The organism is Flavobacterium sp., from assembly GCF_047602195.1.
Taxonomy (GTDB): domain Bacteria; phylum Bacteroidota; class Bacteroidia; order Flavobacteriales; family Flavobacteriaceae; genus Flavobacterium.
In genome coordinates this window covers 519,043-573,599 of sequence record NZ_JASGHW010000002.1, presented here as the reverse complement: position 1 = coordinate 573,599, position 54,557 = coordinate 519,043, and the positions used below count along the sequence as shown (strand labels likewise).

Below are 54,557 nucleotides of genomic sequence, written 5' to 3'. Positions count from 1 at the left end.
CAATAGTCGCCAACCCCATTGTTGTTGTACGATTTATTCCCTGACTGTGGCGAATTCGAATAACCGCCCACAATATAACCCCCGTCAAAAGCCTGCTCGATGCTGCGGATCTCGTCCAGGTATTTCCCTCCGAAGCTTTGTTGCCATTCGGTCTTCCCATCCTTGTCCAGCTTCACGATCCAGTAATCGAGGTTGCCATAACACTTGGTGGCTTTGTCACCACTGTCTTCTGAACTAGACGAACCTCCAAGAATATAACCGCCGTCTTTGGTCTGACTCACGCATTGCAGTTTATCGTCGCCACGCCCGCCGATGGTGCGTTGCCATTGCTCACCACCACCCGCGTCAAGCTTGATGATCCAGAAATCATTGCCGCCCTTGGGTTCATCTTTCTTCTGCTTTCCCTTGGGCGAATCCGAATTGCCCGCGAGCAGGAACCCGCCGTCAACGGTCAGCCGGATGGCCTGCAAAAAATCGGTGCCGGGCCCCCCGAAGCTGCGCTGCCATTCGGGCTCGCCCTTCTCGTCCATTTTCCACACCCAATAGTCGAGGTCACCTTCATTGGGGCTCGTCTTGTTACCTGTCTTTGCCGAAAGCGAACTACCGGCCAAAATAAAACCATAGTCGGCCGTCGGCACGGCATCCATCAAATATTCGGCATGCCTGCCGCCATACGATTTTTCCCAGAGTACATCCTGGGCATATCCAAAACAGGAAATAAAACAGATTGTGCCCACGGCAAGGATACGCCGTGGCAAGGAAATAGGGGTCGCCATATGAGTAATTTAATGTTTGTTTGTTTTGCTGTAGGGCAGCGACAGGAAATAAATTACATGGCGTGTAAAAAAAATTATAGTACGAACAAAACCGTCGAAAAATCGAAATAATTCTATCCGTTAGCCTCTGGCAAGGCGCCCCGGAGTATTCCAAGCAGCATGAAGTGGTATTATACTACTTGTTAAAGTTTGCTAAAATTAGAAATTAAAATTTAACAGACAACTTATCAATGTTAAATTATTGTCTCTGTGTTGCAAAAGTTTTTCGTTTAAAGTTATGTCCAAAATAAAAAACTGCCCAACAAACGTCAGGCAGCTTTAAAACTCAAGGTCTATTGCTTAAATACCCGCAATGCCTTTCTTTCTTGGCCTTGCGTCACAACAACATTGTAGACGCCGGTGGCGAGTTCACCGCCCAACGTAATAGTCTCCGCATCCTTCGCATCCACAGATTGCTGTCCAACCAGCTTGCCCACCATGTCAAAGATTTTTATTGTTACGACTTCCTGTTTGTCTGACGTATCCACATTCAGATCAAAGCTATCACTGAATGGATTACGTGAAGCCGAAACCTCAAAGGTACTCACGGGATCACCCGCAGGCTTGGCCACCACCAAAATAGAATTTTGATTGATCGTAACCGTCCTCAAAAGCCTGTTAAAGCCCCTTGCTGCATCCCATACGTCAATAGTCCCGGCAAGATTGGTGTTCGGGAAACGGATTGAATAATCCACATCGTTAGGTACAAATGAAGGGTCCTGCACCTCGATATATAAATTGTAGGTGCCACCGACTGGCACAGCAGTTCCCACTGGTACGCCGGGGCTGGCTCCCGTCGTCACCAAGCCTGTCAGCCTGCGGAAAAGGTTAAACCCGAAACCGGCGTTCCATGCGCGCACATCGGTCGTATATCCCTCAGCAGGGGTAACACTCGAATCTATCGGCCCCGAAAGGTTTACACGATACAAAAGGTTTGTACTGGTATTCTCCAACACAAGGAATACCCTTCGCGCGTTGAAGACATTCGCGAAACCCTCGTTAACCATCGAAACCGTAAGCACGTTAGTCGTCGTGTTGATGTTCGAACTCATCATCCTGAAGCGATACCCCAACCTGTTGTTGATCTGCATGAAGCAGAGTTCATCAACCCATTGCGCGAGCACATCAGGATGATAGGTAGAATGCATGTGGTTCCAGTGGTAGGCTTCCATCTGCTCAATCGCACCCATCTCCAATATGTTGTTGGCGTCCGGGTCACAGGTCGCCCAATCCTCAAACACCTCGTTCGATTCCCCACCAGTAAATGTATTCCTGCTCTTAACGTTAAGGTAATCACGGTCAGGCCCAGACGGTAGGTCATAGGTTCCATCGTCATCCTCCTCGTGCAAAAAAGCATCGTTATGTGCCGCTGTCCTTGCGAATAGGCTGTTGGTATAATACGGCTTCATCTTGAGCGGCTTCAGGCTGGGAGCAATAAAACGCATAAACTGTGGCTTCCTGAATGCCACCATACGTGTATCGGTCATCCCAAAGACAGCGTTGGCCACGCTAGTGCGGTCGGCCACATTCTGCGCGGTAAGATTGTCGTTGTTGAGGCCGAAATGTGTACTGGTGTGCCACTCTCCCCATCGGCCGATGAACCCGGCCTCGATGCTCGATATTACACCTTCATAGTCCTGGCATACATCCGTCAATTGCGCAATATGGCTCAACACCGTGGCCACAGTCGGCTCGGTATCGCCGGTGCCTCCGTTCCAATAGGAGAACCGCAGTACACATTTCATGTTCCTGCTTCTAAGGTAGACAAAATCGGCCTCCAGCAGGTCGATGAAATCCTGATCGATTGTAGAATTGGCAAAATTATAAGCGTCAAGCCTTACAATCCTACGAACCAGCGATATGTCCGCGGCAATTTCCGTAGGCTGGAGGTCTTCCTCCTCCTCGAGCGGAAGATAATTAAAGGGCCAGCCAGTGTCCCATGAATCGGCCTGGAAAAAGAATCCGCGGTCGGGATTATTGATGGGGCCGTGAAGCGCATTATAACCCAAGGTCTGCGACTGTACCGCCAAGGTACAGAACGCAATCAAAAGCATAAATTTTTTCATCGTTTTGGTTGATTTTAAAGTAAGGCTCGCCTTCGCTCGTCAAAGGCAAGCAATAGCCGTTATTGGTGGTCGCGGCTATACCACTTCATATGGGGGATTGGCCCGATACAATCAGGAAAGCAGATATAAGCATCCGTAACGTCGGCACTTTGCCGACATTAAGTAAAAACGATAAAATAATTTTGAGTAACTGGCCTTGCCCAATCTAAAGCCTGGAGTGGTATTGGCTTATTGACATAAATGTATTGAAAATAAGTTGATTGTTGATTAGGACAGTGTTAAAATTAATAGTTGAGAACAGCGTTTTACAATTCTCCTTCCACAAACGAAACAATATCCAACTTCACCAACTCCCAATGCCTTCCTCTAAGACAATCCGGCTCGAAATCGTCATCGGCCTCATCGAAATCAGTAAAGTTGGCAATCAACAAATCCCGATCGTGACTAAAAGGATAACGCTTTTCATGCAACGCCAACATTTCATCGAAAGAATATTCACCTGAAAGTTCAACAATGTCCCAAAAGTCCTTTTTCCTCCCGCCATTCACAACAATTTCCAATTTCATCGCAATGATTTCCTCCACAGTAGCTATACGGATATTATCGATTACCACCGCATCATTGAAAAAAGAGTCTACATAAAACAAGTCAAGCTTGATACAATCGTCCTCATGGTTTCCTACATAATAAGATTTACCCATCCCAATCACATCATAATCATTGGTGTCAACATATTTATAGGTCTCTCGTAAAAAAGTGTCTATTGCTTCAAAGTCAACACTGCTATATTCTGCATCGGTAAATAAATCAATGTCAACCGACATCCGGTGGCCATAATATAAACTGAGCGCAGTCCCGCCCACGAGCCTGAAATCTTCAAAAGCTTCCGCTTCCATCAATGTGTCGAGGATAGATTTTAATAGAGGCGATACAGTGTTGTAATGAAGCATCACTTAAGAAGGTTTAGTATTTCAGAAACGACATCCTGTCCATAAAATCGCCTGATTTCATTTTTCTCATCCTCATTCCCGCGTTCAAAAACCCTTTTGATGACGGCTTTTTTCTGTTTGTTCCAGTCAATCTTTTCCATTTTGGTGTCCCAAAATAAAATGGGCCTTATGATAGACAAATCGGGATGCGAATTATTGCGCTTCCTTTTTTCCTTTTCAATATCATAGTAAACTTGAAGAATCATAAAGTAACCTTCTTCAAGCCCCAGTATATGCTCAATCTTTAAGGCCAATGCGGTATTCATGTCGCGTTTGCCTTTAGTAATGGCCCCTATAGTCTGTGGGTACTCTTGTAATTGCAAGGCAAAGCTGCCTTTTCGCAATTGGCGGTCTTTTAGTTCGCGCTCAAGTACAAAGCCTGGGTGTATGCCTTTTAGTATGGAAATTTGTTGTTTCATTTTTCAAAAATAAACAAATTTGTTTACATAAAAGCATTAATGTTTTATAGAATATAAAATATAAGCATTTTCTGCCTTTAATGTAAATTTTAAAGCCTTTAAACGTTATTATTTTAAAGTTCATCGACATTATGGTTTTCCCTATTGTCACATAAAATTAATTTAAGATAATTGTTAATGTCATAACATTATTTAATACATAGAGATGAACATTGATAAAATATATGAACTCCGAAAAAACTTTACAATAATCGCGTTAACTGGTCGCACAGGATCAGGCTGTACGGAAGTTAGCAATCGTCTTAAAGAAGGATTTAGTCTCGACAACTCGATTTTCAAGCATCCAGATACAACGAGTATCTCACATAATTCATATAGAAAATATAGAATCGTTTATAATTATGCCAAAGAGAATTTTAAGAAGCATATCCATATTTCGTATAAAAATGTGTTGCTGATTTTTGTTTTGCAACGAAATTTCGAATGCTTTACAGAATTTACAGCCAATCGTTATTTGGAAGCTGAATTTAAGAGGACTGGATTGGATGAACTTGTTGATTTTTCGCAAGAGGTTAAAGAACTTAGAAAACTAGAACATAGGTTTGATGAATTGCATCAAAATGTGTTTGACATATTTGAATTGAAAAAAGATAAATATGTGCAACTGAAAGATTTTTTCTGTTCTCCAAAGTTTATTGAATTTGCAGAAGAATTCAATGAATGCTTGCAATCAATGTCTAAAACTAAAAGAAATAAACTTCTCCAAGTTATTGGCAATAATATTCGTATGACGGGAGATTATTTAAATTTTAACGACAAAAATTTAAATTCTTTATTTACTATTGCTGACTTGATGAATAATATCATTAAAGAATTTCATAAGGAGAATAAAAAAGCAGAGCACTCAACAGAAATAGTAATCGACTCGCTCCGAAATCCTTTGGAAATAATGTTTTTTAGACAAAGATTTTCTGCATTTTACACTATTGCGATTAATCGGGACGAGAGGTATCGGATTAAAGAAATTGAGAAAAGATATAAAGCTGACGAACTTGGCTTTATCGAAAGACTGATGAATGAAGAATATAAACCAAAACATTCCAAGGAATTTTACAGACAAAATGTATCGGCTTGTATTCAAAATGCAGACATCCATTTATCTTTCAAAACTTACGAAGAAATTGATTTCTTGAATGAGAAATACAAGAATGAGAATCATTCACCATATTTTTCCTGGCAAATGCAGTTGTTGAAGTTTATTTCTTTAATTGACCAGCCCGGAATTGTGACTCCTTCTCCTGAAGAAAGATGTATGCAATTGGCATTTACCGCAAAGTATAATTCTGGATGCATTTCGCGGCAAGTGGGGGCTGCTGTTACAGACGCTAATTATTCAATAAAGGCTATCGGTTGGAATAATACACCGGAAGGGCAGGTTCCATGCAATCTGCGCAACGCAAATGATCTTCTCGAAAAGAAAAACGACATCGAAGCATTCACGCCTTATGAAATTGACAATCCAAAATTTCAAGCAGCTTTAAATAAAAGCCTCACTTCTCAAATAGCCCAGCATGGTCAAAACCTCAATGGAAGAAATGTTTGCTTTTGTTTCAAGACTTTAATCAATTCATATTCAGAAGGAAAAAATCAAGTCCATACACGGTCACTTCACGCAGAGGAAAGTGCTTTTCTGCAAATAAGTAAATATGGTGGACAAGGTATACAAGGAGGTCGGCTTTTTACTACAGCAAGTCCTTGCGAACTCTGTTCAAAGAAAGCGTATCAATTGGGCATAAAAACAATTTACTATATTGATCCTTACCCGGGGATTTCGCAAGAACAAATTTTGAAGGCAGGTGCTGCAAAACCAACGATGCGACTTTTCCACGGCGCAATAGGAAATGCATACCATTGGCTATATGAACCATTCATGTCATACAAGGACGAATTGAGTCTTATATTAGAGCAGGATATTAAAGACTTAACCACTTTAAGAGAAGATGAATTGGAGAAAACAAGGTTGGAGCTTGCAGAAAAAGACAACGAATTGGAAGAATTGAGAGCAGAACTTCAAAGGCTAAAAAAATAAAAAGCCGCAACCGCGGCTTTTTATTCTACCATACCCATGAATAATCTGGAAGATGGGAAAGATTATCCTTAAGAACACCATCGTGATTCGTTCGCAAGAATTTTGGATTCCCATCAACTACATGGATATCGCTACCTGCTGACCAAAGTGCAGTTTGATAACTCCAAAGGTATGTTTTGGCTGAATTGTTAGGTTGGTCTAAGAGAGCAACCGTTGAAGCCTTAGTCATTTTAACGGCCTGTCCGAGGACATAACCAGTATTGTCTGCATTTCTAGTTCGTGTATGGACAGCGTAATGAGTAATTACATTGCCTGATTTCCAAACCCCAGAGATTCTATATTCTCCCATTTTTTTTTAATTTTCAAATTATTATTTCTTCTTTTTCTTCTTCTTTCCGAAAAACCATTCCTTCTCCTCGGCATCATTACGCCGTCCACGTTCAATCTGTTCCTGCGACCATTTCGGAGCCATCACAATATCATTTTCTTGAATCCAATAATGTGACCGGCACTCAAAATTCCAGTTCCCAATCGAAGGGTAAAGTGTAATCGTTCTGCCATTAAAAGTAAATTGCCAATCAGTAGGGGTAATCGGCGTGACCACCCTATTACCGCAACCGCAGATGCACAAGTGCACTGCGGTTTTATATGCCACGGTAATATACAGCACACCTTCTTCCAGTTCCGAAGGAATGAATTCCACAAACCTATGCGATATCGAAGTCCTCATTAATCAGCTTTCCAGTATTAATCATGTAAAGACTATTGAACTCCATTTTCAGGTCTTGATAGAACCCGAACATTTTTTTCCAGCGGATCACCGCAAGCATAGCGTTCAAGTTGTTCAATTCCGCGATTTGGATATTCGGGGTGTACTCATTTTGGGCAACTTCATCTTCACCAATCCGGTGTTCAAGATGGTCGTGCTTTTCAGGAGTACCTACCGTTACGCGAATCGTCCCAATCAGGCTTTCATTCACCCGATTGATGCCCATTCCCACGTCAATGAATGGTACTTTCAGTCTAAGCAGCGATTTGGTTATGAAACTTCTCGCCTTATTACTGTCCACACTGATGAAAACGAAATCATAAATCGAAAACTGCTCGATGTTTGTCTCGTTAACATATACAGGGTAGGCTACAATCCCATTTCTCAAATTCGAGTATTCAGCAGCATAATGGTCTACCTTCATCAAATCAGGTTGTTCGAATACCTCGACAGGGAATGCCCCGGGTGCACGAAAAGCATTGTGCAACTGGAAAGTGTCCCCATCAAACAAATGGATTTCCTTAACGTTGGTCTTGGCGACCGCGTCCAATATATACGACCCCGTACCACCAAGGCCGATGATAGCAATTTTCAAACTCTCGAACTTATCGTTCAAGGCAGCGATACCCGCCCGCGAAGAGTTGGTATCTGGATATTTAAACACATCTTCCATCATGCAGCATTTTTAGGTTTACACGTTGCTGTGCAGTCAATTGCTTTGGCGTGACCGCTAAGAATCTCGGCATAGGTATACACTTTCTCGTAGTAGTCGGCATAGCGGCCGCTTTGGGGCTTGCTAGAGAAATGAAAGTTAGCTACGATACCGTTACCCAAGTTTTGGGTGTTGGTATTGAGGATAATCGAATTCAAGGGCTTTCCGTCCACATCGCACGGAGTTTCGCCAATCAAATACATTGTATGATCTTGCATAGTACCGGCTGTCACCGGTGTCCGCAAGGTCAAACTACAAACCAAAGTGCCATAACGCACCTCTTTCGAAGGGTTCACGTAGGGGATATGGTGGACAAGTAAATGCCCACCCTTAATCTCCAATTCGTAACCCGCCTCCCATAATTTCAGGAGGTCTGGGCTATGACTTATCAGTTGCGGTTGCATGGAAAATCATTTTATTTTTAACAAACACAACTGAACCCTTGATCATCGAACCCTCGACATTCTGTTTCGGGCCGTCCTCATAAGTGACGGTGTAAACCATTGTCGGGCTTTGGTTATAAGACCCGAAAGCCAGCACCACCACTTGTTCGAAAGTGATTTTTGGTTCCCCCCAATCCTTCTTTTCGCCGTTGACAAAAATGGACACCTTGAAACCGACCGCCTTCGTATAGAAGCTCTCGATTGCAGGGCGGGCCAAGTCGACTTGGTCTTCGTCCTTGATTAACTTGTCCACATAAGGCTTTTTGTTGTCAAGATAGATTTCGTCGTCGGCATCGATGTTGCCCAGTTGGCGGATTTCTTTTCCGCTGATGAATTGCTCCGGCCACTCAAACAAGTCGCCGTTGATTTTCAACTTGAGCTTCTTCGTAGAATAGAAGTACTCAATGCCGGGACGGGCAAGGTTCACTTTGGTATCATCCAAAATTGGCTCGTCTTCCCAGGGGTCGGTAATTTTCAGATAGATTTTTTCGCCGTCGCCGATTCCGGCAAGTTTGCGAAGTTCGGCACCAGTGATATACTGGTTTTGCCATTGGTACCCTTTTTTATTGATAATCAATTCAAGAGTAGGTTTGCCTTTCAAGGCATCATTGTTTTGATGTAAATTTTCCATCGTAATAACTTTTTTTAGAATAATCTCCTTCATACCTGTGGTTGCTGGAGAATGCAACCGCAGTTGCGATAATTGTATTACGATTTGGATAATCAAGAAAGATTATCTACTTTTGTAGTACAATATTAAAGGGATTTGAGATGAGGAGTCTCAAATTGAAATGTTTCCCGCATTTACCCTTATGAAACCGCCTGATTGATCATCGCAACTGATTAATTAGGCTTTTTTTATTCCCCTCGGCTTCTATTATTATTTATTTAGAAATTAAACTCTTGGTGTGACTCGGGCCGCGGTTTTAATATCTACAGCCTGAACGCCTAGTGATTGAAGCATTTGTCTCATGTCGTTAAACACTGGTCTTTCTTTGTCAGGGTCTGAAATTGTCAAAATCGCTGTAAAAGGAACACCGGCGGCAGGAACGGATACACCGTCACGCGTAAGGTATTCTACATCTAAACTCCAGTCAGTTGTTGGTCCAATTCCTCTCGGAAAAGTTTTCTCATAAACTTTGACCGGACTCCATTTAAATGAATGCTCTATTTGATCTTTCTCATACTGCCCACCGTCTCCGGGGTCAGGAGTGTAAATGGCGCTCAACCTTCCCAGATAATGCCCGTTAGTTTGTAATTGACGTAACGCCGCATCAACATTTATTCTAACAAACTCAGCTCCATAATTATAATCAAATTTAGGTGTACTTACGATTGTCAATTTTGCGTGGCCAAAACACTTTCCGTCACGAACTAAGCTGGAAGGCCATGAAAATTTAAAACTCATTTTATGGCCACTGATAACCCTATTAGCAAATACGAGGGTTATCGAGGTAGGGTCGCCAGTCAAGATTTCATCAGATCCATTTGGAACTCCAAAGCCAACGAGATGCTTTGTAATATTTCTAAGGTTTTTGTCATTCAATGACTCTGGGAGTGATGAATGATGAATCCCAAGAGCAATTAACGTTTCTCGAGAGACATTACCCTCGATTGTATGATCGAGGCTGGCAATCGTTTTAGCGACATTAGGCGCTGCATAACTTGTTCCACATCCGTCCACTACTTCGCCAGCATCATTTAATGATAGCAGCCCGTGCCCAAAAACAGGATGAATTGTTCCTGACCCACCAATGTGTGCAAAATCAGGTTTTAACCCTACTCTAAGACCGGGCCCTCGGCAACTGTAGTTACTCAGAGCTAATGGTATTACATTGTCTAAATGTGGAGGATTAAGCGCTGAAACGCTAACATTTCTACAACTTTCAGCAGGCTTTTTTATTGAATCGTTTCGCGAGGAAGCTAGTATTTTCAAAGCATCAAATGAATCGCTCGGCCATTCTCTTCTGAAATCAGGGTGCTTGGTATTTCCCGCAGAAATAACAAATATTACATCATTTTCCTCCGCAATTTTGTCAAGCAGTTGGGCAAATAAACTGTAGCCTTCCGTTGAATTATGTTCCTCGATATTCATACTGAAATTAAAAACCCTCACGCCTGTTCGCGCTTTTAGATCTTGCACTGCAATTTCGAGTTCAGTAAAAAACTGAAATGGCTTCGGGAAGTAATTTTCAAATTTCCCAGGTGACGGTAAAATATCTAAATCAATAATTTTGCACCCATCAATTTCTTTACATATTGCATTTCCATTTAGTGATTGACCGAAAGTAGCAAGCCCCGCAATGAATGTGCCGTGGTTTTCATCTTTATCAGCGGGACTAATAAAATCCCATCTGTCTTCAATCCAATCGCCCAAAATATCAGAGACCCCACCATCAACAACGCAGATTTTAGGATAAGTGACGTTATCAAGGATCGAAGGAATCTCGAAAAAATCTCCTTTAGTGACCCTCGCGACATCGGTGCTTTTTGTTATAATTGGAGGGAGCGTAATTTTTTTCACCAAAGGATGCTGTTCAAGAAATTCAAGCAGTACTGCATGACGCTGAGCATCGAGGTCAGTTGGTTTTTTTTCTATCTGTTTACTTTGAGAAATTGTTGACGTTGTCAGTTGAATTACTGGCCGAGAATTGCTTTCCTCGAGTTTAACTCCAAAAGAGACTGAGGCTCCATTTCCGGTAATAATTCGCGATACAAATAAACCATTGCCAATCTTTTCCAACCCGTTAAAGAAACTTTCAAAAAGTTCACGTTTATACCTACTTAACAAATCCCAATCTTGTCGTGATGGAGGTGTATCGAATAGTTCCACAATATATGAACCACCCGTTTCGGCAGTGGCAAGCCAATTCACTGCTTCTGAGACTGAAAATTTCCGCTTGTCACTTGCAACGTACGCCGAAATATTTTGTATGGCACCAATTTCACTTCTTAGACGAGAAGGATATGGTTCACTCTTGCCATTTACTTCGCGATACCTTGTTTCGGGCTCAGCTTGCGCCACTTTATTGTTAATTTCGTCAATACTTTCGGGAGTCAATTCAATATACAATTCCCCAAGATCCCCTGCTCCAACAACAGGTGCAATTTGTCTTTTAAAAACCTGAGATGTTGGCCGATGACTTTTCGCTATAGCCGCATGTTTTAACGTTACTTTAGCGTACGAAATTTTTGCATAACTATTTGTCAATTGCATGCTGCGAATGTCGCTCAATTGTCTCCTGAGGTTATCGCGATGATTCGAAAATTCACGATCATTTCCAGCGAAGAAATCTTTTGAAGGACCGCCGCCTTTATTGTCTAACGCTTCGATAAAGTCGTTAGTATTGAGGATTATTTGAACAGGACTATTTGCCATGGCCTAAATTATTAGATATCTTTATTTTTCGATAAATGTTTACTTAAAGAAGAAGCCGTCATGCCAAACAGTAAGGCTACATCTTTTTGTTTAAAAGAAAGGGTTTTGTTGGCTAGCAAAGCGGAAATAAAATCTTCGTCGCTACGAAGCATAATATTCCTTTTTACAGCATCGACCCGCCCGCTATTTAGAAGTGCAAACTGTTTCATAATGGCAACGATATTAGGGTCTGTCTCTAAAACATATGCTCTTTTTAACCATTTAGACAACATTTCCGCGTCCGCCCCTGAAGACCCTTCTAGACACCAAGTCAAAAACTTAATCTCAGTTTCGCTAAATTTTAATGGCAGAACAAATTTGTTTAAAAGGCGTATTATCACATCTGTCGAAGGTTTTGGAATTTCAACCTGTATGTCAAACCTTCTCCAAATGGCTGGATCTAAAAGGCTTTCATGATTTGTCACGCCAATAGTGAAACCTTTTTCATGACGCGAATCTAAACTTTGTAATAAAGTATTTACAACTCGTTTTACTTCCCCAACTTCTTGCGGATCATTTCGAAGTTTGGCAATCGCATCAAATTCATCTAACAAAAGGATGCATTTGTAGCGATTGGCAAATGTGAATAGATTTCCAATATTCCTAGAGGTGGTGCCTAGATATGAAGACATTAAACCTTCAAGTCTTGCAAGGACTACAGGAAGGCCAATCTGGCTAGCAATCCATTTAGCCAAGTGTGTTTTGCCGGTTCCAGGCAGGCCATAAATTAAGCAAGAGCTGGCTGGAATTGCGTTTATTTCCAGAAGCTGGTCGAATTTCAGCCATTCATTGATAATTGATTCGATTGCGGATTGAATATTCTCGTCGAAAATAGGCATCTCGCTCGGCAAATCAATTGGGAAAAAGATTTCTGCCAATGGAGTTGATGTTTCTTTATCAACGGGAATCACTGTTTTGGTTGTCAATTGTTCACCGGAATGAATTACAAATGATTTTTGGATTTTACTTGGAGCCATATCTAGACCCTTGCCTGACGAAAGAAGTAAGCCTTCTAAAGAGCTTGCTTCTTTGGTATGGCCGTCTTTTTCCAAAATATCCCTCAGTCTTTTAACTTGATGTTTGGTTGCCTCATTTGGAGTGGCTAATGCGGAACGACAAAGTGCCTGGATTATATTAAAGTATTGCATGTTATTAAGTTAGGAATAAATATTAGGCAAATATAAATATATATTTCTGAAAATGAAAATAAATTTCCATTTTTATTATTTTAATTTCCTTATTTAGAAATTTATTTCCTTACTCAAAGGTTTGGGATTAAAAAAACCACCCTTAAAGGTGGTCTGATTGAAATATCAAAATTAATTTATAGAGCCTTCTCCGGCCAAAAATCCTTCGGCGAGCACTCCAAAATCTTCGCAATTTCATTCAAGTGCTTAATATTATATTTGGCTTTTTTAGAAGGAGCTTCAATATCTCCAATGAAGCCGACACCCTTTCCCATCCGAGTAGATAAATCCAATTGTGTAAGGCCGCGACTCTCTCGAATCTCCTTAACTCGTTGGATTATATACAATTCTATTTCGGTCAGCATACAAAGGTTTATATACAAATAGCTACATTATTTAAAAATTTTCCTATGGACTATAGTCCATATTTGAAATTAATTACTACATTTGCCCCAATAACAAAAACATGCGACACTTCTCCTAAAAAATAGAAGCATTCGCTCTGGATCTCAACTTGAAAACTGGCAGTTTTAGCACCGGGATACTAGTGAAAACCTCACGACCTAGGCGTGGGCTCACTTATAGGTGCACGGTATGCCAGTACCTCAAGTCGTAAGCTGGGCACGCGCCTTATTTATTAACAAATAACCGCACCCCTCAGTTTTCCCGAATCGTCAATAGGACGCCAAGAACCATCCCCGCGGGGAAGGAACATCATTTTCAAAAAAATCGCCCAAGCGCGTTCCGCCCATAGGTTATGGCAGGCGGGCACCTGCTTTCCGAATTTTCCGTTAAATCAGGCGCTGTTTGAGCGCAGCGAGTTTGCCTGATTTAGGAAACAAGGATTAGCAGGTCGCCGAATAACCAGGGGCTAGACTTTTTTGTTACTTTTTTGGTCAATGCAAAAAAGTAAAGAACCAACCGCAGTCGCCAGACTGCACAAAATAACACGCCTATGACAAAAAACTAAAAACAAAAAAGACCCTCTCCCAGTCGGCAAACTAATCAGAGGGCCTAGATCAATTAAACGAAGTTCAATTAACGAAACCAAAATTATGAAAAACACACCATTTTTCAAGGCTTTGGCATACCATTCTGCAATAATTTATTGTTGCCTTACCGCCACACAAGCCTCCGCTACACGCCATCCAAACACAGTGCAGCAGCAGCAAGCCTTAATCGGCACCGTCATCTACGACAACAGGCCGCTATCCGGCGCGACCATTGCCATCAAGGGCAAACCACAGACCACGATTTCCGACGAGAACGGAAATTTCACGATTCAGGCGCTACCAAATGATACTTTGGTAATCACCTTCACAGGCCTCAAGACGTTAGAGGTTCCCGTCAACGGAAAGACGACTTTAAGCATCGCTATGCACGACGACGCCACAGCATTGCAGCAAGTGACCGTTAATGCAGGCTACTACACCGTAAAGGAATCCGAACGCACAGGTTCAATTTCAAAAATCAATGCCGAACAAATCGAACGCCAACCCGTAACCAACATACTGGGTACGATGCAAGGCAGCATGCCCGGCATTTCCATCACACAGGAAACCGGCATGCCCGGCGGCGGCTACACCATCAACATCCGTGGCATAAACTCCCTTCGGCCCAATGGCAACGAACCCTTATATATTATCGACGGCGTTCCCTATGCCACCGATCCCATCAGCCACGCCCAGACATCATTGTCCACACCCGGCGACGGCAACCCACTCGGCAGCCTCAACCCGAACGACATTGCAGCTATCGAAATCCTCAAGGATGCCGATGCCACTGCCATCTACGGCTCGCGTGGTGCAAACGGTGTCGTCCTCATCACGACCCGTAAAGGGAAAAAAGGCAAGACCGCATTCACGTTCAACAGCACCTACGGCGTAGGTAAGGTCACACGCATGATGGATTTGATGAACACGCAACAATACCTGGCCATGCGTCGTCAGGCATTCGCCAACGACGGCATAGAGATCGGCGAGTCCGACTACGATGTCAACGGCACATGGAGCCAGACGCGTTACACCGACTGGCAGAAGGTATTCCTCGGCGGCACCGCCGAACGCAACGGATGGCAGTTCTCCGCATCGGGTGGCTCCGAACAGACAAGGTTTTTGCTGAGCGGAAACTACAATACCGAGACCACCGTCTTTCCGGGCGATTTCCGTTACAAAAGGGGAGGGGCACACCTGAACCTCGACCACACCTCCGAGGACAAGAAATTCCACATGGCATTTTCGGGTACCTATTCAGCCCAAACCAACAACATCCCGTGGGCCGACCCGACTGCCGCCGCGCGCAACCTCGAACCCAATGCACCCGAATTGTACGACGCCTTCGGCAACCTCAATTGGGAAAACAACACATGGAACAATCCCATGGCGCAGTTCAATGGCCGCAGCCGTACCGAAACCTACAACCTCTTGGCCAACGCCACGATGGGCTACCGGATTCTCGAAAACCTCGAACTCAAATCTGCTTTCGGCTTTACCGACCTGCACAACAACGACAGTCGCAGCATGCCGCACACGATTTTCAATCCGTCACTGGGGCGCACCTCCGCAAATTCCACCAAGTATGCCAACGAGCTGCTGCGCCAGTCCTGGATTGTCGAACCGCAGCTCAACTACCGCTATGCACTCGGCAAGTCAAGTATCGATGCCCTGTTGGGTGCCACCTTCCAGAACCAAACCACAAACCGCTTGGTATTGCAGGGAACGGGCTTTGCAAACAACAGCCTGATGGACGACATGGCCTCGGCCAACACCATCCGCGTCCGCAACAACGACGAGCTCGTCTACCGCTACAACGCATTCTTCGGCAGACTCAATTACACCTACGACCATAAATACATCCTAAACCTCACGGGTCGTCGCGATGGCTCGAGCCGTTTCGGTCCGGGCAACCGCTTCGCCAATTTCGGCGCGGTCGGCGCGGCATGGCTGTTCCACAAGGAAGCATTCATGCAACCTGTGGGTTTCCTGAGTTTCGGCAAGCTTCGCGCAAGCTATGGTACAACGGGCAATGACCAGATAGGCGACTACCAATACCTCGACACCTATACCTCGTCGGGCTATGTCTCTCAGGGCATCAAGGGACTGCTGCCCTCGCGCCTGTACAACGCCAATTTTGGGTGGGAGACCAACAACAAACTCGAAGGCGCGATAGAAATGGGCTTTTTAAAAGACAAACTGTTCCTTACCGCCGCATGCTACAAGAACCGCTCGTCAAACCAACTCGTCGGCCTGCCCATAGCCGCGACCACGGGTTTCACGGTCATACAAACCAATCTCGATGCTACCGTAGAAAACCGCGGATGGGAGTTTACACTACGCAACACCAACTGGCAGACCCAAAACTTCAACTGGACAACAAGTATCAACCTGACACTGCCCGAAAATAAACTGGTTTCGTTCCCCCGGCTCGAAACCTCACCCTACCGCAACGATTACGTGATCGGCCAACCCATCACCATAAAGAAACTGTTCCAGTACAAGGGCATCAACCCGCAGACAGGCGTCTACGAGTTTACCGATTTCAACGGCGACGGCACAATTTCCTACGAGGATGACCGCCAGATAGTTCGCGATTTCGCACCCGAATACTACGGCGGCATACAGAACCAGTTCACCTACAAAGGCTTGACCTTCGACTTCCTGTTCCAATTCGTAAAACAGCTCAATTTCAATGAGGCAGGCACACAGGGCTACGCAGGATTGCAGCGCAACCAACCCGCAGCCTTCACTGACAGTTGGTCGCAGCCGGGCGATGTTGCGACTTATCAGGTACTCACCACAGGACTGAACGACACCGCCATGCAGGCATCCGAATACTACGCCCAAAGTGACGGCGCGGTCAGCGATGCGTCCTACATCCGGCTCAAGAATGTAGCCCTGTCCTACAGGCTTCCCGAAAAATATTTAAAGAACATCGGCTGCCGCCTCTCGCTCAACGCGCAGAACCTCTGGACGATCACCTCATACAAAGGTGCCGATCCCGAATTCCGTGACGCAGGCTACCTCCCGCCGCTACGCGTAATCTCAGGCGGCATCGAATTAACCTTTTAAAACCACAACCATGAAAACGACCATAAAATACAATCCACGCAAAACAATGGCACTGTTAGCCATCCCCATATTTTTCCTGTTTGGTTGCGATGATTTCCTCGAAGTCAACCAACCAAACTCCCAACTTACCGCCGAGGCGGTTTTCGAGAACAGCGTCACCGCAAACGCCGCCCTTTCCGACATCTATTCACAAATGCGCGAGGCAGGCGTGATATGCGGCAAGCTCTCCGGCACTTCCGTCCTGATGGGCTGCTACGCCGACGAATTGGTTTCCTTCGAGAGCGGGCCCAACACGACGGCCAACTTCTACGACAACGCCGTTCTTTCCTCAAATGCTTCCGTTTCCGAGATTTGGGGCGCGGCCTATGCGCAGATTTATGCGGCAAATTCGGTCTACGCCCGAACAGGAAATTCTCTCTCATTGACCCCTTCCGAAAAGGCGATTTTTCAAGGCGAGGCATTGTTCATCCGCGCACTCAACCACCTTTACCTGACGGGCATTTTCGGCGACATTCCATACATCACGACCACCGAATACCCGGTCAACAACACCATCAGGAAAACGCCCGCAGCGCAGGTCATCCAAAAGGCAATCGCCGATCTCGAACTGGCCACGACCCTTTTGCCCCTCGAATACCAAACCCCTGACCACGCCCGCCCAAACCGCTCCACCGCACAGGCCTTACTCGCAAGGGCTTACCTGTACGCAGGACAATGGGCAGAGGCCGCCAACGCAGCGTCCGCAGTACTGAACGAGACAGCAACCTACGCCTTGGAAAACGATTTAAATAATGTGTTCCTACGCAGCAGCACATCGACCATCTGGCAACTCGCCCCGGCCCACGAAGGCAAGAACACCGATGAGGCCGTGGCATTCATCTTTACCGAAGGCCCGCCATCGATCGTCGCATTGTCCCCAGATTTTGTGTCGCAATTCGAACCGGGCGACCAAAGGCGCACCGCTTGGATTGCAGAAATCACCGACGGCTCAACTATTTGGTTTCACCCCAATAAATACAAGCTACAGGACGACACCGGAGCATCCGAGGAATTCTCGATCGTCCTGCGCCTCGAAGAACAATACCTGATCCGTGCCGAGGCACGCGCACGGCAAGGCGACCTGATAGGGGCGAGGGAAGACCTCGATGCCATCCGTACCCGCGCAGGCCTTCCGGGCACAACGGCAATAACTACCGAAGCATTGCTTACCGCGATCCTCAACGAACGCAGGACCGAATTCTTCACCGAACACGGTCACCGTTTCCTCGACCTCAAGCGGTCAGGCAATCTCGATACGACATTAGGCGGCAAGCCGGGTTGGTCGTCAACCGACCGCCTATGGCCATTGCCGCAATCAGAATTACAAGTCAACCCAAATCTTAACCCTCAAAACCCTGGCTACTGATATGGAAAAGCTTGTTAAAAATACATTGTCAAGGGACTGGCAATGTGCGCACTCAGGTGGTGGTCTCCTAGTGCTAGTTTTATTTTTTTGGTTAGTTTCCTGCCCGGTCTCCGGGCAGGGCAAACCAAACCGCGTCGCCACCGAGGCCGATTACAACCTCTGGGGGAACATGTACTTCGAGAACATATCCGACTACGGTAACTGGATTTCCTACCGCATGCAATACGACGAACTCCCAGACACGCTCGTGGTACAGCACACCAAAAGCAGGGTCAAGTTCAAATTCTTGGAAGCCGACGGCAAATTCCAGGGCGAGAAATGGTTCACCGCCAAACACGGCGACACGCTCGACCTGTTGGATTTAGCCACCGGCAAGACAAGGCAACTCACAGGCATAATGTCCTATGCATTGTCCTCCGATAATACGACACTGCTCACGATCGAGAAACAAGAAGCCGCAACGATGTTCTGCATTTCCAAGCCTTCGGGCGGTACGATCGAGAAAATCCCCAATGTGTCGGCGTTCAGCATGGCACCCACAAACGATGCCGTCGTCTACAAGAGCGGGAATAAGGTAATTTGGCTACCATTGGACGGCACAAAATCCCCTTGGGAAATCGAAGCCGGAAGCGGCGACTGCCATTTCGCATGGCAAAGCAACGGAAAGTCATTCGCATTTGTCAGCAAAGGGGAGAAGGAAAACCAGGTCTTTCATGCAATCCCCAAGGAGAAAAAGATTCACATCTTCAGTCCGTCGACAATGCTGTCCTTCCCGTCAGGGAAACAGATTGCAACAGGCAGCCTTTCCCAACTTACCATTTCCAACGATGGCCAAAGGATTTTCTTCGGCCTGCTAGACCCAGGCGAACTTACCAAATACAACGGCAAGGAAATAAAGGTGTGGAACGGCAACGACAAATACTTCTACCCGCAGAAAAACAGGGTCAACAACTTTGCAGGTTGGCCAAAAATGGCGGCTTGGATGCCGGTCGAAAACCGGTTCTTGCTAATCGGCAGTACTGAACGGCCTTACATTTTCTTTAACGCAACGATGGATTATGCGATCACTTACAGTCCTTACGAAATTGGCCCGCAATACATAGAAGTTCCTAATACTAACTATTACCTGACCCATCTCAGGACTGGGCAAACCCGTCTTTTGTTGGAAAACCAATCCAACGTCCACTACGAATTATCGGTTTCTCCTAACGGAAAATATCTGGCCTACATAAAAGGAGCGGATTGGTGGATTTATGAATTTGACACCGGAAAGCATACGAATATCACCAATGGCAAGATTCCTGATTTGGTTGATGCAGAAGGGTTCGAAAATTATGCATTTGGCGTAGCGGCTTGGGGTTTGAAAGACAGTTCGCTTTTGGTATACGATCAAAATGATATTTGGGAAATCGGATTGGAAAAAGCATTCAAAAAAAGGCTCACCAAAGGAAAAGAAAAGGGTGTTACCTACCGGATTGCCTTCACCGTTTCGGAATTGAATGGCAAACGGAATTTCGATTGGCGTTTTGACCACGCCTTGGATACCAAAAAAGGCATATTGCTGAAAGCGGTCACCGACACGACAAGGGCTTACTATTTTAGGGATGCCAAAGGGAAACTAAACAACATTGATAACGGCTCTTGTGGATTATTGGGAATAATCAAGGCACCCAGGGCCGATGCCTACGTATGGCAATCCGAAACATTCAATGACCCGCCTGAGTTTCGAACCAAGAATTTAAGGGATAATAAATACCGCGTGGTTGAGAAAAGTAACCGTCACCACAAAAATTTCTTATGGCGCGAACCCGAAATAATCAGGTACAAGAATAATTCGGGTAATAATTTAAACGGCATATTATATTATCCGGCCGATTATGATACGACAAAAAAATACCCCATGGTCGTGCATATCTACCAGAAACAGTTTTACCATTTATACCTTTATGACATTCCCTCTTTGTACAAAGATGACGGATTTAATATACAGCATCTCACAGCCCATGGCTATTTTGTATTCGAACCTGACATTACCAGCCACGAGGGCGAACCGGGAATGGCTGCACTCGATTGTGTCGAGTCAGGTGTCAAGGCAGTAATCGTAAAAGGCTCGGTACTACCCAACAGTGTAGCCTTGATAGGACATTCGTTTGGCGGTTATGAAACGAACTATATAGCTACACGGTCAGGCCTTTTCGCGTGCGCTATATCGGGCGCAGGAATTTCTGACGCGCAATCTTTCTATTTGGGAATAAGTATTTGGCTTGGACGTCCCGAAATATGGAGATTGGAAACCCAGCAGTGGGACATGAAGAAATCGTTGTTCGAGGACCGCAGACGGTACGAAAGAAATTCACCGATGACCTACGTGGCAGATATCAAGACACCTATATTGCAATGGACAGGCGAAGCCGATAACAATGTTAATCCAAACCAATCTTATGCATTTTATGTAGCACTGAGACGGTTAAACAAAGAACAGATGTTGGTAACCTATCCAAACGAAAAGCACGGATTGGTAAATCCAAAAAACCAAAAGGACTTGAGTAAAAAAACGGACGATTGGTTGGCATTTTATCTTAAAAAAGAACTCCCGGCGCAATGGATTGCAGACGGGATAAAATAAAAATGCGGGCAAAAGCCCGCATTTTCTTTGCCCGGAGACGGCATCAAGGTTTGTGAAACAAAGCTTCGGAGCAATCATTCCCATCTTTCTCATAAGCCTGCACGCCTGCCTGCTTACAAAGGCTTCCCATTGTGTTGTTACATTGACGCAATTCAACACAATCAATCGTCCAACCCTGGACAATTTTGCCTTCTGCTTTCGCAGTTTTTTGGTTGCTGGTGGTTACCGCACCCGCCGAAGCAAGCGCAAAAGCCGCCACAGGCAAAATCATTTTTAAAAGATTTGCTTTCATAATAAATAAATTTAAATTGATATTTTCGGCCTACTCTTTTCTACAGGTTTTCAGCCTTGCCCCTGAACCGGCCGGTATTCTTTATCGGTCATCCAGACCGTCAAATTCTTTGAGGAGGGATTTCTCGATACGGTGCACCACAAGTTTTTCGCCCACAAGGGCATACACATGATGATCGGTAACCATAAACGCATCATAATCCGTGGTGCCGTCCAATTTATACAGGTAGAAACTCATGCGGTAGCTGTTGTCCCTTAGGTCATATACGTCGACCACGTTGGCCTGTCGCCACATCCCTTCGGTTTCATGCTTGCCACGCATCGTCGATTGCACGAAAAGCAGGTTCCTGTGCACGTCACTTAGCCTGTTCACCATCAACGGCGGGGCCGAGAATTTCCGCTCATCCCTTTTCTTTACATAAGCGACCTTAATTTTTGCCCGGGATGTAGTATCTATGGTGTTCCCTCGACTAATGAGGTTGAGTGCTTCATCCGTTACGATAAACTGGTTCCTATAATAATATAGGTATACATAACGCCCCAAACTTTCACTGTATCGGGGTATACCATCGGTATCGAAAACACCATCGATCTGTTTTTGCAGCAAACGGTCATGCAGCCGAAACCCATTTCCATCCCGAAAGTTCACCGTCCCCAAAACATTTTCCTGCGATTGCCCAAAAGTCCTGAATGCCATTGTCGAATCATTCGTGATGACGGGGAAATAGAACTTTTTAGGCAACAAGAATCGCTTGCCTACATTCCAATCATAAGTATACCCACTATATATAATAGGTACCGTGCCATCCGACAAATAAAAGCGGGATTGCCTTACCTCAAGTTGCAGCGATCGGAATTTGGTCAGGCTGTCATGGAAACGGATATGATATTGCCTCACTTTCCCGCCACGGTTGATCCCGGTCACAAGCAAAGGGGCGGAATAATTACCCAGATAGATCTGTCCGGTATCCTGTCCCGCAAAATAAAACGAATTGTAACCCAAATCGATTTCCCCGATCTGCGTCAACGGCCCGCGTGGAAACCGCCTAGTAAAATTATTATGTTGATGGATGATCGATTCCGACCCGAAATGAAGCACAGTCATAAAGACAATACTTCCAATGATGATAGAAACTAAGCCAACGCCTGTTTTCTTCAAAGACCTCGACCGCAGGCTACAGGTAAGCAACAACCCTATGGCACCCAAGGCCACAAAACCGACATTAAACAAAAGATGCTCGTCCCAACTCAACTTTTCAATCACACCGCCACACGAACACGGAACATTGGAACTATAATGAAGGATGAAATAAATATACAGCGTAAACAGTACCATTAGCGAATAACCCAGATACAAGGCTAAGGTCCGTGTAACAGTGAACACCAATAAACCCGCGATGACCAATTCAGTGACAACTACCGCATAGGAAACAAACCCGGCAAAGAATCCCAAAAGTGTCGACTGCCCCAGTTGCACCTGGAAGTTTTCAAAATCCAGCAGCTTGCTTACCGAGGCATACACAAACAACAATATATAAAGGAGGCTGATAATTAAAACGGCAATGCGTTTCGCTGCTGGATATCTCATACCGAAAGATTTTTGGTAAAATTCCAAAGACCACATATTTTGTCTTTGTCAAATCGGGACAACGGTTTACCTTTTCGGGTCAAAGTGGTTCGGTTTGCGATTTCACTGTTGACGCAACACGATAGGGGCATGCCCAAAATATTTCCTGAAGGCCGTCGAGAAATTATGGTAGGTATTGAAACCGCAACTGGTGGCAATTTCGTTAAGCGGAAGCTTGGTTTGCAGCACAAGCAACTGCGCCTTTCTCAGGCGCTCTTGGTTATAGTATCGGTAAATACTGGTGTGGTATAACGCCTTGAAACTTTCCTTGAGTTTCCGTTCGTTCGTAAAGAACATCCGCGCAAGCGCCTTGAGTGTCGGCAACGGCTCTTCTAAATGAAGTCTGATATATTCGGCCAGTAGCTCGGCAGGTTGCTTTGAGGTGTCAGGCAAGGAGACCAATCCGAAACCGACGCTATCGTTATACCGCAGGTAAGTTTCAAGGTCGTCCGCGATGAGGTTAAGGTAAACGGCAATTGCGTCGGCATAGGTACTTCGGCTTGAAATCGGGATACGGTAGCTAAAATCGCGTTTGGCAAACGAGTCAAACATCTCGAAAATGGCTTCAATCCTTTTGTCGGTCGCGTCCTGTTGCATGGCTTATAAGGAATTGGTTATTAAGGCTTTTATGGTGTAAATATAGAGAATATCGGATTCTGTGATTTTCGCATTTGGGACTTTTTGCATCCAGATAAAAAAAGCCCGCAAATTTTGCGGGCTTCATCCAATGGCGATCAGTCTTTGTGTCGCCGCGTAATCCATTTAAGGAAAAGTGTCGCCAGGAAACTGACCGAGGTACCCACCACTGCGAGTACCGCCGTCCTGATGATATCCTCCGAAAGGATATTGGGCAGCATGCTGCACAAGGCACCCGAGAACGTTCCTGTCCTAAGCGAAAAATGCACGTCCATCACTAGGATAAAAAGAGGTCCTCGGCACCGATTGTGTACCGCCAATGTCGGCCAACCTGCGCTCATGCCCCGGATTGGTACCTATCGGCTTGTTGGTAGGGATTGTTTGCCCACCGATGGCGGTAAAGAATAACAGCAAAAAGAAAAATGTTGTTTTCATAACGTAAAAGATTTAATGTAAATATTGATTTTGAAAACCCCGCAGCCTTTTTGGTTGCGGGGCATTAACACCCTTACGGTGTCGGGAGCCCGCTCACCATTACAAGCGATAACGGGTTGAATGCGCCGTTCTTGAGCGGATACATCTGATTGTTTACCTGTTGGAAAAACTCCAGTCCCACCGCAAGGAACAGCGGTTTCGTGCTGTTTGTCGTCACCGCATTGGTCTGCGTGATCGCCGCCGTCGGTGTGGCATCGATGGGCAGTACCGCGCTCGATGAGTTCTGCATCACATACGTTTCCGCCTCAAAGTCAATTTCGGCCCCTGCCGAAACAATCTTGAAATGGGTAGCCCCGGTCGGTGCAATAATCATGTTGACGGGTACGAACGGAGCAAGTGTAACGTCCAGTTCACCCGATACACGGTTAATGGTCGGCACATAAGGCGCAAAGAGCGTGGTGCTGAGTTTACCGTTGATGTTGAATTCGAAGCCCGTCAGCAGTTCGGCCTCGCCGTCTATAACGTTTCGCATACCGCGCTCGTTCACGGCATCGGCCTTGATGACCCGCATCATGTCCTGGGTGAGCCTGCTGGTAACCCGACTGTCCTTGGAGTTGATCATCACGCCGCGCAGCGCGCTTCGCAACATCTTGCTCGCCTTGCCCGCACGGGCAAACTCCGCATTGTTCTCACGCGTCCGTTGGAAAGCGGGGTCACTCGCGATACGGGCTGCGGGGACGCCGCCCTTAGTCCTGACAAGATAACCATCCTGTCCGGACTTGTAGAAGGTCACGTCATCCAACGTACCCTTCACCTTGAATATGCCTTTCTGTTTAGCCATAATCTTAAAAATTTAAATGAATGAATAATTTGAAACTCGATCATCAAAATTCGTTGCAACTGTCTCGGATGACTGTCGCAAAGTTTTGGCAATAAAAATCATATCTCAAAGAGGTCTCGGCCAGAACGGCCGTTATTGGGATGCAAGGGGCAAAGAAGTATCAACTTGTCTAAAAATGTCCGGAGACGACAACTTTTTTCCCGTTCAACGCACACAAAAATTGCATAGATTTGGTATGAAAGATTCTTATCCACGATAACCCTAAATCTCAAACGCCATGAAACCAGACAACTACAGGGCATGCATTTACCCAAAAGACATCCAAAGAATAATGGGCAAGGAAGACAAATCCGCACGTCGTTACCTCAAGAAGATAAAGGAACACCTCAAGAAACAACCGCACCAATTTGTCTCCATTACCGAATTCTCTGCCTACTCGGGCATACCGATAGATGAAGTCCGCAATGGTATGTGTTAGGCTTTGGACAACGAAAAGAATAAAATAGAAATTCATTACTTCCCGGATACTTCCTAGATACTCCCTATATAGTCCGTGTTAAAGTGCACTAAAAACAGGTAAGGAAATCAGTGGAAAGAAAATGGGAGTAAGCAAAAAAAATGTATTTATGCAATCCCTTTCGTTAAACAAAACGAAAAAAAAATTACGTTTGCAAAAGCAAACAACCCAACTCAACCAAAAACCACATGGCAACGAGCATCAATATCCTAATTGTCGACGACCATCCTTTCATCATCGAGGCCTACAAGAATGCGATCAAAGGATACAACTCAAAAGGGCTCTATGAGTTCACCATCACCCAGGCCAAGGACTGCAAAACCGGGTACGAGGCGATCACCGAGGCGGCCGAGCCGTTCGGCATCGCGTTCTTCGACCTGAGCATGCCCATCTATGAGGAAAAAGGCATCTATTCGGGTGAGGATTTGGCCCTGCTGATCAAGAAGGAAATGCCCGACTGCAAGATCATCCTGCTCACGATGCACACCGAACTGCTTAAGATCAATACCATCATCAAGAACATCAACCCGAACGGGCTTGTGATTAAGAACGACCTGACTTTCGATGAACTGCTGATCGCCTTCGACAAGATCCTAATCGGGGAGAACTACTACAGCCAGACCGTCGTCAAGTTGGTGAGCCAGCTTCAGTACGACAACATCGAGATCGATGCCTTCGACAAGCAAATTCTGTATCACCTGTCCAAGGGAACCAAAACCAAGGACATCCCACAATTCGTCCCGCTGTCGCTAAGCGCGGTCGAAAAACGCAAGCTGAACCTCAAGGAAACCCTCGAAATCAAGGGCGGCTCCGACGTCGACTTGATCCGCGAAGCCAAGAACAAAGGGCTTTTGTAACCCCAATTACGGGAAACCGTAAAAACAAATGCGGGAAACCGTAACGAAAAATACGGGAAGCCGTATTCGTTTTACGGGTCGTTGGTGTTAATTTTACAACGTGATAATGAGTTAGTTATCTCACACATTAAAATAAATACCGTAAAGCGATATTCATTAAGACCCCTTTTTTTATCAGTCCCCAAATTGATTACCAAGAACTTAATGCTGCTCTTTACAAAACAAAAAAGCGATATAGTAGGGAATATCGCTTTTTTTATGCGCTTATATTTCTGCCGTCCATGGTAACGTCTAAACAAATACCGCGACAAACAGTCATTTCCAAGTAAAGCCGCAACAATGACCACAAATCTGCAAAGCACCCGCATCGACTACAAAGGGAAAACCGTTGCCGCAAACAAATTGACCATAGCCTCCGAGATCCAAATCCCCGCAGATGTTGCCTGGGAAAAGGTCCAGACCAGCGCACTGCTGCATTTTATCGCCAAGGGCAAAATACGTTTCAAACCGACCCAGGGACACTTTCCCCAAAAATGGACCCAGGGCCAGACCGTTTCCACGCGGATGTTTTTATACAACAGCCTTCCCATGGGCGGAATCCATTCGATCCATTTTGAAAAAATAGACCCGGTCGGCAGGATAATCCAAACCAGGGAATGGGACAGTTGCGCCAAGGTCTGGGACCATACGATCTCGATCAAGCAAGTCACCGATACCTCGATCCTTTACCAGGACGAGATTACGATCTACGCAGGAATATGGACCAAATGGGTTACCGCATGGGCAAAATCGTTTTACAGGCACCGCCAGGGAAGGTGGCAGCAGGTAGGCTGGTCATCAACTGGATGTCAATGACCGCTTTCGGCAAGCCCTAAAATAACAAAGGAAACAACCGGATTGACTCTCGATTGTTTCCCTTGCTATAAATATTAGAGGATAGCCCTAAAGATGATGGTACGCTAGATGGCGTCGATGTCCATGAGCGCAAACTCCTCGTTCGTCTGGGGCTTGAAGTTCTTGAAATCGATGTCCAGCACATGCCGTATCGACCGTTGCAGCTTGTCCAGCGAGGTAGGCTTGATCACAAAATAATTGGCGCCCGCCTCCCGGCTCTTGTCGATATTGTTGAATCCGACTGTGGTCAGTACCACGATGGGCATATCGGTGTACCGGTCATAAACCCTGATTTCCTTGATGGTCTCGAGTCCGCTCTTGCGCGGCATGTTGAGGTCTACGAATACGGCGTTGGGTAATTTCTTGACAATATGGAGGTTCTTGATCATCGTATCGCCGGTGGTGAATACGATAACTTGCACATTTTCAAACGATTCGGTGGCCTCGAGGAATAATTCAATATCGTCCTTGTCGTCGTCGAGGTAAAAGATTCTCAGCTTGCTCATAGTTGCGTTATTAGATTTCGATTAAAAATACCTAAAAACACTCAGGAAAAATAGCTTTTTTTGATTTTTGTGATTTGTTTGACGAAAAATTTTCCGACAACTGCAATTTATTCCGCTAGGGCATTCCAGCCGCGCGCCTTGAGCGCGATCTTGGTATGGGCACGGGTAATGAGGTGCAGCCCCTCTTTTTCCTCGGTCATGTGGCCGATCACCGTAAAGTTCGGGTTGCCCTTGATTTTGTCGAAATCGCCCATGTCGATCGTAAACAGCAACTCATAATCCTCGCCGCCGTTGATGGCCACGGTCGTAGAATCGATGTTGAATTCCTCACAGGTCGAGATGAGTTGCGGATCCAGCGGCAGCTTTTCCTCATACAGGTTACAACCCGTACCCGATTGCTTGCACAAATGGATGATCTCCGACGACAGCCCATCCGAGATGTCGATCATCGAGGTCGGCTTGATCTCGAGCGCGTGCAGCAATGTACGCACATCCTTGCGCGCCTCGGGCTTCAACTGGCGTTCGATCAGGTAAGTGTAGGCGTCGAGGTCGGGCTGCGAATTCGGGTTCACCTGGAACACCTGTTTCTCGCGCTCCAGGACCTGCAATCCCATATAGGCCGCACCAATGTCACCGGTAACGACCAGCAGGTCATTGGCCTTGGCCCCGTTGCGGTACACAAGTTCCTCGGCATCGGCCTCACCTAGCACGGTAATGCTGATGATGAGCCCTTTCTGCGATGAGGTCGTATCGCCGCCGATCACATCCACCTTGTATTCGTTGGCCGCCAGTGTAATCCCGGCAAACAGTTCTTCCAGTGCCTCGAGCGGGAAACGGTTCGAAACCGCGACCGAAACCGTAATCTGCGTCGCCTTGGCATTCATCGCACAGATGTCCGATACATTCACCACCACGGCCTTGTAGCCCAAATGCTTGAGCGGCATATAGGCCAGGTCGAAATGCACGCCCTCGATGAGCAGGTCGGTCGAGACCACGATTTTCTTGTCTTTGAAGTCAAGCACGGCCGCATCATCGCCAATGCCCTTGAGCGTCGACGGCTGCACGATTTCAAAATTCTTGGTCAGGTGGTCGATGAGCCCGAACTCGCCGAGTTGGGCAATCGAGGTGCGCTGTGGATTTTTATCTTCTATCATGAGAGGCAAAGTTTAAGGTTGCAAAGTTACAAAGTTTTCCCCCTGTCATTTCGAACGGAGTGAGAAATCTCACGCGAAGCGACGATCAAATCAATATTGCCACAGCACGCCATTCTTGGTGACCTTCTTGGTGAGCCGTTTGAGCATGGAATGATGTTCGAGGAGTTTCTCCGCTTCCGCCATACCGATCCCGGCAAGGGTCGCATATTCTTTGGTCGTAAGCGTCGGATAATGCCCGAACAGCGTATGAAAATCGGCAGGTACTTCTTTTCGTACTGCCCCAGCTTCCAATTGCTGGATCGCCTGCTCAAAATGCGCATACGGTTTCGAACCATAGAGCACAACCTGCTGCTGAGCATTCGAAAAAAACAAAGTCGGGAAACCGCGTACCCCCATTTTGCGTGCCAGGTCAAGATCTTCCTCGAAAGCCTTTTTGGCTTTGCCTTCGAAGTCGGTTTTCAATTGTTTCACATCGAGCCCGCTCTCCATGGCCGCCTGCTCGAGGTATTCCCACCGCGTGATGTTCTTCTTCTCGACGAATACCATCTCGCGGATCCTGCGCAGGAACGCCACTGCTTTTCTCGGGTCTTGGAATTGCGCGGCCTTGAAGGCAATCGATGGCGGATAGGAGGAATGCAACGGATCTTCGAGCCAAACCGAACCGTCGATCGGCATATCATAATAGCGGCTCACCTCGTCCCAATGCTGCGCTACATCCAAAGGCTGGGTGATGCCCCCGCCATTGAAACCGTCCCAAGAAGGAAGCAGGCCACCCATACGGTAGTCGATTTCAAAATGGTCACCATAGGCGAGCTTGAGTCGGCGCAACTGCGGTTCGATGCCCCAGCAGGACGAACAGATCGGGTCGGTAAAATAAACGATACGGATGGGTTTTTGCTGCTCCACGGCGGCTATTTGTGTTTCCGGATTCCCCGAAGAAGGGATTTCGCAAAACCCGGCCTCGGGATTGCACAACAACGGATTGGGATGATTATTTTTCATTTTCTGGTGGTTTTGTGCCGTGCAGCCGTACGTAAACAGCAACACGACGGTCTGTATAAAAAGTCGGATCATGATTGGGTTTGAAGCACGGGATAATCGGTATAGCCCTTTTCATCTGCCGTGTAAAAAGTAGCCGGATCGGGCTGTGCCCAAGTTTCGTCGTTTTCGATGCGGTAAGGCAAATCGGGATTGGCGATGAAGGGCGACCCGAACGAAATCAGATCGGCTTCGTTGTCGGCCAATGCCTGCTCCGCGCGTTGCTGGGTATACCCGCCGTTCAAGATCAACGTCGAATGAAAAATGCTCCGGATGTCCTTGATCAATCCCAATCCTTCGGCGCTGCCCCTGGCGGCATAGTCGATCAGGTGAACATAGGCGATGTCCAGGCGGTTCAATTCCAAAACCAGGTAGCGATAAGTCGGTACGATTTCTTCATAATGCGGCATCGTATTGAACGTGCTGTAAGGCGACAACCGGATCCCGATTTTGTCAAACCCGATGGCATCGCCCACGGCTTTCACGACCTCGAGTACAAAACGGCTGCGGTTTTCGATACTGCCGCCATAGAGGTCTTGGCGTACATTCGAATGCGGATTTAAAAATTGTTCCAACAGATAACCATTGGCCGCATGCAATTCCACACCGTCAAAACCGGCGGCAATGGCATTTTTGGCCGTCTGTACGAATTCGTTTTTGGTGCGTTCGATTGCTTGGATATCCATTTCCAGGGGCATTCCCGTTTGTTGCATACCCACCGCATCGGTCCACATCGGGAAATCGGCACTGATGGCGGAAGGGGCCACGATCTGCGCACCTTTGGGCATGTTGGCCGAATGCGCAATCCGGCCCACGTGCATCAATTGGGTAAAGATGATGCCGCCTTCCACATGTACGGCATCGGTTACTTTTTTCCAACCGGCCATTTGTTCGGCTGAAAAGATTCCAGGGATTCGGGCATAGCCAAGCGCATTTGGGCTCAGTGCATTGCCTTCGGTGATGATCAATCCGGCAGAGCTTCTCTGTTGGTAATAATTGGCCATCAGCTCGTTCGGTACATTGCCGATCGCACGGCTCCGGGTCATCGGCGCCATGACAATCCTGTTGTTTAATGTTTTGGTTTTTAATGGAATGGGCTCCAGTAATTTCGATTTTAAGATGGTATTCATGATTTCTGAAATTTTAATTGATTAATTTTATGCAAATTTGCGAGGTCTTGAAAAACCCTGCAATAAGTCAGAAAAACATGACTACAAAAAAAGAAGATGCCCATTCGCAGCATTGCCCGGCTGAAGGGGTTTTGAAGCTGTTGTCGGGAAAATGGAAACCGCAAATTTTTCGTTTGGCGGTAGACGGCCCGGTGCGTTTCAGCGGCCTTCTGCGCGAAATTGAAGGATCGAACAAACAAAGCATCGCCGTCGCGCTCAAGGAACTCGAGGCCGAAGGACTGTTGGAAAAAATCGTGATCAGGCTCAAGCCGCTCCACATCGAATACGTACTCGCCGAAAGGGGAAAGGCGATGCTGTCGGTATTCAACCTGATGGAACAACTGAAGTAAATCGCAAACAGGAAAAATAAAAAAAGCCGGCATCCGCCGGCTTTCAAATTTATTGCCATCCCCCGCCGAGGTCGCGGTACACATGCACCACGGCGGTCAGTTGGTCTTTCTTGGTCTCGGCCAGTTCGAGCCGTGCTTCGAGCGCATCGCGCTGCGTGAGCAAAACTTCGAGATAGTCGGCCCGTGCCGAAAGGAACAAGTCGTTCGATACTTCAATCGAGCGGTTGAGCGCGTCGACCTGTTGGGTCTTCAATTGGTAACTTTTGGCCAGGTTGCCTACTTTCGAAAGTTGGTTGGCCACTTCGAGATAGGCATTCAAAACGGTACGTTCGTAATTGTACAATGCCTGCAACTGCCGTGCATTGGCATTCTTGAATTCGGCCTTGATGGCGTTGCGGTTGATCAGCGGGGCGGCCAAATCGCCTACGACCGAATACAGCAACGATTCCGGAAGCCTGGTCAGATAAGACGGCTTAAACGCCTGCAGACCGATCGAGGCAGAAATGTCGAGCGAAGGATAAAACTCGGCGCGTGCGGCTTTGACATCGAGCTTGGCCGCAGCGAGTTCGAGCTCGGCCTGCTTGATATCGGGGCGGTTGGCGAGCAATTGCGATGGAATCCCCGATTGGACTGTGGCTACTGCCACCTCATAAAACGGGGTTTGCGTCCGTACAATTTCCTGCGGATAACGGCCGAGCAACAGGTTGATGCGGTTTTCGGTTTCCTTGATTTGCTGTTTGATGTCAAACTCCCTGCTTTCGGATTGACGTACCTCGGCTTCAAACTTCTTCACGGCCATTTCGGTCGCACGCGCGGCCTGCTTCTGCACCTTCACGATCTCGAGCCCGTTTTGCTGCAAGGCGATGCCCTGTTTGATGACGGCCAATTGGTTGTCTAGCGCGAGCAATTCATAATAGGAATCGGCCACTTCAGCGATGAGGTTGGTCAGCACGAAATTACGTCCTTCCACCGTGGCCAGGTAACGGTCGGTCGCGGCCTTTTTCGAATTGCGCAACTTCTTCCAGATGTCGACTTCCCAATTGGCCTGTGCGGCTATGGTCAAGTCGCCTAGTGGATCGGGTGTTTCTTTTCCGGGGGCAATGTCGGTCGACGCATCACCGGCACCCTGACTGGTGTAACGTCCTACTTTTTCCAATCCGGCTCCGGCACGAATGCCGATCGTAGGCAGCAATGCACCTTTTCGGATTCGGATGTCGTTTTGGGCAATCTCAATTTCCTGCAAGGTGATGTTGAGTTCCTGGTTGTTCTGGAGCGCGGTCTCGATGAGCGCAACCAGATTCGGGTCTTTAAAAAACTGGCGCCACGGCATTTTGGCCGTGTTGGCCGTATCGGTGCTTTGGGCATATTGCTCCGGAAGTTTGGCGGAGGCATTGGCCGTTGCTACTTCTGGCGTTTTACATCCAACGGCCAATGCCGCAGACAGCGCGACAAATAAGATTTTCGATCTATACATGGTGGTCGATTTCTTCGGTTAACGGATTTTCTTCTTCTTTTTTGACAAGTTTGTGTTTTTCGGCAATGCGGCCAAAGATGTAATACAGCCCCGGAATGATCAACACCCCGAACACTGTGCCCACAAGCATACCGCCCGCAGCGGCCGAACCAATCGTTCGGTTACCCGTCGCACCCGGACCACTGGCAAAAACGAGCGGGATCAATCCGGCGATAAACGCAAACGAGGTCATCAAAATCGGTCGGAAACGTACCGCCGAGCCTTCAATCGCGGCCTTGAGCACCGACTTTCCGTTCTTGTGTTCCTGCGCGGCAAACTCCACAATCAACACGGCATTCTTTCCAAGTAATCCGATCAGCATCACCATCGCGACCTGCGCATAGATGTTGTTTTCGAGCCCCATGATCTTGAGCAACAGGAACGCCCCGAAAATACCGGCCACGAGCGACAGGATGACCGAGAACGGCAATACAAAACTTTCGTACTGCGCGGCCAAAATCAGGTAGACAAAGCCGAGACAGATCAGGAAGATATAGATTGCTTCGTTGCCTCGCGCCACCTCGTCCTTCGAAATACCGGCCCAGTCGATCGCATAACCACGCGGTAAGGTTTTCTCGGCCACCTCGGTAATGGCCTTGATCGCCTCGCCGCTACTGTAACCATCGGCTGCGGCCCCGCTGATTTCGGAGGCAGTATACATATTTTGGCGTGTGATTTCCGACAAGCCGTATACTTTCTCCATACGCATGAATGCCGAGAATGGCACCATTTCGTCTTTGTCATTTTTGACGTAAAGTTTCAAGATGTCGGTCGGTAAGGCCCGGTATTCGGGAGAAGCCTGCACCATGACCTTGTATTGGCGGCCATATTTAATGAAGCTGATCTCATAGTTACTGCCGACCAAGGTCGACAAGGTGTTCATCGCGTTTTCGATCGTTACGCCTTTCTGCTGTGCCAGATCATTGTCGATGTGCAGCATGTATTGCGGAAAACTCGCGCTGTAAAAACTGAACACCGAAGACAGTTCGGGCCGTTTGTTGAGCGCGGCCACAAAATCATTGCTGACGGTTTCCATTTTCTTGTAATCGCCCGAACCGGTCTTGTCGAGCAGACGCAACTCGAATCCGCCCGCGGCACCATAACCCGGAACGGCTGGCGGCTGGAAGAATTCAATCGTCGCACCGGTCAGGTCTTTCGATTTTTCCTCCAATTCGGCCATGACTTCCTGCACCGAATGTTTGCGATCTTCCCAGCTCTTGAGGTTGATGAGGCAGGTTCCGGCATTGGCACCCGTTCCTTCGGTCAAAATCTCATAACCGGCCAAGGACGAAACCGACTGTACATCGGGGATGCCTTCGGCGATTTTCTGCAAATGCTCCGAAATCTGGTTCGTACGCTCGAGCGAGGAGCCCGGAGGCGTTTGGATCACGGCATAGAACATTCCTTGGTCTTCGTTCGGGATAAAACCCGAAGGCACGACACCATTGAGGAACCAAGTGCCGAGGCAGAAGGCAATCAGCATCCCGAAAGTGATGACGCGTCGGTTCACAATTTTGCCGAGTAGTTTGCGGTAACGCTCCGATACGCCATCGAACCAACGGTTAAAAAGCTCTACGATTTTATTGATAGGCGTTTTCTTCTTCGGCTTACCATGCGTATTCTTGAGCATCATCGCACAAAGCGCGGGTGTCAAGGTCAACGCTACCACGCCCGAAAGGACAATCGAGGTCGCCATCGTAATCGAAAACTGTCGGTAGAAAATCCCGACCGGCCCGCTCATGAATGCCACGGGAATAAATACGGCCGCCATGACGAAAGTAATCGCCACGATCGCACCGCTGATTTCATGCATGGCTTTCTGCGTGGCCTTTCGCGCCGACAGATGTTCGGTTTCCATCTTGGCGTGGACGGCTTCGATGACGACAATTGCGTTATCGACTACAATACCGATGGCCAAAACCAAAGCGAACAACGTGATGAGGTTCAACGTAATGCCAAAATACTGCATGAATACAAACGTTCCCACGAGCGAAACCGGAACCGCAATGGCCGGAATGACCGTCGAGCGCCAGTCGCCCAAGAACAAGAACACGACGAGGCCGACCAAAAGAAACGCTTCCACAAGCGTGTGCAATACTTTTTCGATCGAGGCATCGAGGAATTTCGACACGTCGTAACTGATTTCGTAATCCATGCCTTTGGGGAACGAGGCCGACTTGATTTCAGCCAGTTTCGCCTTGACGTCTTTGATGACCTGGCTGGCATTGCTACCGTAGGATTGCTTGAGTACAATCGCCGCCGAAGGTTTGCCGTTGAGGTTCGAGTAAATGTCATACATCGAACTGCCGAATTCGACATTGGCGACGTCTTTGAGCCGCAGGATTTCACCTTCAGGAGTCGAGCGCAGGATGATGTTGTCGTATTGTTCTTTCGTCGTAAAACGCCCCGAATATTTGAGTACGTATTCGAACGACTGCGAACGCTTGCCCGAACTTTCTCCTGTCTTTCCGGGGGAAGCCTCCAAACTTTGTTCTTCCAAAGCTTTCATGACCTCGTCGGCCGAAATCTTGTAGGCGAGCATGCGATCGGGTTTGAGCCAGATGCGCATCGCGTATTCGCGGTTTCCAAGAATGTCGGCCACACCAACGCCGTCCACACGCTTGAGCTCGGGCAGGATGTTGATGTCGGCAAAGTTGAACAGGAATTTCTGGTCGGTATGCGGATCGGTGCTGTACAGGTTTACATACAACAACATGTTTGATTCCTCGCGTGTAATCTTGACGCCTTCACGAACGACGAGCGGCGGGAGTTTGTTGACGACCGACGCCACACGGTTTTGTACGTTAAGCGATGCCTGGTTGGGATCGGTGCCGAGGTTGAAAACGACCTGGATCGTGGCCTCGCCGTCGTTACCGGCATCCGAAGCCATGTATTTCATGCCCGGTACACCATTGATGGCACGTTCGAGTGGAATCAGGACCGACTTGGTCATGAGTTCGTTGTTGGCCCCTGGATATTCGGCGGTCACGTTGACCTTGGGCGGGGAAATCGAAGGGAATTGCGTGACCGGCAAGGCGGTCATGGCGAGAATACCCAAAAACACGATAATAAGCGAGATCACGATCGATAAGACCGGCCGCTGGATGAATCTATTAAACATCTTTGAGGTTTTTAGGTTATTCGGCTTTGAGTTTCAGGTGCGACAAAACGTCCTGCGGCTTTTGGTAATCGAAACCGATCTTGTCGCCGTCTTTTACCTTTTGTACGCCTTCGAGCAGGATGCGGTCGTTTTCGGCGATACCGTTCTGCACCACATACAGATCGGGCAATTCGCCGGTGATGGCAATCTCTCTCGATTTGACGACGTTTTGGCTGTCGACCACAAAGACATATTTCTTGTCCTGGATTTCATAAGTCGCTTTCTGCGGAATAATGAGCGCGTTCTTGACCGGAACGGTCAACAATACTTTGCCCGTTTCGCCATTGCGCAACAATTTGTCGGGGTTCGGGAAACGCGCACGGAAGGCGATATTCCCGGTCTCGTTATCGAATTCGCTTTCGATGACCTCGACTTTTCCTTTGTATTGCAACGGCGTGTTATTGGCCAACAACAAAGTCACATTGCTGTCGCCGCGTCCTTTTATATTCGTTTGGTAATCGAGGTATTCGGGTTCGGAAACGTTGAAATAGGCAAACATCTGCCCGTTGTCCGAAAGGCTCGTGAGCAATTCACCTTCATCGATCAAACTACCCAGTTTTTTTGGGATGCGGTCGATTGTGCCTGAAAATGGCGCACGGATTTCGGTAAACGACAAATGTAATTTGGCCAATGCGGCCTCGGCTTTGGCGTGTTCGAGTTTGGCCTGTGCCAGCGCCTGTTCGTTTTTGGAAACGATGTTCTTGTCGGCCAGTAGCTTGGTATTTTGGAGCTCGATCGAAGCGGCTTGGGTTTCGGCTTCGGCCTTTTGCACTTCGGCTTCGTAGATTTTAGGCATGATGCGGAACAACAGTTGTCCGGCTTTTACATATTGGCCTTCGTCTACATAAATGTCCTGCAGGTAGCCTTTCTCCTGCGCACGGATTTCGATGTTCTTGACCGAACGGATCTGTGAAACGTATTCTTTGGTGAAGGCCGTATCGATCTTCACCGGATTGGTCACGGCAAATTTGCCGGCTTCTTCTTTTTCAATTTTTTTATCGCTACAGCTCGTCAGCCCCAAAAAGGCAGCCAGTCCCGTAGCCAGGATGATTTTATTCATGGATATGTGCTTTGAATTTGAGAGGTGTTTGTACTCGAAGGCGTTACTAGAAATGCCTGATTAAAAACAAGAATCAAATCCGCAGCACGCGGTGGGCGAGGTAAATGGGTGTAGATTGTCCGCAGAAGTGCGGGAAGAAATAAGAACGGTTGACATGGGGTAACCGCTTGCCAATCAACCATTGCTCATGAAAACCAACGGTTATGATTGTCTGGACTTTGTCCTTGAAATGATCGGCGGCGATTTCCTCGCTGTTGTCCAGGTCGCTTTCATCGATGGTCCAGTAATGGTCGTTATCGGTCGATTGGACCTGATGGTGGAATGTCGATTTTTCTTTGGCCGGATAGGCGTATGCCGCAGCGGAAGCGGATGGACCGGCCCCGATAAGCATCGTAAACAGCGATATGAAAAATAGTACAGCGCGCATTTCGAGGCCAAAAGTAAGGCAAAGACCGGTATCCCAAATGCGGATTAATGAATTTTTAAGAAATCGGACGAAAAATTCCAAAACCTGCTGACACACTGTTGTCAATTGCCGCCCTTAATTTTGTCCCAACAACAATAAAAATCAACATCATGGACACTTTAACAGCACCCCAAGTCATCACTTCCGAAAATTTACTCAAACACTGGCAAGGCCACCGCGCCTTGACGCGCCGCGTCATCGAGGCATTTCCCGAAAAAGAATTTTTTACGTTCGCTATCGGTGGCATGCGCCCATTTTCGCAACTCACCGCCGAATTGCTTTCCATCGGGGCACCGGCGCTCAAAGGCATCGTGACACGCGAAGAAGGCGCCTACAATGAAGCCGATGCGGCCAAACTCACCACCAAAGCGGAATTCCTCGCCAAATGGGATGAAGCCACCGCACAGATCAACACGTCGTGGAAACAACTCAAGACCGAAGATTTCAGCGAAACCTTCAACCTGTTCGGCCAATACGAATTCCCGATCATTGAAAACATCCTCTATTTCATCGACAATGAAGTGCACCACCGTGGACAGGGTTATGTATACCTGCGTGCCTTGGGCATCGAACCGCCTTTCTTCTGGGAAAGATATTAATCAATTAATAATTAATAACGGCGAATCGTTTCAATCATCAGTAAAAACAAAAAAGCCCTGAGTAATCAGGGCTTAAATTATTATAGTTAATATCATTATTAATTAATCATTGAGCTTCAACACCGCCATAAATGCTTCCTGCGGAATCTCTACATTTCCTACCTGGCGCATGCGTTTTTTTCCTTTTTTCTGTTTTTCGAGGAGTTTACGCTTACGCGAAATATCCCCTCCGTAACATTTGGCCGTAACGTCCTTGCGTAATGCCTTCACCGTTTCACGCGCGATGATTTTCGCACCGATGGCCGCCTGGATCGGAATGTCGAATTGTTGGCGCGGAATCAATTCCTTCAGTTTTTCGGTCATTTTCTTGCCGATATTATAGGCGTTGTCTGCATGGATCAAGGCCGAAAGCGCATCCACCGGATTGGCATTGAGCAACACATCGACTTTCACCAAGTTCGATGTACGCATCCCGATCGGATGGTAGTCGAATGAAGCGTACCCTTTCGAAACCGTTTTGAGTCGGTCGTAAAAATCGAATACGATCTCGGCGAGCGGCATGTCAAAATTGAGCTCAACGCGCTCTGTCGTTAAATAAGTTTGATTGGTGATGATGCCCCGTTTTTCGATACACAAACTCATCACATTCCCCACAAAATCCGATTTTGTGATGATTGTAGCTTTGATGTAAGGTTCTTCTACACGGTCTAATCTAGAAGGCTCGGGGAGATCGGATGGATTGTTCACAATGATCGGCGTATCGACATCCTTTTTGGTATAAGCCAAATACGAAACGTTCGGGACGGTTGTAATTACGGTCATGTCGAATTCGCGTTCCAGGCGTTCCTGGATGATTTCCATGTGCAGCATCCCGAGAAATCCGCATCGGAAACCAAAGCCGAGTGCCGCCGAACTTTCGGCCTGGAACACCAATGACGCATCGTTGAGTTGGAGTTTCTCCATCGAGGCGCGCAATTCTTCGTAATCTTCGGTATCCACCGGGTAAATTCCCGCGAATACCATCGGTTTGACATCTTCGAAACCGGCGATTCCATTTTGTGTCGGCACCTTGGCATCGGTAATCGTGTCACCTACTTTGACTTCCTTGGCTTCCTTGATTCCTGAAATCAGATAACCCACGTCGCCCGCAGAAATAACCTGCTTGGGCACTTGGTTGAGTTTCAAGGTGCCAATCTCATCGGCAAAATATTCATTGCCGGTGGCCATGAACTTGATTTTCTGGCCTTTCTTGATTTCGCCGTTCTTGACACGGAAAATAACCTCAATCCCACGGAATGGGTTGTAAACCGAGTCGAAAATGAGCGCCTGCAACGGTTCGGCGGGGTCGCCTTTCGGGGCAGGGATTTTTTCGATAATCGCGGCCAATATGTTTTCCACACCAAACCCGGTCTTACCCGAAGCGTGGATGATGTCTTCCAATTTACAACCGAGCAAATCGATGATGTCGTCGCTGACTTCCTCTGGATTCGCGCTCGGCAAATCAACCTTGTTCAAAACCGGGATGATTTCGAGGTCGTTTTCCAAAGCGAGGTACAGGTTCGAGATCGTCTGGGCCTGGATGCTCTGTGCCGCATCGACAATCAACAATGCGCCTTCACAAGCTGCAATCGAACGCGAAACTTCATAGGAAAAATCCACGTGTCCCGGCGTATCGATGAGGTTCAGGATGTAATCCTCGCCCTTGTATTTGTATTCCATTTGGATCGCGTGGCTCTTGATCGTGATGCCGCGCTCGCGTTCCAAATCCATATTGTCGAGCAATTGCGCCTTCTCCTCACGCGCGCTGACGGTTTGTGTCGCGCTGAGCAAACGGTCGGCCAACGTACTTTTGCCGTGGTCGATGTGCGCAATGATGCAAAAATTTCTGATGTGTTTCATGCTGTTTCTTCCCTTGTTGTTTTTTTGGGCGTTTCCCTGCGGGCCGGGCTTTCCGCGGTGCATGGCACCTTGCTTCAATCCCTAACGCAGTCTCGAAGAATAGAATTCCTCGGTTTCAATCGGCAAATATAGTCCAAACTTGGCATTGCAGGAAATTACCATACAAATAATTGCGCTAAAATGCATTATACGGCATTTGTCCTATTGCACGGCTCGAAAGGAATCCCTATTTTTGTACAAACCTTAAAATCAAAAAAATGAAAAAATTATTCGCATTAGCATTTATGATTACGGCTTCGGTGGCCTTTGCACAAGATATGGATGTGGTGAAAGGTGATTTCGCTTTCCTCGGAGGCGAAAAAGAAATCAATGTGGAGTTCGACTACAGCAAACTCACCTTGATGAAAGAAAAGAAAACCGAGGCACAATACATCGATGAAAGAGCCGAGGACCTGAACAAGAAAGGAAAAGGCAATGGCGAAGTCTGGAAAAAGAAATGGAACGGCGCGCGCGAAGGCATCTGGCAACCGAAATTTCTCGAGCTCGTCAACACCATCCTGACCAAAGCCAAAAAAGACGTAACGTTCCAGGAAGGACTCAGCAGCGCCAAATACACGTTGATCGTCGAAGTGGTTTGGATCTATCCGGGTTGGGATGTTTCGATGATGAAACAACCGGCCAAGGTATCGACCAATTTGAAATTTGTAGACTCGGCCAACAAATCGAACGTATTGCTCGAAATCAAGGCAGAAGAAGCGCCGGGCGACCAGTGGGGCAGCCAGTTCAGCAACGAAACCCGTATCGGGGAAGGCTTTGCCAAAACCGGAAAATCACTCGGGCAGATGTTGGTCAAAAAAGCCTACAAAAAATAAGAAATGCAGCAATCGAAATACAACCCGGAATCTTCCGGGTTTTTTTATGCGCCGAAACGAAAGCGCCAATAAATTTCTTTATGTTTGTAAACCAACCAGAACAAACAACATGAAAAAATTGCTCCTCCTCCTTGCCTTTTGCGGCTGCTTGAATGCACATGCGCAAAAAGACCTATCAAGGGATTACGCCTACAGCGTCAGTGAACCGTATCGGGTGTTCGACGCCAAGAAGAAATTTTATTTTTCGAGTGGTGACCAATCGCTTGCCATCAAGTTTGACGACAACGACATTTTAATCCAGAAATTCGACAACCTTAAGCCAGCTTTTGTCAAAGACAAATTGTATGAAAAGTTCTTCCCGAAGAATTATGAGGTCGAAAACGTGCTCGAGGTCAACGGAAGGTTTTTTGTCTTTTTCTCGTCCTGGAACGGCGATGACGATAAAGAGCAGTTGTTTGAGCAGGAGATCGATTTTGCCTCGGGCGAATTCAAGGGAAATCCGGTATTGATGTTCCAGGTCAATGGCAAAGTAGCACGCAATGCGGCCGAAGATCCGGGAAGAAGGGCGTCTTCCTGGTGGTGGGGCAGCGGCGGAGACAAATTCGATATTTTCCAATCGCGCGATAAAAAACAAATCCTCGTGCAATACCGCAGAAGACCTGAGAAAAAGAACGATAAAAAGAGTTTCGACATCATCGGTCTGGGCGCTTTCAATGGCAATATGGAAAAAGTTTCGCTGCACGAAATCACAATGCCTTACACCGAGAGAAGGATGGACAACCTCGACTACAAACTCAACAACAAAGGTGATTTGTTCATGCTCGCCAAGGTGTACCACGACGACAGCAACGACGACAAGAAAAGCAAAGATGACATAGTGGCCAACTACCACATCGAGTTGTTTACGATCAAGGCAGGCACCGATCAAATCGCAATTTCCCAATTCGACAACGGCGACCATTTTGTCAATGGCATTTGGCTTTTCGATACCGACAGCGATTACCTCGTATGCGGCGGTTTCTACAGCAACGGTAAAGGAAAAACCAGGGCCAATGGCGGTGGTTTTTTCAGTAACAAAGTCTCGGAAACAGGCGAGTCGGATGGCGTTATGGTTTTTAAAATCAAACCCGACGGAACCATATACGACAAGTATTACCACGAAATTCCGATTGACATCTTAAACGCCTACGAAAGCAAAAGAACCAAAAAGAAGAATGCCAAAAAAGAAGATAAGGGAATCAGTGCCAAAATCCCGTACCTGATGCTCAAAAACATCGAAGTGCTTCACGACGGGAGCATGATGTTGGTAGGCGAACAATACCATCTTGAAGTACACCGCACGGCAGGGGGCGGCCCAATGGGCGGCGGCGGAACGGTGTATTACACCTATCATTATGACGATATTCTCGCTACAAAAATTGCTCCCGACGGTTCATTGGCCTACATGCAAAAAATCCCGAAAGAACAAATCGGCGACCGCGGACTCGGCGGCATGTCGTTCAAGTATTTTTTTGCCAACGACACACATTATTTCATTTACCTCGACAACGTCAAAAACATCGATTTGCCCGAAGGGAAAACACCGGCCAAGCATTCGGATGACGATGGTGGTTACCTGACCGCAGTGCGCATCTCGGACACTGACGGTAGCCTGGCCAAAGGTTCTGTCTTCAATGCGCGGGATGTTCAGGATTACAAGATCCGGCAGTTTTCGACCAACCGGATTGTCAAAACGAGTGAAAATTCCTTTATGCTCGAAGCCTACAAGAAGCAGAAAGAAGACATCATGATTAAAGTCACCTTGAATTAAAAGATTATGAAAAAAGCATTTTTATTGTTGTTATTGATTGCGACTGGCACGCAGGCACAGCGCTACGAAATTCTTTCGGGTGACATGAAAAAACTCGAAGGCATCACCGATTATAACATCACTTTCGATTACAAAGGCATGACTGTGCACGGCTATGCCACCGAGGAAGAATACCTGGCAGACAAAATGAAGAAACGCGAAAAGCATGAAGGCAAAGCCGAAAAATTCAAGGAAGATTGGTTCGCCAACCGCGAAAACCTTTACGAGCCGGCTTTCATCAACTATTTCAATGGCGTATTCAAGAAAGGCGAAGTCAAAGTCGGAAAAAATCCCGAGGCCAAATACACGATGGAAGTAAAGACCACTTGGGTGTATCCGGGTTATGACGCCGGAACCGATACCGAGCAGGCCAAAATCAGTGCAATCGTGACGGTCAGGGAAACCGCCAACCCCACAAACGTACTGGTGTCCATCGCGTTCGATAAGTCCATTGGACTGTCGCACCAAATCGGGAACAGTTTGGGTGACCGGATTTCTTGGGCCTATGAACGCATCGCCAAGAACTTCACGATACAGCTCAAACGATATTTGTAAAATAAAAACCCGACTTTAAGTCGGGTTTTGTGCTTTTTGCTGTTGCTCCATATTGATCAGGTGCGCCATATTCTTGACCAGGTTGTCGTGTTTCTTGACAAACGGGTTGGTCTCGTCCCATACGTAACCGGCGAGTACCGCGCAGATTTTGCGTTTGACGTCGGGATTTTCCGGTTGGTGGAAAAACAAGGTTTGCAGGTTTCCGGTGTACCATTCCTTGACGTAGGTCGTAAATACACCAATGCCGCGACGCATGTAGCCGGTGAATTCTTCTTCCCAATCGACTTCGATGCCTTGCTGTTCTTTGAGGTATAATTTTGCGGCGAGCATGCCCGATTCGGTCGCGAAACAAACCCCCGATGAAAATACCGGATCGAGGAATTCCGAACTGTTTCCGGTGAGCGCGAACCCAGGTCCCCACATGCTTTTGACCGAACGCGAGTAGTTTTCAAGTTTTACGGGCTCGAATAAGAAATCGACACCGCCAAAACGTTTGACATAATAATCCGATAATTTGATTGCATTGTTGAGCGCTTCGCGGCTGTCGTTGTTTTCCGATAAGGAATTGATGAACGAAGTAGGTCCTACAACGCCCAAAGACGTATTGCCGTTCGAAAACGGAATCACCCAAAGCCATACTTCGGTCTCGAGAATGTCGAACGAAATCAAGGTGCCTTCTTCGCCTTCCGGACGGTTCACGTCGTAGACATGCGTAAAAATCGAAGAATGCGGGTCGAGTTTCGAAGGCGTGTCCAAATCGAGCAATCGCGGCAACACACGGCCATAACCGCTCGAGTCGATGATCATCTTGGCATGGATCTGCTTCATATTGCCGTCTTTGTCCTTGACAGTCGTAATCGAATTTTTGCCTTCAAATTCCACGGCCAAAACTTCCGATTCGAACTCGAGGTCGATGCCCTTGCGGATGATTTCCTGTGCCATCGTATTGTCGAAATCGGCACGCGGAATCTGCCAGGTCCAATCCCAGCCTTTGCCATATTTGTCGCTGAAATCGAAAATACAAATCTCTTCGCCGCGGATGAAACGGGCACCGAGTTTCTTTTCGAAGTTCATCGAATCCAAGGCAGGAAACAACCCCGCTTCGTCAAAATGATCCATCACACGCGGGATCAAACTTTCGCCCACGACCAATCGTGGAAATTTGGTCTTTTCGACCACTTTTACCTTCACCCCATTGTTGTAAAGATGTCCGGCAGAAACACATCCCGAAGGCCCTGCTCCGATGACCAAAACATCTACAAACTCCTTTAACATATTTTTATATTTTTTTAGATTATTATATTACATTTGCCGTTCCAAATTAACTACATTTATTTTGATAAAAAAAAACTAAATTGAGTTAAATCAGAGGGCATTAAATGAACAAGACAAAAAGGATTAATGAATACAATTAAGGAATACCTAACGCTAAGCGAATTCGAATCGGTCATCTTCGACAACAGTAAAATAGAAATCAGCGAAGCGGTCCTCAGAAGGGTCAAAAGAAGCTTCAATTTTTTAAAGGAATTTTCAGGAAACAAGGTCATCTATGGCGTCAACACCGGCTTTGGCCCGATGGCGCAATACCGCATCAAGGACGAAGGCCGCATCCAGCTCCAATACAACCTGATCCGAAGCCATTCTTCGGGCACGGGCAAACCCATCGAGCCGCAGGCTGTCAAGGCGGCTATCCTGGCACGGCTTAATACTTTGGGGCTCGGTTATTCGGGCGTGCATCCGTCGTTGATCCATTTGATGAAGGAACTCATCAACCGCGACATCACGCCGCTTATTTTTGAGCATGGCGGGGTAGGCGCGAGCGGCGATTTGGTGCAGTTGGCACATTTGGCACTCGTGCTCATCGGTGAAGGCGAGGTATTTTACAAAGGCGAGAGAAGACCGACCAAGGAAGTCTATGCCATCGAAGGTTTGGAGCCGATCAACGTCGAAATCCGTGAAGGCTTGGCACTGATGAACGGTACTTCGGTCATGACCGGAATCGGTGTGGTCAATGTGCACAAGGCCAACAAATTGCTCGACTGGTCGCTCAAAATTTCGTGCGCGATCAACGAAATCGTCAAAGCCTACGACGACCATTTGTCGTTCGAACTCAACCATACCAAGTTGCACAAAGGCCAGCAGGAAGTAGCCGAAAGGATGCGCAACAATTTATCCGATAGCCAACTGATCCGCAAACGGGAGGAACATTTGTACACCGGCGAAAACAACGAGGAAATCTTCCGCGAGAAAGTACAGGAATACTATTCGTTGCGCTGTGTGCCGCAGATTCTCGGCCCGGTACAGGAAACCATCGACAGCGTGGCGGCCATTTTGGAGAAAGAATTCAATTCGGCCAACGACAACCCGATCATCGATGTGGCCAACCGACACGTATTCCACGGCGGAAATTTCCACGGCGATTACATTTCACTGGAAATGGACAAACTCAAGATTGTCATCACCAAACTGACGATGCTCGCCGAAAGACAGCTCAATTATTTGCTCAACGCCAAGATCAATGAAATCCTGCCACCGTTTGTCAACCTCGGTACGCTTGGGTTCAATTTCGGGATGCAAGGCGTACAATTCACGGCGACCTCGACCACGGCCGAAAGCCAGATGCTGTCGAACCCGATGTACGTGCACAGCATTCCGAACAACAACGACAACCAGGACATCGTGAGCATGGGAACCAATTCGGCAGTCATCGCGTCGAAGGTGATCGAGAATGCGTTCGAGGTGTTGGCGATCGAACTCATCACGATTGTCCAGGCCATCGATTTCCTCGAGCAGAAAGACCAAGTGTCGTCTGTTACGCGAAAAATGTATGACGACGTGCGCGCCATCATCCCGATGTTCAAGGAAGACCAGGTGATGTATCCGTTCGTGCAAAAGGTCAAGGACCATTTGATAAATAATTAGTACATTAGCATATCACGCCCATAGTGGGCAATCAATCAATAATTAATCACAATCTAAAAATCAAAAATCATGAGTACAAAAAATCTATTGTTTGTTTTGTTGCTGGCCGTCAATTTTGTTGGGGCGCAGGAATTGGCCTTGGTCAAAAAGGATGAAAAATTCGGGTACATTACCAGGACCGGCGATTTTGCCATCCAGCCCAAATACAAGGTGGCCAAAAATTTCTCCGACGGACTGGCCGCTTTCGAGGAAGGCAAGAAATGGGGCTTCATCAATCCGAAAGGCGAAGTCGTTATTCCGGCTACTTTTGACGATGCGAAATATTTCGACAGTGGAATTTGCGTAGTGTCCAAAGACAAAAAATGGTTTTACATCAATAAGAAAGGCGAAACCGTACAGTCGCCGCCAACCGAAAAAGTGTTCGATTTCGAAGAAGGTCTGGCCTACATCAAGCAAGGCGAGAAAATTGGGATCATCAACGCACAGATGAAGGTAGTGCTCGAACCCAAATACGACATCATCAAATCGTTCAACGGCAATTATGCGCGTGTCAAAAACGGCGACCGTTGGGGAATCATCGACCGTACTGGAAAAGTAATCGTGGATCCGCTTTATGACGACATCGGCGATTACAGCAAAGGCGTGGCTTGGGCCAAGAATGGAACGGCCATCGGTTTGGTGATCGAAAACAAATTCAAGGCGCTTGACGGAGTCGAAAAAATCTGGGATTTTGAAGACCAGACCATCACCTATGCCAAAAAGAACGAAAAAATCGGATTCATTGATATGAAAGGCAATTGGGTCATTGATCCGAAATTCGACAAAGCAAGGGCTTTCTCTGAAGGTTTGGCTCCGGTTTGCGTAGGCAAACTTTGGGGTTACATCAATACCAAAGGCGACTTGGTGGTACAGCCTACCTATGAAGATGCCGAAGTATTCAGCGCCGAAGGACTGGCACCGGTCAAAGAGAAAAACTGGGGCTTTATCAACAAAACGGGAAAACTCGTGATCCCAACGCAATACGGTATTTCGGCCGGTGGACTTTTTGCGTTCTTCAAGAAAGACGACAAAGGATTCAGCAATGGCCTGGCCAGGGTAAAAAATGAAAAGAAATGGGGCTTCCTCAAGCCAGACGGAACCGTTTTGGGCAACCAATGGTTCGACCAAGCGGAGCCGTTTAAAAAATAAATACAAGAATAAATGATGAAATGTGCATTGGTGACCGGCGGTTCGAGAGGAATCGGAAGTGCAATATGCCAAAAATTAGCAGCGGATACGGATTACCATATCCTGATCAACTACCAATCGAATAAGACCGCCGCCGAACAAACGCTCGAGGCGGTTAAAAATGCAGGTGGGAAAGGTGAAATCATCGCCTTCAACGTCACTGATGCCGAAGAAGTGAAGAATGCGTTGACGCAGTGGCAAGAGGCCAATCCCGAAGCTACGGTCGAAGTGATCGTCAACAATGCCGGCATCACCAAGGACGGATTGTTCATGTGGATGAGCCAAGAAGATTGGAGCAGCGTGATCAATACCAGCCTGAACGGTTTTTTCAATGTGACGAATTTCTTCATCCAGAAGATGCTGCGCAACAAATACGGTCGCATCGTCAATATGGTGTCGGTATCGGGTGTCAAAGGCACGGCCGGCCAGACGAACTATTCGGCTGCCAAAGGTGCCGTTGTGGCGGCTACCAAGGCATTGGCACAGGAAGTAGCCAAACGCAACATCACGGTCAATGCCGTCGCACCGGGTTTTATCCGCAGCGACATGACCGCAGATCTGGACGAGAAGGAACTCAGCAAACTGATTCCGGTCAACCGTTTTGGCGAAGTCGAAGAAGTGGCCGACCTGGTGAGTTTCCTCGTTTCACGCAAATCGAGTTATATCACGGGAGAAGTCATCAACATCAACGGCGGAATTTATTCTTAAAGCGAAGGCAGCATGAGCAAAAGGGTAGTCATTACCGGAATGGGAATTTATTCCTGCATAGGCACTTCATTGGACGAGGTCAAGGAGTCGTTGTACCAAGGCAAATCAGGGATCCAGTATGATGCCGAAAGAAAGGAATTTGGTTTCCGTTCGGCCTTGACCGGATTGGTCCCGAAACCGGAATTGAAAGACTTGTTGTCCAGAAGGCAACGCATCAGTATCGGTGAGGAAACCGAATACGCCTACATGGCCACGATCGAGGCACTCAAAAACGCCGGAATCGACGATGCTTTTTTCGATTCGAATGAAGTCGGAATCATGTACGGCAACGACAGCGTTTCCAAAGCCATTATCGAAGCCACCGACATCATTCGCGAAAAGAAAGACACCACCCTGATCGGATCGGGGGCGATTTTCAAATCGATGAACTCGACTGTGACGATGAACTTGTCGACCATTTTCCGGTTACGCGGCGTAAATCTTACGGTCAGCGCGGCTTGCGCAAGTGGTTCGCATTCGATAGGTCTCGGTTACCACTTGATCAAATCGGGTTTGCAGGACATGATCATCTGCGGCGGCGCCCAGGAAATCAACAAATATGCGATGAGCAGTTTCGACGGACTCGGCGTCTTTTCGCCACGCGAAGACCAGCCGGCCAAAGCCTCACGTCCGTTTGATGCGAACCGAGACGGACTGGTACCGAGCGGTGGCGGTGCAACCTTGATCCTCGAAAGTTATGAATCGGCGATGCGACGCGGCGCCAACATCATCGCTGAGGTGGTCGGCTACGGATTTTCTTCGAACGGCGGGCACATCTCGACCCCAAATGTCGAAGGCCCATCGACCGCGATGCAACGGGCGCTCGAAGATGCAGGCGTCGACGCTTCCGAAATCGAATACATCAACGCACATGCGACATCGACTCCGGTAGGCGATGCCAATGAAGCCAAGGCCATTTTTGAAGTATTTGGCCAAAACCATCCGTATGTGAGTTCGACCAAGTCGATGACGGGCCACGAATGTTGGATGGCGGGAGCAAGTGAGGTGATTTATTCGATCCTGATGATGCAAAATTCGTTCATTGCACCGAACATCAACCTTGAAAATACAGATGAGGATTCTGCAAAATTAAATTTGGTAAGAACAACAATAAATAAAGAATTTAATATATTTTTGTCGAATTCCTTCGGTTTTGGAGGGACCAACTCGGCACTAATTATTAAAAAGTTCAAATCATAATGAATAAAGAAGAGATTATTGAAAAGATCAACGGATTTTTGGTTGAGGAATTCGAAACCGATGCAGACGACATTCAACCAGAGGCCAATCTGAAAGACACTTTAGGGCTCGACAGCTTGGACTATGTGGATTTGGTGGTTTCCATCGAATCCAATTTCGGGGTCAAACTGGTCGAGGCCGATTTTGTCGGCATTTCAACGTTCCAGACGTTTTACGACCTGATCGAGAACAAAATCAAATCCAAATAAATGAAACTTCCGAAACCGGAAGTTTTTTTTTAACAGTCGTTCAGCTATGGCGCAATGGGAAGGTAAATCGAAAGGAACCGTTCTGGGATACAAGATCTTTGTTTTCTTTATCAAGAAAGCGGGCGTGCGCACGGCTTATTTCATCTTGTTTTTCGTCGCCACGTATTACTTCTTGTTCCTGCGCAGAAGCAACCGCGCGATTTTTTATTATTTCAGGCAAAGGCTCGGCTATTCGTGGTTCAAGGCCAAGATTTGTGTTTTCAAAAGTTATTTCACGTTTGGCCAGACCATCATCGACAAGGTTTCGATTTCGGCCGGAATGCGTGACAGTTTTACCTATGAATTCGATGGTGTGGAAACGCTCAAACGCTTGTTGGCTGAGAAAAAAGGTGGCGTGCTGATCAGCGCACACATGGGGAATTTTGAAATCGCCGAACATTTTTTCGGAGAGATTGACCTCGATTTCCAAATCAATTTGGTCACCACCGATCTGGAACATTCCGCCATCAAGAATTACCTCGAAAGCATCACCCAAAAATCGAGCATCAAATTCATCATCATCAAGGAAGATTTGTCGCATATTTTTGACATCAACGCAGCATTGGCGCGCAATGAACTGGTTTGTTTTACAGGTGACCGTTATTTCGAGGGCGTCAAATCGCTTTCAGGGAATTTGCTTGGGGAAACGGCTAAATTTCCGGCCGGCCCGTTCCTGATTGCCTCGCGTCTCAAAGTCCCGGTCGTTTTTGTCTATGTGATGAAAGAACCCAAACTGCATTACCATCTGTATGCGCGTGAAGCCCAGGTCAAGCACCGCGACGAGCAGGCATTGCTTGGGGAATACATCGGCAGTGTCGAGCAGATGGTCCAGAAATATCCGCTGCAATGGTTCAATTACTTCGATTTTTGGGACCGAATTGAAAATCAGCACAGAAACTAAAGTTTAACAACTGTTCCAATACTTCGTTTCGTATTTTAGCCGAAACCTCAAGATATGGGAGAATTTGACACGGTCATTATTGGCTCCGGCGTAGGAGGTTTGGCAGCGGCAATTTGTTTGGCGCGCGCAGGGCAAAAGGTACTCGTACTCGAACAACATTATGTTCCGGGCGGTTGGAGCCATAGTTTTACAATCGGTGGGCAACGATTCAGCCCGGGCGTGCATTACGTCGGGCTCATGGAAAAAGGCCAGACGACGCATGAATTGTACCGAAGCCTTGGCATCGCCAACGATTTGGTGTTTTTTCGGATGAACAAAAAGGGCTATGAGCATTGCCTGATTGGAAACGAAAAATTCGATATGCCTTCGGGGATCGAAAACCTTGAGTCGGCACTCGCGCAACGTTTTCCCAAAGAACAGAAAAACGTCGCCGAATACCTCAAATTGATCCAAAACGTCAACCGCGAATTGCAATTGATGCCCAAGCTCAAAGGCTGGTGGCAAAAGATAACGGTTCCGTTCCGTACCAAGAATTTTGGAAAATTTGCGTTGTTTCCGCTCCAGAAAGTCATCGGTTGGCACATCAAGGATCCGATGCTCAAGGCGATTTTGAATGTGCAATGCGGCGACCATGGATTGCCTCCGAATCGCGCGTGTTTCCCGGTGCATTGCTCGGTCATGGGGCATTATTTCGACGGTGGTTTTTACCCGATGGGCGGCGGCGGCGGACTCATCAAGGCGATGACCAACGCGGTCAAACGCCACGGCGGCCAGATTCGTGTGGAACAGAAAGTCAACAAAATAGTACTGGAGGGCAAAAAAGCGATTGGCGTTGAATTGGACAACGGCACGCAAATTTTTGCCAAAAATATCATTTCCAATGCCGATCCGTCCATTACTTACCTGGATTTGGTTGGCAAAGAAAACCTCGGAAAATCGCTTCGCAAAAAACTCGAAAACACCAAATATTCGGTCACTTCGTTGATTTTGTTTTTGACATTGGACATGGATGTGACGCCGTTCGGCATCGATTCGGGCAACATCTGGCTCATCAAAGACCAAGACATCGACGCGCATTTCCAAACCTTGATGAAAGAAGATTTGACCCATGGCGATGCATTTCCGGCGGTGTTCATCAGTTGCACGACGCTCAAGGATCCGGCGAGTTTCAACGGGCGTTACCACAATTTTGAAATCGTGACCTATGTCGATTATGAAAACCTGCGCGGACTCAAGCAGCAGGGCGATTACCACGACGAAGCCTATGCCGATTTCAAACGCAAAGTCACCGCTAAGTTCCTGAACAACATCGAGCAATTGATTCCGGGCGCAAAACAGCACATCGTTCAGGTAGAACTCGGAACGCCCAAAACCAACGAGTTCTACATCAATTCTACCAGGGGCAATGTCTACGGAACCGAGAAAACGCTGCGCCAAGTCGGGCCATTTTCGTATAAAAACAAAACCGAATTCGAAAACCTGTACCTGTGCGGCGCCAGTACATTATCGCATGGGGTGGGCGGTGCGACGCATTCGGGTGTGGTAGCGGCCGCTGCGGTGTTGGGTTGTCACAGCGATGATTTCCTGATCGAGGACGAAAACCAGCAATTGCGCATTTACGACGCCGATGATGAAACCGACTGGCCCGAGTGGTTGCACACCAAACGCTCGGATAAACGCAGGACTTTCAAGGAAATAAAACCGAATTAACAACAAACTGTATTTTTTCGATTAAATTTGCACCAAAATTTTACAAAGGATGAAAAACGTTCTGGTTATCTATTATTCCCAATCCGGACAGCTCAAGGAAATCGCGCAAAACATTGCCAAGCCGTTGCTCGAAAACGAGGAAGTTAACCTGACTTTTCACGAAATCAAACTGGTCAAACCTTTTCCGTTTCCTTGGAACAAGGAGGCTTTTTTTGATGCTTTTCCCGAGTCTTTTTTGCAGATTCCGACCGAATTGGAACCTGTTCCACAGGAAATCCTGGGCCAGCGATACGATTTAATTTTGTTCCATTACCAGGTTTGGTATTTGTCGCCATCGATTCCGATCAATTCGTTCCTCAAAAGCGACCAAGCCAAGATTTTACTCAAGGATACGCCAGTGGTCACGATCAGCGGATCACGCAACATGTGGGTCATGGCGCAGGAAAAAATCAAGAAATTGTTGCAGGAAAATGGCGCAAAACTCGTCGGCAATGTGGCCTTGGTCGATCGTGTCGGAAACTTGATTTCGGTGATCACGATTGTCGAATGGATGTTTTCGGGGGTCAAGAAAAAACACCTGGGCATTTTTCCGTTGCCGGGCGTGTCGCAGAAAGACATTGATGAATCGGATCAATTTGGAAAAATCATCCTTTCCAAACTCCAATCGAACCAATGGGACGGCTTGCAACCCGAACTGGTAGCCCACGGGGCGGTAAGAATCAGTTCTTATCTGGTCAAGGTGGACAAGACGGCTAATAAAATCTTCAATAAATGGTCAAATTTGATCCATAAAAAGAGAAATTCGCGAAAAATTTGGCTGAAAGTTTTTTATGTGTATTTGTTCCTTGCAATTTGGTTAATCTCGCCAATTGTATATATATTGCATGTTTTTACATACCCGTTAAAGATTAATAGCATAAAGAGAGAAACCCAGTATTTACAAGGGGTTTAGAAGACGAAAATAAATTATGTTCGAAGTTTATATTACAAAAGCTGGGAAATATTTGCCAAATGAAGCCATTTCTAATGATGAAATGGAAGCTTATTTGGGATTAATCAATGACGCGGCCTCCAAAGCGAGAAGAATTATTCTCCGAAACAACCGGATTACCAGCAGGCATTATGCCGTCGACAAACAAGGCAATCCGACCCACAACAATGCCGAGCTGACCCAATTGGCCATCGAAAAATTGTACGATGCAAACTTCACCGCAAAGGACATGGAATGCCTCTCGTGCGGGACTTCGACGCCAGATAATTTCCTTCCGTCGCATGCCGCCATGGTGCACGGATTGCTCAAAAACCAATCGGTAGAGCTCAATTCCTCGACCGGTGTGTGTTGCGCGGGGATGAACTCGCTCAAATTCGGTTATCTTTCGATCAAATCAGGCAATACCAAAAATGCCGTCTGTACCGGTTCCGAAAGGGTTTCGACCTGGATGATGGCCGACAAATACGAACAGGAAATCGTCAACCTCAAAAACCTCGAGGAACAGCCGATTATCGCTTTCAAGAAAGACTTTTTGCGTTGGATGCTGTCCGACGGTGCGGGTGCCTTCCTTTTGGAAAACCAGCCGCGCAAAGACGGCGTTTCGCTCAAGATTGAATGGATGGATGCGTTTTCTTATGCACACGAACTCGAAGCCTGTATGTACGCCGGCGGCGACAAACAAGATGACGGTTCGATCAAACCCTGGAGCGATTACCATCCGGACCAATGGCTCAAGGAATCGATTTTCTCGATCAAACAGGACGTCAAGTTGCTCGACGAACACATCTTGGTCAAAGGCGCCGAAAGCATGAGCGAGGCGATGCGCAAGAACAACATCACTGCTGCCGATATCGATTATTTCCTGCCACACGTATCTTCGCATTATTTCGTGGCCGGACTCAAAAAGGCGCTCGACGAAAAAGGCGTAGGCGTTGCCGATGAAAAATGGTTCATGAATTTGGGCCGCGTGGGCAATGTCGGTTCTGCCTCAATTTATTTGGCTTTGGAAGAATTGCTCAATTCGGGGCAACTCCAAAAGGGCCAAAAAATCTTGTTGTCGGTTCCGGAAAGCGGCCGATTCTCTTTTGCTTACGCTTATTTAACCGTTTGCTGATGGAACTCGCACAACCCATATACGACAAGCGATTTGTGGGCAACCTGATTCCGCAGAAATTTCCATTTGTCATGGTCGACAAACTGCTGTCTTATTCAGAAACGTCAATTGTGGCCGGACTTGAAGTGGTCGAAGACAATATTTTTTACAAAGACGGAACTTTCC

At 47.0% G+C, this 54,557-nt stretch carries 49 protein-coding genes and 1 pseudogene (1 of these 50 running past the window's edge); 22 read left to right on the top strand and 28 right to left on the bottom strand.

The genetic code is table 11. The features are described 5' to 3' along the window. The 4 genes and pseudogenes from QM717_RS03545 to QM717_RS03530 all read right to left on the bottom strand — a co-directional run. A pseudogene (locus QM717_RS03545) lies at window positions 1-776 on the bottom strand (T9SS C-terminal target domain-containing protein); the annotation flags it as partial. 332 nt (window positions 777-1,108) lie between these two features. Next, complete coding sequence (locus QM717_RS03540) at window positions 1,109-2,881, bottom strand: DUF4832 domain-containing protein (RefSeq protein ID WP_415034898.1); 1,773 nt, start codon at window positions 2,879-2,881, stop codon at window positions 1,109-1,111. Between the two features lie 305 nt (window positions 2,882-3,186). After that, a complete protein-coding gene (locus tag QM717_RS03535; RefSeq protein ID WP_415034896.1) occupies window positions 3,187-3,831 on the bottom strand; it encodes a nucleotidyl transferase AbiEii/AbiGii toxin family protein in 645 nt (214 codons plus the stop codon). Next, window positions 3,831-4,289 carry a helix-turn-helix transcriptional regulator gene (locus QM717_RS03530; RefSeq protein ID WP_415034894.1) on the bottom strand — a complete coding sequence of 153 codons (459 nt, stop codon included), beginning with the start codon at window positions 4,287-4,289 and terminating at the stop codon, window positions 3,831-3,833. Before QM717_RS03530 ends, QM717_RS03535 begins: the two co-directional genes overlap by 1 nt. A 205-nt stretch (window positions 4,290-4,494) precedes the next feature. On the opposite strand from QM717_RS03530, the gene QM717_RS03525 reads away from it, so the two are divergent. Next, window positions 4,495-6,378 carry a hypothetical protein gene (locus QM717_RS03525; RefSeq protein ID WP_415034892.1) on the top strand — a complete coding sequence of 628 codons (1,884 nt, stop codon included), beginning with the start codon at window positions 4,495-4,497 and terminating at the stop codon, window positions 6,376-6,378. A 25-nt stretch (window positions 6,379-6,403) separates the two neighbouring features. Here QM717_RS03525 and QM717_RS03520 read toward each other — a convergent pair whose 3' ends face one another. From QM717_RS03520 to QM717_RS03485, 8 genes are all read right to left on the bottom strand, one after another. After that, complete coding sequence (locus QM717_RS03520; protein WP_415034890.1) at window positions 6,404-6,727, bottom strand: hypothetical protein; 324 nt, start codon at window positions 6,725-6,727, stop codon at window positions 6,404-6,406. A gap of 21 nt (window positions 6,728-6,748) precedes the next feature. After that, window positions 6,749-7,081 (bottom strand): DUF6527 family protein, encoded by a 333-nt coding sequence (locus QM717_RS03515; RefSeq protein ID WP_415034888.1) that lies wholly within the window; start codon window positions 7,079-7,081, stop codon window positions 6,749-6,751. A 4-nt stretch (window positions 7,082-7,085) separates the two neighbouring features. Then, complete coding sequence (locus QM717_RS03510; protein ID WP_415034886.1) at window positions 7,086-7,823, bottom strand: ThiF family adenylyltransferase; 738 nt, start codon at window positions 7,821-7,823, stop codon at window positions 7,086-7,088. Further along, window positions 7,820-8,263: a DUF6791 domain-containing protein gene (locus QM717_RS03505; RefSeq protein WP_415034884.1), complete on the bottom strand. Its 444-nt coding sequence runs from the start codon at window positions 8,261-8,263 to the stop codon at window positions 7,820-7,822. The genes QM717_RS03510 and QM717_RS03505 overlap by 4 nt, the downstream gene beginning before the upstream one ends. Next, the gene (locus QM717_RS03500; RefSeq protein WP_415034882.1) at window positions 8,238-8,933 is read right to left on the bottom strand and encodes a multiubiquitin domain-containing protein; all 696 of its coding nucleotides are present in this window, start codon (window positions 8,931-8,933) and stop codon (window positions 8,238-8,240) included. Before QM717_RS03500 ends, QM717_RS03505 begins: the two co-directional genes overlap by 26 nt. 264 nt (window positions 8,934-9,197) lie before the next feature. Further along, the gene (locus QM717_RS03495; protein ID WP_415034880.1) at window positions 9,198-11,681 is read right to left on the bottom strand and encodes a S8 family peptidase; all 2,484 of its coding nucleotides are present in this window, start codon (window positions 11,679-11,681) and stop codon (window positions 9,198-9,200) included. 11 nt (window positions 11,682-11,692) lie between these two features. Then, the gene (locus QM717_RS03490) at window positions 11,693-12,868 is read right to left on the bottom strand and encodes an AAA family ATPase (protein WP_415034878.1); all 1,176 of its coding nucleotides are present in this window, start codon (window positions 12,866-12,868) and stop codon (window positions 11,693-11,695) included. Between the two features lie 176 nt (window positions 12,869-13,044). Then, complete coding sequence (locus QM717_RS03485) at window positions 13,045-13,272, bottom strand: helix-turn-helix domain-containing protein (RefSeq protein WP_415034876.1); 228 nt, start codon at window positions 13,270-13,272, stop codon at window positions 13,045-13,047. A 690-nt stretch (window positions 13,273-13,962) separates the two neighbouring features. Here QM717_RS03485 and QM717_RS03480 point away from each other — a divergent pair. From QM717_RS03480 to QM717_RS03470, 3 genes are read left to right on the top strand one after another with little or no spacing between them, the layout of a single operon-like run. Next, entirely contained in the window at window positions 13,963-16,974 is a 3,012-nt protein-coding gene (locus QM717_RS03480; protein WP_415034874.1) for a SusC/RagA family TonB-linked outer membrane protein, read from the top strand. Between the two features lie 10 nt (window positions 16,975-16,984). After that, window positions 16,985-18,379 carry a RagB/SusD family nutrient uptake outer membrane protein gene (locus tag QM717_RS03475; RefSeq protein WP_415034872.1) on the top strand — a complete coding sequence of 465 codons (1,395 nt, stop codon included), beginning with the start codon at window positions 16,985-16,987 and terminating at the stop codon, window positions 18,377-18,379. A 1-nt stretch (window position 18,380) separates the two neighbouring features. Next, complete coding sequence (locus tag QM717_RS03470; protein ID WP_415034870.1) at window positions 18,381-21,005, top strand: prolyl oligopeptidase family serine peptidase; 2,625 nt, start codon at window positions 18,381-18,383, stop codon at window positions 21,003-21,005. A gap of 43 nt (window positions 21,006-21,048) precedes the next feature. Here QM717_RS03470 and QM717_RS03465 read toward each other — a convergent pair whose 3' ends face one another. From QM717_RS03465 to QM717_RS03440, 6 genes are all read right to left on the bottom strand, one after another. Beyond that, the gene (locus tag QM717_RS03465) at window positions 21,049-21,297 is read right to left on the bottom strand and encodes a DUF6520 family protein (RefSeq protein WP_415034868.1); all 249 of its coding nucleotides are present in this window, start codon (window positions 21,295-21,297) and stop codon (window positions 21,049-21,051) included. Between the two features lie 81 nt (window positions 21,298-21,378). Further along, a complete protein-coding gene (locus tag QM717_RS03460; protein WP_415034866.1) occupies window positions 21,379-22,884 on the bottom strand; it encodes a DoxX family protein in 1,506 nt (501 codons plus the stop codon). Between the two features lie 102 nt (window positions 22,885-22,986). Beyond that, window positions 22,987-23,520 (bottom strand): helix-turn-helix domain-containing protein, encoded by a 534-nt coding sequence (locus QM717_RS03455; protein WP_415034864.1) that lies wholly within the window; start codon window positions 23,518-23,520, stop codon window positions 22,987-22,989. 137 nt (window positions 23,521-23,657) lie between these two features. Further along, window positions 23,658-23,834, bottom strand: a complete 177-nt coding sequence (locus QM717_RS03450) for a hypothetical protein (protein ID WP_415034862.1) — start codon at window positions 23,832-23,834, stop codon at window positions 23,658-23,660. After that, the gene (locus QM717_RS03445; RefSeq protein ID WP_415034860.1) at window positions 23,812-23,994 is read right to left on the bottom strand and encodes a hypothetical protein; all 183 of its coding nucleotides are present in this window, start codon (window positions 23,992-23,994) and stop codon (window positions 23,812-23,814) included. Before QM717_RS03445 ends, QM717_RS03450 begins: the two co-directional genes overlap by 23 nt. Window positions 23,995-24,067: 73 nt before the next feature. Beyond that, a complete protein-coding gene (locus QM717_RS03440; RefSeq protein WP_415034858.1) occupies window positions 24,068-24,835 on the bottom strand; it encodes a hypothetical protein in 768 nt (255 codons plus the stop codon). A gap of 277 nt (window positions 24,836-25,112) precedes the next feature. Between QM717_RS03440 and QM717_RS03435 the strand changes: the two genes are divergently transcribed. The 3 genes from QM717_RS03435 to QM717_RS03425 all read left to right on the top strand — a co-directional run bounded on the left by QM717_RS03435 (window position 25,113) and on the right by QM717_RS03425 (window position 27,064). Next, window positions 25,113-25,313: a hypothetical protein gene (locus tag QM717_RS03435; RefSeq protein ID WP_415034856.1), complete on the top strand. Its 201-nt coding sequence runs from the start codon at window positions 25,113-25,115 to the stop codon at window positions 25,311-25,313. A gap of 227 nt (window positions 25,314-25,540) precedes the next feature. Further along, complete coding sequence (locus tag QM717_RS03430; protein WP_415034854.1) at window positions 25,541-26,209, top strand: response regulator; 669 nt, start codon at window positions 25,541-25,543, stop codon at window positions 26,207-26,209. A 339-nt stretch (window positions 26,210-26,548) separates the two neighbouring features. Then, complete coding sequence (locus QM717_RS03425) at window positions 26,549-27,064, top strand: hypothetical protein (protein WP_415034852.1); 516 nt, start codon at window positions 26,549-26,551, stop codon at window positions 27,062-27,064. A 104-nt stretch (window positions 27,065-27,168) separates the two neighbouring features. Here the strand turns inward: QM717_RS03425 and QM717_RS03420 are convergent, their stop codons facing one another. From QM717_RS03420 to QM717_RS03405, 4 genes are all read right to left on the bottom strand, one after another. Further along, window positions 27,169-27,609, bottom strand: coding sequence for a response regulator (locus QM717_RS03420; protein ID WP_415034850.1), 441 nt, complete (start codon window positions 27,607-27,609; stop codon window positions 27,169-27,171). Between the two features lie 107 nt (window positions 27,610-27,716). Further along, window positions 27,717-28,763, bottom strand: coding sequence for a thiamine-phosphate kinase (gene thiL, locus QM717_RS03415; protein WP_415034848.1), 1,047 nt, complete (start codon window positions 28,761-28,763; stop codon window positions 27,717-27,719). A gap of 90 nt (window positions 28,764-28,853) precedes the next feature. Further along, window positions 28,854-29,837: a ClpXP adapter SpxH family protein gene (locus QM717_RS03410; protein WP_415034846.1), complete on the bottom strand. Its 984-nt coding sequence runs from the start codon at window positions 29,835-29,837 to the stop codon at window positions 28,854-28,856. Next, the gene (locus QM717_RS03405; RefSeq protein ID WP_415034844.1) at window positions 29,834-30,931 is read right to left on the bottom strand and encodes an alkene reductase; all 1,098 of its coding nucleotides are present in this window, start codon (window positions 30,929-30,931) and stop codon (window positions 29,834-29,836) included. Before QM717_RS03405 ends, QM717_RS03410 begins: the two co-directional genes overlap by 4 nt. Window positions 30,932-31,008: 77 nt before the next feature. Between QM717_RS03405 and QM717_RS03400 the strand changes: the two genes are divergently transcribed. Then, window positions 31,009-31,320 carry a winged helix-turn-helix transcriptional regulator gene (locus tag QM717_RS03400; RefSeq protein WP_415034842.1) on the top strand — a complete coding sequence of 104 codons (312 nt, stop codon included), beginning with the start codon at window positions 31,009-31,011 and terminating at the stop codon, window positions 31,318-31,320. A 49-nt stretch (window positions 31,321-31,369) separates the two neighbouring features. Here QM717_RS03400 and QM717_RS03395 read toward each other — a convergent pair whose 3' ends face one another. The 4 genes from QM717_RS03395 to QM717_RS03380 all read right to left on the bottom strand — a co-directional run bounded on the left by QM717_RS03395 (window position 31,370) and on the right by QM717_RS03380 (window position 37,480). Beyond that, the gene (locus QM717_RS03395; protein WP_415034840.1) at window positions 31,370-32,794 is read right to left on the bottom strand and encodes a TolC family protein; all 1,425 of its coding nucleotides are present in this window, start codon (window positions 32,792-32,794) and stop codon (window positions 31,370-31,372) included. Beyond that, on the bottom strand, window positions 32,787-35,954 hold the full coding sequence (locus QM717_RS03390; protein ID WP_415034838.1) for an efflux RND transporter permease subunit: 3,168 nt from the start codon (window positions 35,952-35,954) through the stop codon (window positions 32,787-32,789). The genes QM717_RS03395 and QM717_RS03390 overlap by 8 nt, the downstream gene beginning before the upstream one ends. Window positions 35,955-35,970: 16 nt before the next feature. Then, complete coding sequence (locus QM717_RS03385) at window positions 35,971-37,053, bottom strand: efflux RND transporter periplasmic adaptor subunit (protein ID WP_415034836.1); 1,083 nt, start codon at window positions 37,051-37,053, stop codon at window positions 35,971-35,973. 73 nt (window positions 37,054-37,126) lie between these two features. After that, complete coding sequence (locus QM717_RS03380) at window positions 37,127-37,480, bottom strand: hypothetical protein (protein WP_415034834.1); 354 nt, start codon at window positions 37,478-37,480, stop codon at window positions 37,127-37,129. A gap of 149 nt (window positions 37,481-37,629) precedes the next feature. Between QM717_RS03380 and QM717_RS03375 the strand changes: the two genes are divergently transcribed. Then, window positions 37,630-38,118: a DinB family protein gene (locus tag QM717_RS03375; RefSeq protein ID WP_415034832.1), complete on the top strand. Its 489-nt coding sequence runs from the start codon at window positions 37,630-37,632 to the stop codon at window positions 38,116-38,118. A gap of 102 nt (window positions 38,119-38,220) precedes the next feature. Here the strand turns inward: QM717_RS03375 and lepA are convergent, their stop codons facing one another. Beyond that, the gene (gene lepA, locus QM717_RS03370) at window positions 38,221-40,017 is read right to left on the bottom strand and encodes a translation elongation factor 4 (RefSeq protein WP_415034830.1); all 1,797 of its coding nucleotides are present in this window, start codon (window positions 40,015-40,017) and stop codon (window positions 38,221-38,223) included. Window positions 40,018-40,274: 257 nt separating this feature from the next. Between lepA and QM717_RS03365 the strand changes: the two genes are divergently transcribed. The 3 genes from QM717_RS03365 to QM717_RS03355 all read left to right on the top strand — a co-directional run bounded on the left by QM717_RS03365 (window position 40,275) and on the right by QM717_RS03355 (window position 43,293). After that, complete coding sequence (locus QM717_RS03365; protein WP_415034828.1) at window positions 40,275-40,889, top strand: hypothetical protein; 615 nt, start codon at window positions 40,275-40,277, stop codon at window positions 40,887-40,889. Window positions 40,890-40,998: 109 nt separating this feature from the next. Next, window positions 40,999-42,699 carry a hypothetical protein gene (locus tag QM717_RS03360; protein WP_415034826.1) on the top strand — a complete coding sequence of 567 codons (1,701 nt, stop codon included), beginning with the start codon at window positions 40,999-41,001 and terminating at the stop codon, window positions 42,697-42,699. A 6-nt stretch (window positions 42,700-42,705) separates the two neighbouring features. After that, on the top strand, window positions 42,706-43,293 hold the full coding sequence (locus QM717_RS03355; RefSeq protein WP_415034824.1) for a hypothetical protein: 588 nt from the start codon (window positions 42,706-42,708) through the stop codon (window positions 43,291-43,293). A 15-nt stretch (window positions 43,294-43,308) separates the two neighbouring features. Here the strand turns inward: QM717_RS03355 and QM717_RS03350 are convergent, their stop codons facing one another. Continuing rightward, a complete protein-coding gene (locus QM717_RS03350) occupies window positions 43,309-44,568 on the bottom strand; it encodes an NAD(P)/FAD-dependent oxidoreductase (RefSeq protein WP_415034822.1) in 1,260 nt (419 codons plus the stop codon). Between the two features lie 126 nt (window positions 44,569-44,694). Here QM717_RS03350 and QM717_RS03345 point away from each other — a divergent pair, with 126 nt between their 5' ends. The 10 genes from QM717_RS03345 to QM717_RS03300 all read left to right on the top strand — a co-directional run. Next, the gene (locus tag QM717_RS03345) at window positions 44,695-46,215 is read left to right on the top strand and encodes an HAL/PAL/TAL family ammonia-lyase (protein WP_415034820.1); all 1,521 of its coding nucleotides are present in this window, start codon (window positions 44,695-44,697) and stop codon (window positions 46,213-46,215) included. 69 nt (window positions 46,216-46,284) lie between these two features. Continuing rightward, the gene (locus QM717_RS03340) at window positions 46,285-47,403 is read left to right on the top strand and encodes a WG repeat-containing protein (RefSeq protein WP_415034818.1); all 1,119 of its coding nucleotides are present in this window, start codon (window positions 46,285-46,287) and stop codon (window positions 47,401-47,403) included. Window positions 47,404-47,418: 15 nt separating this feature from the next. Beyond that, the gene (fabG, locus tag QM717_RS03335) at window positions 47,419-48,150 is read left to right on the top strand and encodes a 3-oxoacyl-ACP reductase FabG (RefSeq protein ID WP_415034920.1); all 732 of its coding nucleotides are present in this window, start codon (window positions 47,419-47,421) and stop codon (window positions 48,148-48,150) included. A 12-nt stretch (window positions 48,151-48,162) separates the two neighbouring features. Further along, window positions 48,163-49,389, top strand: coding sequence for a beta-ketoacyl-[acyl-carrier-protein] synthase family protein (locus tag QM717_RS03330; protein WP_415034816.1), 1,227 nt, complete (start codon window positions 48,163-48,165; stop codon window positions 49,387-49,389). After that, entirely contained in the window at window positions 49,389-49,637 is a 249-nt protein-coding gene (locus tag QM717_RS03325) for a phosphopantetheine-binding protein (RefSeq protein WP_415034814.1), read from the top strand. Before QM717_RS03330 ends, QM717_RS03325 begins: the two co-directional genes overlap by 1 nt. Before the next feature lie 46 nt (window positions 49,638-49,683). Then, entirely contained in the window at window positions 49,684-50,577 is an 894-nt protein-coding gene (locus QM717_RS03320; RefSeq protein WP_415034812.1) for a lipid A biosynthesis acyltransferase, read from the top strand. A 54-nt stretch (window positions 50,578-50,631) separates the two neighbouring features. Further along, window positions 50,632-52,287 (top strand): phytoene desaturase family protein, encoded by a 1,656-nt coding sequence (locus QM717_RS03315; protein ID WP_415034810.1) that lies wholly within the window; start codon window positions 50,632-50,634, stop codon window positions 52,285-52,287. A 49-nt stretch (window positions 52,288-52,336) separates the two neighbouring features. Beyond that, window positions 52,337-53,239: a flavodoxin family protein gene (locus QM717_RS03310; protein ID WP_415034808.1), complete on the top strand. Its 903-nt coding sequence runs from the start codon at window positions 52,337-52,339 to the stop codon at window positions 53,237-53,239. Between the two features lie 16 nt (window positions 53,240-53,255). Next, complete coding sequence (locus QM717_RS03305; RefSeq protein ID WP_415034806.1) at window positions 53,256-54,392, top strand: beta-ketoacyl-ACP synthase III; 1,137 nt, start codon at window positions 53,256-53,258, stop codon at window positions 54,390-54,392. Next, window positions 54,392-54,557 carry the 5' portion of a hypothetical protein gene (locus tag QM717_RS03300; RefSeq protein WP_415034804.1) on the top strand. The gene runs 269 nt beyond the window's last position, so 166 of the gene's 435 nt are visible here — the first part of the coding sequence; the start codon lies at window positions 54,392-54,394; its stop codon lies off the right edge, out of view. The genes QM717_RS03305 and QM717_RS03300 overlap by 1 nt, the downstream gene beginning before the upstream one ends.

Excerpts from the sequence above, each read along its gene's own strand:
- QM717_RS03365 (WP_415034828.1), top strand. The coding sequence starts at position 40,275 with ATGAAAAAATTATTCGCATTAGCATTTATGATTACGGCTTCGGTGGCC.
- QM717_RS03535 (WP_415034896.1), bottom strand. The coding sequence starts at position 3,831 with ATGCTTCATTACAACACTGTATCGCCTCTATTAAAATCTATCCTCGAC.
- QM717_RS03440 (WP_415034858.1), bottom strand. The coding sequence starts at position 24,835 with ATGGCTAAACAGAAAGGCATATTCAAGGTGAAGGGTACGTTGGATGAC.
- QM717_RS03540 (WP_415034898.1), bottom strand. The coding sequence starts at position 2,881 with ATGAAAAAATTTATGCTTTTGATTGCGTTCTGTACCTTGGCGGTACAG.
- QM717_RS03315 (WP_415034810.1), top strand. The coding sequence starts at position 50,632 with ATGGGAGAATTTGACACGGTCATTATTGGCTCCGGCGTAGGAGGTTTG.
- QM717_RS03350 (WP_415034822.1), bottom strand. The coding sequence starts at position 44,568 with ATGTTAAAGGAGTTTGTAGATGTTTTGGTCATCGGAGCAGGGCCTTCG.
- QM717_RS03500 (WP_415034882.1), bottom strand. The coding sequence starts at position 8,933 with ATGGAAAATTTACATCAAAACAATGATGCCTTGAAAGGCAAACCTACT.
- QM717_RS03460 (WP_415034866.1), bottom strand. The coding sequence starts at position 22,884 with ATGAGATATCCAGCAGCGAAACGCATTGCCGTTTTAATTATCAGCCTC.
- QM717_RS03330 (WP_415034816.1), top strand. The coding sequence starts at position 48,163 with ATGAGCAAAAGGGTAGTCATTACCGGAATGGGAATTTATTCCTGCATA.
- QM717_RS03320 (WP_415034812.1), top strand. The coding sequence starts at position 49,684 with ATGGCGCAATGGGAAGGTAAATCGAAAGGAACCGTTCTGGGATACAAG.
- QM717_RS03480 (WP_415034874.1), top strand. The coding sequence starts at position 13,963 with ATGAAAAACACACCATTTTTCAAGGCTTTGGCATACCATTCTGCAATA.
- QM717_RS03395 (WP_415034840.1), bottom strand. The coding sequence starts at position 32,794 with ATGTATAGATCGAAAATCTTATTTGTCGCGCTGTCTGCGGCATTGGCC.
- QM717_RS03530 (WP_415034894.1), bottom strand. The coding sequence starts at position 4,289 with ATGAAACAACAAATTTCCATACTAAAAGGCATACACCCAGGCTTTGTA.
- QM717_RS03450 (WP_415034862.1), bottom strand. The coding sequence starts at position 23,834 with ATGGACGTGCATTTTTCGCTTAGGACAGGAACGTTCTCGGGTGCCTTG.
- QM717_RS03340 (WP_415034818.1), top strand. The coding sequence starts at position 46,285 with ATGAGTACAAAAAATCTATTGTTTGTTTTGTTGCTGGCCGTCAATTTT.
- QM717_RS03380 (WP_415034834.1), bottom strand. The coding sequence starts at position 37,480 with ATGCGCGCTGTACTATTTTTCATATCGCTGTTTACGATGCTTATCGGG.
- QM717_RS03435 (WP_415034856.1), top strand. The coding sequence starts at position 25,113 with ATGAAACCAGACAACTACAGGGCATGCATTTACCCAAAAGACATCCAA.
- QM717_RS03425 (WP_415034852.1), top strand. The coding sequence starts at position 26,549 with ATGACCACAAATCTGCAAAGCACCCGCATCGACTACAAAGGGAAAACC.
- QM717_RS03495 (WP_415034880.1), bottom strand. The coding sequence starts at position 11,681 with ATGGCAAATAGTCCTGTTCAAATAATCCTCAATACTAACGACTTTATC.
- QM717_RS03345 (WP_415034820.1), top strand. The coding sequence starts at position 44,695 with ATGAATACAATTAAGGAATACCTAACGCTAAGCGAATTCGAATCGGTC.
- QM717_RS03475 (WP_415034872.1), top strand. The coding sequence starts at position 16,985 with ATGAAAACGACCATAAAATACAATCCACGCAAAACAATGGCACTGTTA.
- fabG (WP_415034920.1), top strand. The coding sequence starts at position 47,419 with ATGAAATGTGCATTGGTGACCGGCGGTTCGAGAGGAATCGGAAGTGCA.
- QM717_RS03490 (WP_415034878.1), bottom strand. The coding sequence starts at position 12,868 with ATGCAATACTTTAATATAATCCAGGCACTTTGTCGTTCCGCATTAGCC.
- QM717_RS03465 (WP_415034868.1), bottom strand. The coding sequence starts at position 21,297 with ATGAAAGCAAATCTTTTAAAAATGATTTTGCCTGTGGCGGCTTTTGCG.
- QM717_RS03505 (WP_415034884.1), bottom strand. The coding sequence starts at position 8,263 with ATGCAACCGCAACTGATAAGTCATAGCCCAGACCTCCTGAAATTATGG.
- QM717_RS03375 (WP_415034832.1), top strand. The coding sequence starts at position 37,630 with ATGGACACTTTAACAGCACCCCAAGTCATCACTTCCGAAAATTTACTC.
- QM717_RS03455 (WP_415034864.1), bottom strand. The coding sequence starts at position 23,520 with ATGCAACAGGACGCGACCGACAAAAGGATTGAAGCCATTTTCGAGATG.
- QM717_RS03385 (WP_415034836.1), bottom strand. The coding sequence starts at position 37,053 with ATGAATAAAATCATCCTGGCTACGGGACTGGCTGCCTTTTTGGGGCTG.
- QM717_RS03445 (WP_415034860.1), bottom strand. The coding sequence starts at position 23,994 with ATGAAAACAACATTTTTCTTTTTGCTGTTATTCTTTACCGCCATCGGT.
- QM717_RS03400 (WP_415034842.1), top strand. The coding sequence starts at position 31,009 with ATGACTACAAAAAAAGAAGATGCCCATTCGCAGCATTGCCCGGCTGAA.
- QM717_RS03390 (WP_415034838.1), bottom strand. The coding sequence starts at position 35,954 with ATGTTTAATAGATTCATCCAGCGGCCGGTCTTATCGATCGTGATCTCG.
- lepA (WP_415034830.1), bottom strand. The coding sequence starts at position 40,017 with ATGAAACACATCAGAAATTTTTGCATCATTGCGCACATCGACCACGGC.
- QM717_RS03305 (WP_415034806.1), top strand. The coding sequence starts at position 53,256 with ATGTTCGAAGTTTATATTACAAAAGCTGGGAAATATTTGCCAAATGAA.
- QM717_RS03410 (WP_415034846.1), bottom strand. The coding sequence starts at position 29,837 with ATGATCCGACTTTTTATACAGACCGTCGTGTTGCTGTTTACGTACGGC.
- QM717_RS03420 (WP_415034850.1), bottom strand. The coding sequence starts at position 27,609 with ATGAGCAAGCTGAGAATCTTTTACCTCGACGACGACAAGGACGATATT.
- QM717_RS03355 (WP_415034824.1), top strand. The coding sequence starts at position 42,706 with ATGAAAAAAGCATTTTTATTGTTGTTATTGATTGCGACTGGCACGCAG.
- QM717_RS03325 (WP_415034814.1), top strand. The coding sequence starts at position 49,389 with ATGAATAAAGAAGAGATTATTGAAAAGATCAACGGATTTTTGGTTGAG.
- QM717_RS03470 (WP_415034870.1), top strand. The coding sequence starts at position 18,381 with ATGGAAAAGCTTGTTAAAAATACATTGTCAAGGGACTGGCAATGTGCG.
- QM717_RS03485 (WP_415034876.1), bottom strand. The coding sequence starts at position 13,272 with ATGCTGACCGAAATAGAATTGTATATAATCCAACGAGTTAAGGAGATT.
- QM717_RS03525 (WP_415034892.1), top strand. The coding sequence starts at position 4,495 with ATGAACATTGATAAAATATATGAACTCCGAAAAAACTTTACAATAATC.
- thiL (WP_415034848.1), bottom strand. The coding sequence starts at position 28,763 with ATGATAGAAGATAAAAATCCACAGCGCACCTCGATTGCCCAACTCGGC.
- QM717_RS03520 (WP_415034890.1), bottom strand. The coding sequence starts at position 6,727 with ATGGGAGAATATAGAATCTCTGGGGTTTGGAAATCAGGCAATGTAATT.
- QM717_RS03430 (WP_415034854.1), top strand. The coding sequence starts at position 25,541 with ATGGCAACGAGCATCAATATCCTAATTGTCGACGACCATCCTTTCATC.
- QM717_RS03405 (WP_415034844.1), bottom strand. The coding sequence starts at position 30,931 with ATGAATACCATCTTAAAATCGAAATTACTGGAGCCCATTCCATTAAAA.
- QM717_RS03510 (WP_415034886.1), bottom strand. The coding sequence starts at position 7,823 with ATGATGGAAGATGTGTTTAAATATCCAGATACCAACTCTTCGCGGGCG.
- QM717_RS03310 (WP_415034808.1), top strand. The coding sequence starts at position 52,337 with ATGAAAAACGTTCTGGTTATCTATTATTCCCAATCCGGACAGCTCAAG.
- QM717_RS03360 (WP_415034826.1), top strand. The coding sequence starts at position 40,999 with ATGAAAAAATTGCTCCTCCTCCTTGCCTTTTGCGGCTGCTTGAATGCA.